We start from the raw sequence: 47,455 nt of genomic DNA, 5'->3' as shown, positions 1-47,455 counted from the left end.
GGTTTCCCGGGGTTATCCCAAAGCCTAGGGCAGGTTGCTCACGTGTTACTCACCCGTTCGCCGCTCGAGTACCCCGAAGGGCCTTTCCGCTCGACTTGCATGTGTTAAGCACGCCGCCAGCGTTCGTCCTGAGCCAGGATCAAACTCTCCAACAAAAACTGTTGAAAACATGTCCTGACAACAAAAGTGTTGCCAAAGGAATCCCAACCAACAACCCTCCCGAAGAAGGATCACCAGTCCGGGGTATAAATCAAATTGGCACTGGCTTATCAAGCACCCTGTTGAGTTCTCAAAGAACAACCACACACCGCCGGAACTCCACATCCGTGGAGCCCCATCCGGGGCAACCCCTCTAACTTACCCGACCCGACTTCCGCTGTCAACCTCGCATCCGAGGTGATCAACTTGGTTCGGTCCGTTCCACGCTGACGCACGCCGTCACCGGCGGTCGTTCCTGTCGTGGGAAGCGACAGACCGGCCGATCGCCGCTTCGCGGCCACCCGCCCGGCTCCCTGCCGGCTTTCGCACTCTACCCGGTCGGTTTCGCGATCGCAACCCCGTCTTCCGGAGTGTCTCGCACCGCCCGATCCTCAGTCTCGCTCGGCGTCTCCGCCACGAGCCTGGTGCCCGCTCTCCGTCGGTTTGTCCGGCCTCCCGCGTGCAGAGAGAAAGTTACGCGGAAGGCCCTCAGAAGGCAAATCAATGATCGTCATTGCGTCCTCGCGGGCTTCGTCCACGCAGACCGCGTGTCCCACCGCGAAGGGCGGGCCGGCGGAGCCGGCGGCGTGCCAGAGTGGCTGCCATGGATGACGTCTCGCGGTCCCCGGTGGTCCCCCTCGCCGAAGAGGCACTGCTCGGACTGCTGCTGCCCTTCTGGCAGCTGGTGATCGGCGCGGTCGTGCTCGTCGTCGTCCTGCTGTCGCTGGCGCGGCTGGCGCGGCGCGGGCGATCGCGGATGGGCACCGCTCTGCTGGTGACCGCCGCCGCGATCGTCGGCCTCACCGTGCTCGGCGTGCTCTTCCAGGATTGACGGCTACAGCCGGCGGTTGGCCAGGCTGGGCAGCTCCGCGCGGATGGTGTGCAGCCGATCGAGGTCGAGGTCGACGACGGTCAGACCGGGGCCGTCCGGCACCTGGCCGAGCACCGTCCCCCAGGGGTCGACCACCATGCTGCGCCCGAAGCACGTCCGGCCCGGATCGTGGTCGCCGGTCTGCCCGGCGGCGGCCACGAAGCACTGATTCTCGATCGCCCGGGCCCGCAGCAGCACCTCCCAGTGGTCCCGGCCGGTGTGCAGCATGAACGCGGCCGGCACGACGAGCAGGTGCGCTCCCCCGTCGGTGGCGAGCCGCCGATAGAGCTCGGGGAAGCGGAGGTCGTAGCAGATCGACAGGCCGACCCGTAGCCCTTCGACCTCGACCACCACCGGCCGGTCGCCCGGTGCGACTGTCGCCGACTCCAGGTAGGACACCCGGCCGGGGATCTCCACGTCGTACAGATGGATCTTGCGGTAGCTGGCGGCGAGAGCGCCGGAGCGGTCGAAGACCAGCGACGTGTTCCAGGTGTGCTCGGGATCCGGGCCGGCCTCGTGGAAGGAGCCGGCGACGACCCAGATGCCGAGCCGAGCCGCGACGCCCCCGAAGAACGTCCCCACCGTGCCGTCCACCGGCTCGGGTGCCGGCATGCCCGCGGCGTGGCCCAGGTAGTCGACGTACTCGGGGAGGACCGCGAGATCGGCACCGGCCGCCGCGGCCCTGACCAGCAGGGCCTCCGCGGCGGCCAGGTTGGCCGCGCGGTCGTCGCGGGCGTTGAGCTGGCAGACGGCGACACGCATGGAGATCAGCGTACGGCCGGAGCCCGGCCGACGACAGCGTCAGATGACGCGAGCACCGGCTGCGCCGCTCCCGCCCACCCGTTCGGGGCCTGCTGTCCTGCCGGCTCGCGGGGACCGCCGCCAGCACGAAGGGCACCACCCGGTCGTACCGAAGGCGGACCGCCGTCGTGTCCGACGGACGGAAGCACGGCCCCACAGGGTGGCCGTGCTCCCGAAGTCAGTGCGTGCGGCGGTGGCCGGTCAGGCCGACTTCTCCTCGCGATCCCGGCGGGCCCGGCGACCGGTGAACTCGCGCGGGACGATCGTCGGGTTGACGTTCTCCAGGACCACCTCGCGGGTGATCAGCACGCGGGCGGCGTCCGGGTTGCTGGGCACCTCGTACATCACGGAGAGGAGGACCTCTTCCATGATGGCGCGCAGGCCACGGGCACCGGTGCCGCGCAGCATCGCCTGGTCGGCGATCGCCTCCAGCGCCGGCTGCTCGAACTCCAACTCCACCCCGTCGAGCTCGAAGAGGCGCTGGTACTGCCGGACCAGCGCGTTGCGGGGCTCGGTGAGGATGCGCACCAGGGCGCTGCGGTCCAGGCTGCGCACGTTGGTGATCACGGGCAGCCGGCCGATGAACTCGGGGATGAGCCCGAACTTGAGCATGTCCTCCGGCATGACCTGGCTGAAGATGTCATCGGTCGACCGCTCGGAGACCGACCGGAGCCGGGCGCCGAAGCCGGTGCCGCCGTGACCGGTGCGGGCTTCGATGATCTGGTCGAGACCGGCGAAGGCGCCACCGCAGATGAACAGCACGTTGGTGGTGTCGATCTGGATGAACTCCTGGTGCGGGTGTTTGCGCCCGCCCTGCGGCGGCACGTTGGCCACCGTGCCCTCGAGCATCTTCAGCAACGCCTGCTGCACACCCTCGCCGGAGACGTCCCGGGTGATCGACGGGTTCTCCGACTTACGGGCGATCTTGTCGACCTCGTCGATGTAGATGATGCCGGTCTCGGCGCGCTTGATGTCGTAGTCCGCGGCCTGGATCAGCTTGAGGAGGATGTTCTCCACGTCCTCGCCGACGTACCCGGCCTCGGTCAGGGCGGTGGCGTCGGCGATCGCGAACGGCACGTTCAGCATCCGGGCCAGGGTCTGCGCCAGGTGGGTCTTACCGCACCCGGTCGGGCCGAGCAGCAGGATGTTGGACTTGGCCAGCTCGACGCCGTCGCTGCCGGGGCCCGGCGCGCCGGCCGCCTCGGCCTGGATCCGCTTGTAGTGGTTGTATACCGCGACGGCGAGCGCCTTCTTGGCCTGCTCCTGCCCGACGACGTAGTTGTCGAGGAACTGGCAGATCTCCATCGGCTTGGGAAGCTCTTCCCACTTCACCTCGCCGGACTCGGCCAACTCCTCTTCGATGATCTCGTTGCAGAGATCGATGCACTCGTCGCAGATGTAGACCCCTGGGCCCGCGATGAGCTTCTTGACCTGCTTCTGGGACTTACCACAGAAGGAGCACTTCAGTAGGTCGCCGCCGTCACCGATCCGTGCCACCTACGTTCTCCCTGCACTCGTCGGCCGGAACCCGGCCCTGACCTGCGGGCGCCGGGCGCCCGTCCGTCTGAAATCCCCGCCGCCGGTCCGACCCGGCACAGCGGTACGGACCCGACGTTACCCGCTGGCGGAGGTTTCTCCGACCCCCAAAACGGGTGTGTCAGAGGTCGGCCGGGAACCACGCGCCGACCGACCTCCGACCCGGCCTGGCTCAGCTCGCGGCGTTGGCCGCCAGCAGTCCCTTCTTGCGGCTGGTCAGGATCGTGTCGACCAGCCCGTACTCCTTGGCCTCCTCGGCCGTCATGATCTTGTCCCGGTCGATGTCCTTGCGGACCTTCTCGATCGGGCGGTTGCAGTGCCGGGAGAGCATGTCCTCCAGCTGGGTCCGCATCCGCAGGATCTCCCGGGCCTGGATCTCGATGTCCGAGCCCTGGCCGTAGCCGCCCTCGGTGGCCGGCTGGTGGATGATGATCCGCGAGTTCGGCAGCGCCATCCGCTTGCCCGGGGTGCCGGCCGCGAGCAGCACGGCCGCCGCACTCGCCGCCTGGCCCAGGCAGACGGTGGAGATGTCCGGCCGGACGTACTGCATGGTGTCGTAGATCGCCGTCATGGCGGTGAACGAGCCACCCGGCGAGTTGATGTACATGATGATGTCGCGGTCCGGGTCGGTGCCCTCGAGCGTCAGCAGCTGCGCCATCACGTCGTTGGCGGACGCGTCGTCCACCTGGACGCCGAGGAAGATGATCCGGTCCTCGAAGAGCTTGTTGTACGGGTTGGACTCCTTGACCCCGTACGACGTGCGCTCCACGAACGACGGGAGGACGTAGCGGTTGTGCACGGCCGCGAACTGGGGCGGCAGGCTCAGGTCGGTCATCGTCAGCTCCTCGGTCAGCTCAGGGTCCCGGCGCCTTCCGGAACCTGTGCGGCTCCGGTGATCACCTTGTCGATGAAGCCGTAGTCCATGGCCTCCTTGGCGGTGAACCAACGGTCGCGGTCCGAGTCCGCCTCGATCTGGGCCTGGGTCTGGCCGGTGTGGAACGCGACCCGCTCCTGGAACATCCGCTTGGTGTAGAGCATCTGCTCGGCCTGGATCGCGATGTCCGAGGCGGTGCCGCCCATGCCGCCGGACGGCTGGTGCATCATGATCCGCGCGTGCGGCAGGGCGTACCGCTTGCCCTTGGTGCCCGCGCAGAGCAGCAACTGGCCCATCGAGGCCGCCATGCCCATCGCCACGGTCGACACGTCGTTGTCGATGTACTGCATGGTGTCGTAGATCGCCATGCCGGAGTAGACCGAACCGCCCGGCGAGTTGATCCAGAGGAAGATGTCCCGGTCCGGGTCCTCCGCCGCGAGCAGCAGCAGCTGCGCGCAGATGCGGTTGGCCACCTGGTCGTTCACCTCGCTGCCCAGGAAGATGATGCGCTCCTTGAGCAACCGGTTGTAGACCGAGTCGTCGAGGTTGCCAATTGAGTCGCCACCGCGGGCGTCGATCGCCCGGAGCGGCTTCGCTGGGATGTGCATGTCGGTCATGGCAGCCCTTCGCTCTCCGTACCGTCGTACCCGACACTAACCGCTCAGCCGGGTGATCGACTCCCGGTCGGGACAGTGTTCGCTATCAGCGCAGCTGTCCCCGGGACGTACCCGGAAAAGGGTTTCGGCCGCCGTCCACCGCAACGGGCGGACGGCGGCCGACCGGGGACGTCAGTGCTCGTGGTCGTGCGCCTGCTCGCTCTCGGCGCGCAGCGCGTCGAGGCTGACCTCGTTGCCGGCGGCGTCCTTGATCTTGATCTTCTCCATCACGGCGGCGAGGGCCTTGCCGCGGCGGACGTCACCGAAGACGGCACCGGCGGCGCCGGAGCGCACCAGCTGGTCGTAGTACTGCTGCGGGGCCATGCCGGCACGCTGCGCCCGGTGGACGATCTCGTGGCCGAACTCGTCGTCGGAGACCTGGACGTCCTCGGCGTCGGCCAGGGTGTCCAGCAGGAGCTGGATCTTGACGCCCTCGGTCGCCGCCTCGTTCAGCTCGGCGTCGATCTGCTCCTCGGTCTTCTCCTCGGCGGCGAGGTACTCCTCCAGGGAGGCGCCGATCCGCTCGAGCTGGTCGATCATGGCGGCCTTGCGGCTCTCGACCTCCTCGCGGACGACACCCTCCGGCGCCGGCACCTCGGCGGCAGCGACCATCTGCTCGAGGGCCTTGTCCCGGGCGGCGTAGATCTGCTCCACCCGCTTGCCCCGGGTGACCCGCTCGCGCACGTCGCCGCGCAACTCCTCGATGGTGTCGAACTCGCTCGCCATCTGGGCGAAGTCGTCGTTCAGCTCCGGCAGCTCCTTCTCCTTGACCGTGCGGACGGTCACCGCCACGTCGGCGTCGCGGCCGGCGAAGTCGCCGCCCACCAACTGGGTGGTGAAGGTGGTGCTGTCCCCGGCGGCGAGACCGACCAGGGCCTCGTCCAGCCCTGGCAGGAGCTGCTTGCTGCCGACCTCGTGCGAGATGTTGCTCGCCTGGCCGCCCGGCACGTCCTCGCCGTCGACGGTGGCGTTCAGGTCGATCTGGACGTAGTCGCCCTCCTGGGCGGCCCGCTCGACGGTCTTGAGCGTGGCGAACCGCTCGCGCAGGCTCTTCACCTGCTCGTCGATCTCGCTGTCGTCGATCTGCAGCTCGTCGACGGTCACCTCGACGGTGGCCGGGTCCGGCAGAGTGATCTCCGGGCGCACGTCGACCTCGGCGGTGAAGTTGAGCGAGTCACCGTCGTTGAACTCGGTGATGTCGACCTCCGGACGACCGAGCGTCTTCAGGTCGTGCTCACGGACCGCAGCGAGGATGTTCTGCGGGATGGCCTCCTGGATCGCCTCGTTGAGGACGGTCCCCCGGCCCACCCGCTGGTCGATCACGGCGGCCGGCACCTTGCCCCGGCGGAAACCGGGAACCTGGACCTGCTGGCCGATCTCCCGGTACGCCTTCTTGAGGCTCGGCTCGAGCTCGACGAACGGCACCTCGATGGCGAGCCGCACGCGCGTCGGGCTCAGAGTCTCGACGGTGCTCTTCACAGGCGTACTCCTTGACGGATCTCAGTTGAGTCTGGGCGTGATTCAGCCCATCGAGTGTAGGCGAGCCAGCCGGACGCTCCGGCAGCGCCCGGGCAACCGCGCAAACAGCGATGCCCCGGCGCCCGGCCGCGGACGACAGTCGGGGTGGCGGGATTTGAACCCACGGCCCCTCGCTCCCAAAGCGAGTGCGCTACCAAGCTGCGCCACACCCCGTGGCGACGAGAAGTGTATGCCTTGCGGACCGGTGCGAGGTGTCGGGGCGGGCCCCAACGCGCCGAACCGGCAGCAACCGGACACGCTCCCGCACCCAGGACCAGCAGAGTCGCGGCGTCCCGCTTCCTGGGCCGACTGCGGTGTGGAGGGCCGTGACCGGCGCGTGGTAGATGCCTTTTGCGCACCGGGTGGGCGGACCGGGTAGGCTGTCGGCGCGTCCTGCGGTGTCGGGGCGTACGCGGGCGTAGCTCAATGGCAGAGCTTCAGTCTTCCAAACTGACGGTGCGGGTTCGATTCCCGTCGCCCGCTCCACGAACTCCGGCCCAGGTCAGCGGCATAGTCGCCGAGCCTGGGCCGTTCTCGTTTCAGCCCTTCTTGATCTTGCGTGCCATTGGCGTGCCAGTAGCGCCACCCGTGCCGTCCGAGGCGGGTTCGCGTGCCGGTCGCTTCGGCTTCGTGCCGTTGGTCGCCTTGCGCGCCGCCGGCTGCTCCTTGGTCGCCTTGCCCTTGGTCTTGCTCGCCTTGGCCGGCGCCGCCGCGCGCTTCGCCTGCTTGACGATCCGGCGGTCCATGGCGTCAGCGATCTCCCGGTCCCGCTCGCTGTTCGCGTGCTGGTAGATCAGGGCCGCCCGCATGCTGGCGTGACCCATCCGGTGCATCAGGTCCCGGGTGCTGGCCCCGGTCGCCGCCGCCAGGTTGTTGCCGGTGTGCCGCAGATCGTGGAAGTGGAACCCCTCCGGCATGCCAGCCGCCCGCAGTGCCGCCGCCCAGCCGACCGCCCGGCGGAAGTTGCCGGAACGCAGCACCGCCCCCTTGTCCCCCGTGAAGACCAGCGCTTCCGGCTCCTCGCCCACGTACTCGGCCAGGTGCTCGGCGAGCGCCGTCCGGGCCGCCGACGGCAGGGTCACGGTGCGATTGCTCGCCACCGACTTGGGCGGGCCGAACTCCATCCGGCTGCGTAGCGCCGCCAGCTTGCGCGGGACGCGGACCGTACCGGCCGTGAGGTCGACATCCGAGCGGCGCAGCGCCGCCAGCTCGCCCCAGCGGAGCCCGGAGAACGCCGCGACGATCACCAGCGCGGAGAACCGGGGCGGCATCCGCTTGGCGAGCGCGAGGACCTGGGCGACGGTCGCCACCGGCCGCTCCGGCGTGTGATAGCGGTCATAGCCGGGGATGCGGCAGGGGTTCTGCCGGATCAGCTCGTCTTCCTTCACGGCGGTGTTCAGGATCGCCCGAAGGAGCAAGGCGCCGCGCAAGCGCGGCGCGTTGGCCGCGCACTGGCCTGCTGGCGGCCTCCGGCCGGCATCGGCCGCGCGCGGCCAACCATGGCTCGTGCTACGCCTGGGGAGCAATGATCGCGGCCTCTATGCGCAGTCCAACGCCGACGAGTACCAGGAGGCCAGCGAGGACGTGAGGTTCCGTCTGCCCTGAGTCGCTCAACGCGGTGAGCGCGGAGATCAGCAAGCCTGCCAGCAATGACGCCGTGCCTACTACTCGTCTGGTGGCGGCTCGCCGGGATCGAAGGTCCACTGCGGGACCGTACCGGAGACCGGACATCGAAACTGTCCGCCTGGCGACTGACCAGCGACTTGCGGTCGTGACGATCGTGGGGTGGTCAACCGCCGTCGTGGTTGGGGCGATCGGCTGCCGCGCCGCTTCGCGGCTTGCCACCAGGTGACGGGGTCCAGGCGCGCGGAAAGCCGGCGACACGGCAAGCCGCCCCCGACCCGAGAGGCCGGGGGCGGTAAGCCGCACGCCGCCGGACAGCCACGCGCCCACCGCGCAGCCGTGCCAGCCACGTGCCAGTAGCCGATGTCCCAGACGGTCCCCAGCGGTCATGATCGGGCACCAGGACCCGGCCACTGACCAGGCGATCCGGGCAGATCATGACAGCCGAGAACGATCTTCCAAACTGACGGTGCGGGTTCGATTCCCGTCGCCCGCTCCACCGCCCTCCGACCCAGGTCAGAGGCGATAGTCCGTACCCGGCTCGACAGGCTGCCCGCAGCCGACCAGCCACCCCTGCCGGCCTTGGGCCAACTCCCGGCTCGGTGAGCCGGTTCATGTCCAGGATCGCCCAGGTGAGGGCGACGCCTGGGAGTAGACCGACCGTCACCAGGGTGCCGACCAGCAGGGGTACGGGTGGACGTCGCCGTGCCACCAGCCGGAACAGCGCCGTGCCGGCGGCGGCGCCGAGAAGGGTGCCCGTGATGGTGGCGGCGAGGAACTTGTCGGGCGCGGCCGGTGCGACGCTCAGCCTCGACCCGCTCGCCGAGTGGGCGAGCGTGACCAGCAGCCCGTCCCGCTCGGCCCGCCAGTCGTCGCAGGGGTAGCTCGGCACGCGGCGCAGGCCCTGCCACCCCTGCGTCGCGGCGTTGCGTCGCAGCTGTTCGGAGAGCGCGCAGTCGGTACGGTCGTTTGGGGTCCTGAACCTGTCGGGTGAGCCGCCCGGGCCGTCGACGGGCAACTCGACCGTGGCGTCCTGGTCCGCGACCGCGCGGAAGCCGTCGTCGCGGATCCGACCCCACCGCCGTCCGTACCGGTGTGGTCACCGTCCGGCGAGGGCGAGCCGGCCGGCCCGGACGGCGGGCGCGGGCTGCGTACGATGCGCTGCGGCATCCCTCGTCGGCGTGGAGGTATCGACCGGTGGCAGGCCAGCAGGACGGGTTCGCCCTCGGCGTCGACCTCGGCACCTCCAACACGGTGGCGGTGCTGCGCTGGCCGGACGGTCGGACCCGGCCGCTGCTGGTGGACGGGCACCCGATCCTCCCCTCCGGGGTGTACGCCGACACCGACGGCCGGCTGCACGTCGGCAGGGACGCGCAGCGGCTGGCACAGGCCGACCCGGCCGGCTACGAGCCGAACCCGAAACGCCGGGTGGACGACGAGACCGTCCTGCTGGGCGGCCGGACGTACCCCCCGGCGGAGCTGCTGGCAGCGACACTGCACGTGGTGGCCGAGTCGGCGGTGGCGGCGACCGGTTTCCTGCCGCCGGCGGTGGTCACCTACCCGGCGGCCTGGACGGCGTCGCGCCGGCAGGTGCTGCACGAGGCGCTGGCGCTGGCCGGCTGGCCCTCGGCGGCCGAGCACACCATGTCCGGGCCGATCGCGCCCGGCACCCGCCTGCTGCGCGAGCCGGTGGCCGCCGCCCGCTACTACACCCAGGTGCTGCGCCGGCCGGTGCCGGTCGGCGGGGCGGTCGCGGTGTTCGACTTCGGCGGCGGGACCCTCGACGTCGCGGTGGTCCGCAACGAGGGCGCCGACCCGTGGGGCGACTCCGGCTTCACCGTCGTCGCCGACGGCGGGGTGCCCGACCTCGGTGGGCTCGACCTCGACGCCGCCCTGGTGCAGCGGCTCGGCGAGCTGGTCGCCCCCGCCCACCCCGAGCGGTGGGCGCGGCTGACCGACCCGGGGACCACCACCGACCGGCGGGACCGGCAGCAGCTCTGGGACAACGTACGCGGCGCGAAGGAAATGCTCTCCCGGGCCGAGGTCGCGCCGGTGGCCGTACCGGGGGTGGAGGCGGCGGTCCGGCTGACCCGGGAGGACCTGGAACGGCTCGCCACTCCCCTGCTGGCCCGGGCGGTCGCCGCGACCCGGGACGTCGTGGCCGCGGCAGGGCTGACCCCCGGGCAGCTCGCCGGGCTCTTCCTGGTCGGTGGATCGTCCCGGGTGCCACTGGTGGCGCGGATGCTGCACGCCGAGCTGGGCGTCGCGCCGACCGTGCTGGAACAGCCCGAACTCCCGGTCGCCGAGGGGGCGCTGACCGACCTGCCGCTGCCCCGGCCGGCCACCCGCCCGGCGGGCGCGATTCCACCGCCGCCCGTGGTGCCGCCGGCCGTCGGCCCGCACGGCACCCGGCCCGAACCCGCCCCCGGCCCACACGGCACCCGACCCGAGGCCGCGCCCGCCGCCGGCCCGCACGGCACCTTGGCTTCCGTGCCCGGCCACACCCTGGCCGCCCCGTCCGCGGGACACACCCCGCCGGGGCCGCCCGCCGGGGCCGCACCGCCCGCCGGGAACGTGCTCGGCGGGCACCCGCCCGCCCCGGCGTCGCCGGCGTCACCCGGGCACCGCGCGCCGGGCGTACCCGGTCAGGGCGGTCCGGGCGTACCCGGATCCGGATCCCCGGTCTCCCTCGTGGCGGGCCCGGCCCGACGTGGCCGGCGGGGTCTGTGGATCGCGGCCGGCGCGGGCCTCGCGCTGGCCGGTGTGGTGGCCGCGACGGTGCTCTGGGTGATCCGGGACCGCTACCCGGCGCTGGAGTTCCGCACCCTGAGCGAGGTGGCCCGGCCGGCGGCGGGGGCGGAGCGGTCGACGGCGATGTTCACCGCGGTGCTCGACGACCGCGCCTACCTGGCCCACCAGCGCGACGACGACCGGCTGGAGGTGGTGTCGGTCGACACCGGCACCGGCCGGGAGCGCTGGCGGGTGTCCACCCGCACCGGTGCGGACCGGTGGGACGGCATCCGGGCCCTGCCGGGTGCGGTCGCGCTGCTCGCCGACGCCGGCGGCGACAGCACCCCGCGCGACCTGGTGGTGCTCGACGCCGGCTCCGGCGAGCAGCGCTGGCGGCACAGCGTCCGGGGCGACGACGAGCTGTTCCTCGGCCGGGACACGGTGGTGTGGCTGGACCGGACCGGTGACCGGCTGGTCGGGCTGCGGCTGAGCGACGGCTCGCAGCGGTGGCACCAGGACAACCCGCGCAACGACTACGGCGCCCGTACCCGCGTCGTGCCGGTCGGCACCGAGGAGGCGCTGGGCGGTTCCGCCGATGTCGACGGCTCGCCCCGGGCGCCCTGGCTCGGTGGCGCCGACCGGCTCGTGCAGGTGGGCACGGACCGCTCGGTCCGGGTGATCGACATGGACAGCGGGAAGGTGCTGCGCCGCCGGCCGAACGTCGCCGACGTCGACGACCCGGTGGCGGCCCGCGACGACCGGCTGTACGTCACCGAGGACGCCCGGCTGCTCTCCTACGACCTCGGCAGCCTCGGCGAGCCGTCGGTGCTCTACACCGCTCCCGACGACCGGCGCCGGGTGAAGGCGCTGGTCGCCTGCGGCGAGCACCGGGCCTGCCTGCTGGAGGAGCAGGCCGGCGAGGCGGAGCGGACCGAGGTGGTGGTGGCCACCGAGGGCGAGGGCATCCGGCGCTGGGCCGCGCCGAAGGCCACCGGGCTCGTCCCGTTCGGCGAGCACCTGCTGGCCGAGCGGACCTACCCGCGCAGCTTCACCCTCTTCGACGCCGACGGCAAGGCGGTGCTGCGTGACCGGGACGGCGTGGCGGGCCGGGTGGACGCCGGGAATCTGCTGGTCTTCGCCGACGCGCCGAGCAGCGTCGAGGACGACCGCAGCGTGGCCGGGGTTTCGGCGGCCGGGGCGCTGACCGAGCTGGGCGAACTGAAGGCCGTCCGCAGCGAGTCCTGCTCGTGGAACGCCGAGGTGATCGCCTGCGGCGCGGAGAAGGACTTCGTGCTGTACCGGTTCGTGGACTGACCCAGGTTGCGCGGGGCGGCCGGCGGCACGTCACCCGGCGTCGCCGAGGTCGCGGAAGACCGCCAGCGTCGAGGCGTCGTCGATGGTGGCCGGCACCGGTTCGTCCCGCCCCTCCACCAGGCCCCGCATGGTCCGGCGGAGAATCTTGCCGGAGCGGGTCTTCGGCAACGCCGGCACCACGGTCACCCGGCGGAACGCGGCCACCGGCCCGATCCGCTGCCGGACCAGCGCCACCAGTTCGGCGGCGAGGGTGTCCGGGTCGACGTCGACGCCCGCCTTGAGCACCACGTACCCGCTGGGCACCTGACCCTTGAGCTGGTCGGCGACGCCGATCACCGCGCACTCGGCCACCGCCGGGTGCCCGGCCAGAACCTCCTCCATCGCCCCGGTGGAGAGCCGGTGCCCGGCCACGTTGATCACGTCGTCGGTGCGGCCCATCACGTACAGGTAGCCGTCGGTGTCGAATCGGCCGCCGTCGCCGGTGAGGTAGCAGCCGGGGAAGGCGTTCAGGTAGGAGCGGACGTACCGGTCGTCGTCGCCCCAGAGAGTGGGCAGGCAGCCCGGGGGCAACGGCAGCCGGATCACGATCGAGCCGTCCGTGCCGGCGGGCACCTGCGCGCCCCGGCCGTCCACCACCCGGACGTCGTACCCGGGCACCGGCACCGAGGGCGAGCCCGGCTTCAGCGGCATCGGCTCCAGCCCGCGCAGGTTCGCCGCGACCGGCCAGCCGGTCTCGGTCTGCCACCAGTTGTCCACCACCGGCACGCCGAGCCGCTGCGACGCCCATTCCCAGGTGTCCGGGTCGAGCCGTTCACCGGCGAGGAAGAGGGTGCGCAGGCTCGACAGGTCGTACCGGCCGATCAGGTCGCCGGCCGGGTCCTGGCGGCGGATCGCCCGGATCGCGGTGGGCGCGGTGAACAGCGCGGCGACCCGGTGCTCGGCCGCCACCCGCCAGAACGCCCCGGCGTCCGGGGTGCCGACCGGCTTGCCCTCGTAGAGCACGGTGGTGGCACCGGTGAGCAGCGGCCCGTAGACGATGTACGAGTGGCCGACCACCCAGCCGACGTCGGAGGCGGCCCAGAACACGTCGCCCGGCCCGATGCCGTACACGTTCTTCATCGACCAGCGCAGCGCCACCGCGTGCCCGCCGTTGTCCCGGACCACGCCCTTCGGCCTGCCCGTGGTGCCGGAGGTGTAGAGGACGTAGAGCGGGTCCGTCGCGGCGACCGGCACGCAGTCGACGGGTTCCGCGCCGTCCAGCGCCTCGTCCCAGGTCAGGTCCCGGCCCGGGGTGAGCGGGGCGGGATGCTGCGGGCGCTGCACGATCACGCAGTGCGCGGGGGCGTGCTCCGCCTCCTGGAGCGCGGCGGCGAGGATCGGGTGGTACGGCACGATCCGGTCCACCTCGATGCCGCAGGAGGTGGCGACGACCACCTTCGGGCGGGCGTCGTCGAGGCGTACCGCCAGTTCGTGGGCGGCGAAGCCGCCGAAGACCACCGAGTGGACCGCGCCGATGCGGGCGCAGGCCAGCATCGCGACCACCGCCTCCGGCACCATCGCCAGGTAGAGCAGGACCCGGTCGCCGCGCTGCACGCCGAGCCGGCGCAGTGCTCCGGCGAACCGGGCCGTGGCGTCGCGCAGTTCGGCGTAGGTGTACGTGGTCACCGTGCCGGTGACCGGGCTGTCGTGGATGAGCGCCGGCTGGTCGCCCCGGCCGGCGGCCACGTGCCGGTCCAACGCGTTGTGGCAGGTGTTCAGCTCCGCGTCGGGGAACCACCGGTACAGCGGCGCCGCGCTGTCGTCGAGGATCCGCTGCGGCGGCCGGTGCCAGTCGATGTCCGCCGCCGCGTCCCGCCAGAAGCCCTCCGGGTCGGCGATGCTCCGCTCGTACGCCTCTCGATACGCGCCCATGGCGACATGCTCGACGCCTCCGGGGACGGGCACGAGGGCCGGTCGGTCCCGCTGCGCCGGAAGGGCCGCTGGCGTCGCCGAGCGGCGGCCGGCGCGTCGTTTCCACCCGCACCCGGGCAGGGACCGGTGCGCCGGCGACGGGAGTGGCCGTCGTGGCGCACCGGTCCGTGCTCCCCCGTGCCCCGGCCGGGCAGGCGGCCCGGCGGGACGGGCTCAACCGGCGGGGGCGGGCGGGCTCAGCCGCCGAGGCTGGCGGCGGCCGAGGCGATCTGCGGGGCGAACGTGCTCACCTGGGTGTAGACGCCCGGGTAGTTGGGACGGGCGCAGCCGTAGCCCCAGCTGACGATGCCGACCTGGATCCACGCGTTGTTGGCGTCCCGGCGGAACATGGGGCCACCGGAGTCACCCTGGCAGGTGTCGGTCCCGCCGCCGGCGTAGCCGGCGCAGATCTCCTCGGCCGGGATGAGGTCGCCGCCGTAGGAGGCCGCGCAGCTCGCGTCGCTGACGAAGGGCACGTTGGCCTTGAGCAGGTACCGCTGCTGCGGGCCGCCCTCGCGGGCCGCACCCCAGCCGGCGACGGTGAAGGTGCCGCTGTCGTACGCGGTGGTGGTGGCGATGCGCAGGGTGGACAGGCTGGTGACCGGAGTGGCGAGCCGGATGAGCGCCCAGTCCTTGCCGCTGCCGTTGTAGCCGGGGGCCCGGTAGACGTAGTTGGACCGGACCTGGATGCGGCTGCTCGACTGGAGGTCGACCACGCCGAGGGTCGCGGTGATGCTGGTGTTCGTCCCGGTACGGCCCACGCAGTGGGCGGCGGTGAGCACCAGGCGGGGGCTGTAGAGGGCCCCGCCGCACCCCATCGAGAGCCGGACCATGAACGGGAACTCGCCCTGCGCGGCCCGGGTGCCACCGACGACGTACGGGGTGACGTCGCTGGTGGGCGCGGCGGTGGCCGGGGCGGCCAGCACCAGGGATCCGGCGGTCACCGCCACCATCGCGGCGGCCATCCGGCCGATGAGTCTGCGCCAACGGTTCACTGGGCCTCCAACCTTCGGCGGCGCACCTCGTGGGAACGCCGGTTCGTTGGCGGGAGCCTAGAACCAGATATCGATGAGCTTCAACATATTGTTGTGATCATACGACTGTCGCCGGGACGGCGGGTCGACCGGCCCGGGCACGGATGAACCTGCTCCGGCGGGGTAAGACAACCGCGGCCCTGGAGGAGAGCGACCGGCGTCGCGGCACCCCGCGACCGGACGCGCGGGCGGGCCGGCACACGCCGACCCGCCCGCCGTACCGCCGCACCGCAGCCGGTCAGCCGCCGGTGAGGAAGTTCCAGACGGAGACGACCCACGCGGTCTGCTGCAGGTAGGCGACCCCGACGCCGACCAGGAAGACTGCCGTCACCAGGTGCGCGCCACGCGCGCTGCGCCGGATCCGCCCGAGCTGCCGCTCCCAGATCACCCGCCCGACCAGCCGGGCGAGGAAGAACAGACCGACCGCGACGAGCAGGCTCAACACGAAGGTCAGCAGCGGCGCGCCCAGGTTGCCCCGGCCGGAGATGGCCCAGATCCCCCAGCAGACGAACGCGAAGAGCGCCCCGGCGAAGCTCCACTCCCGGCCCCGACGCCACTGGGCGACGTACCAGCTCATCGGCCGGCGGGACGTCTCGGACCCGGACCAGGCGTGGTCGTCGTGACCCACCACCGGGAACTGCTCGGTGCGGGGCGTCCGGCGCTGCCCGACCGAGGCGATGCCCCGGCGGAACGCGTCCCGCTGCGGCGGCACCCCCACACCGGGCTGCGGCGGCACCTCGACGGTCCGCTCGGCCCACGGGTGTGTCTGGTCTGCCATCTCGTCGTCCTCCCCCTGACCGGGTACCGGCCTCCGCCTACGAGGGTAGCCAGCCGGCAAAGGGGTCGCCGCCCCGCGCGATGATCGGATAGACAGGTTCGGTGACCGATACCGCACCCACCGTGGTGGTACCCGGGCCCGACGAGTTCGACGACATCGCCCAGCTGATCGCCGACGCCTTCCACCATCCGATCGACCCGGAGACCCACGAGGCCGAACGCGCGATCTTCGAACCCGAACGGGCGCTGCTGGTCCGCGACGGGCCGACCGCCGTGGCGCACGCCGCCGCGTTCACCCGCACGCTCAGCGTGCCGGGGGCGACCGTGCCGGCCGCGCACGTGACGATGGTGGCGGTGGCGACCACGCACCGCCGCCGCGGCCTGCTCCGCACGCTGATGCACCGGCAGCTGCGGGAGATCCACGACGCCGGCCGGGAACCGGTCGCCGTGCTCTGGGCCAGCGAGGGGCGCATCTACCCCCGGTTCGGCTACGGGCTGGCCGCACAGCGCCTCACCCTGGACTGCCCGGCCACCACCGAACTGCGGCTGCCGGAGCCGGCGCCCGCCGCGGGCACGCTCCGCCAGGCCGCGCCGGCCGCGGTGCAGCCCGAACTGGCCCGGCTGTACGACCGGCTGCGCGTCGACCGCCCCGGCTGGTCGGACCGGGACGAGCGCTGGTGGCGGTACGTGCTCAACGACCCGTCCGGTGAGCGGGGCGGCGCGACCGCACGCCGGGCCCTGCTGCACGACGGACCGAACGGGCTGGACGGGTACGCGCTCTGGCGCAGCAGGCCGGAGTGGCAACGCACCGGACCGACCGGGCTGGTCCAGGTCGACGAGGTGGTGGCCGCCGGCCCGGACGCGTACCTGGCGATCTGGCGGACGCTGCTCTCGGTCGACCTGACCCGGCGGCTCACCTACTTCCGCGCCCCCGTGGACGATCCGCTGCTGCGCCTGGTCAACGAGCCACGCCAGCTCGGGCCACAGCTGATGGACGCGCTCTGGGTGCGGGTGGTGGACGTCCCCGCCGCGCTGGCCGCCCGCCGGTACGCCACCGCGGTGGACGTGGTGGTCGAGGTGACCGACCCCCTGCTGCCGGAGAACACCGGCCGGTGGCGGCTCACCGGCGGCCCGCAGGGGGCGACGTGCGCCCGCACGGACGACCCGGCGGAGCTGGCCTGTGACGTGCGCTGCCTCGGCGAGCTCTACCTCGGCGGGGCCGGATTGACCGCGCTGGCCGCCGCGGGCCGGGTGCGGGAGCTGCGTCCCGGCACGCTCGCCGCCACCGGCCCGGCTTTCGGCTGGCATCGTGCCCCGGCGCCGATGGAGATCTTCTGAGCCGCGCCGACCCCGGTGCCCGTGCGCTCCCGGGGCGGTACGGTCGGCAGATGGCGGATGTGGAGCGCCGGCGACGCCGGCTGCGGCACCAGCCCGACGGCGCGACCGGGGAGAGCGACGGCCCGACCGCGGCCACGGCCGAGGTGCACGAACAGACGTCCGCCCCCCGGGCCCGCCGGGGCGGGACGGGTGGCGACGAGGGTGAGCGGGGGCTGCGGGGCCTGGTCGGCTCCGGGTCGTCCCAGGTGGGTGTCCGCGCGGCGATACGGGCCCGGGACGCCGCCCGGCCGAGCGAAGAGGACCTGGCTGACGCCGAGGCCCGACTGGTGATCATCCGGCGGAACTGGGTGCCCCGGGAGGAGCTGCCCCGTTCCGGTCGGTGACCCGACCGGCCCCGGGCGGGACCGGCCGGGTCGGTGGGGTCAGGGCAGTTCGGGAAGCTCGCGGGTGCGCTCGTACGCGGCGACCTGGTCGATCCGGCGGGAGTGCCGCTCGTTGCCGGAGAACGGCGTGGTGAGGAACGCCTCGACGATGGCGGTCGCCTCGTCCAGGGTGTGCTGGCGGGCGCCGACGGCCACCACGTTGGCGTCGTTGTGCTCCCGGCCGAGCTGGGCGGTGTCGATGTTCCAGGCCAGTGCGGCGCGGACGCCGACGACCTTGTTGGCGGCGATCTGCTCGCCGTTGCCGGAGCCGCCGATGACCACCCCGAGGCTGCCCGGGTCGTCGACCACCCGCTGGCCGGTGTGCAGGCAGAAGGCCGGGTAGTCGTCGTCCGGGTCGAAGGCGTGCGGGCCGACGTCGACCACCTCGTACCCCTGCTTGGCCAGATGGTTGGCCAGGTGCACCTTCAACTCGAAACCGGCGTGGTCGGATCCCAGGTAGACGCGCATACCGCGCAGTCTGTCAGGCCGCCTCCCGGCACGCCGAGCGGGCGGCGTGCCGGGGCGGATTCGTCACACGGCGGCGCGGGACAGCTCGGCGACGACCAGGCCGCCGCGCGCCTTCGGGGTGAACCAGGTGCTCTTGCGCGGCATCTTCTCGCGGGCCAGGTTCACCGCGACGAAGTCGTCCACCGTCACCGGGGCGACGAGGATCGCCAGCTCGGCCCGGCCGGCGTCGACCTCACCGGTGAGCCAGCTCGCCGGGTAGTCGCCGCCGACGTAGGTGATCCGCTTGTCGCCGGGGTCGAGGCCGAGCGCCTCGCGCAGCAGCAGCCGCTCGACCAGGGCGTGGTCGAGGTTCTCCAGCCGGCCGGCGGTGCCGTCGTGCGGCAGCCGGACCGCGTACCCCTGGCCGGCGAGGCGGAGGTGGACGGTGCCACCGGCCGCCGGAACCTCGACCGGATCGACGATCTCGGTGATCTCCGCGCCCGCGGCGCGGAGCCGGTCGAGCAGTTCGCCCGGCGTGGTGGTCAGCTCGCTGACCAGCCGGTTGTAGGGCTGGATGGCGACCGACGCCGGGGTGGTGACCACGGCGAGGAAGCGCGGCAGGCCACCGGTCTGCGCGGCCAGGCTGCGGTGGTTGCCGTCGGCGACCACCAGCTCGCCGCCGCCGGCCAGGGCGGCCAGCGCGTCCTGCTCCGGGCCGGGGCCGAGCAGCCAGATGGCGTGCGTCCGCCCGGCCTGGTCGGTGTCGGTCGCGGCCGGCACGCCGGCCGACTCGGTCGCCGCCGCGAGGGCGGCGTGCAGTTCGTCGCCCCGCCCGGTCTGGAGCAGGAGCACGGGCGAGAGCAGGTGCCCGAGCGTCTCGGCGAGCGCCACCCGCTCCCGGACCTTGGCGATGAAGACGTCCTCGTTGCGGATGACCAGTCCGGGCTCGTCGGCGCTGGTGGAGATCTGGTCGGTGTCGACCATGGCGAAGAGGCCGTACGCCGGCTCCTCCCCCGGCGCACTGATCCGGTAGAGGACCACGGCCTGCTCGGCCGGCGTGTAGCTGCCGTCGGCCTTCGCCTCGGCGAGCCGGGCCACCGCGTCCGGAAGCGCGTCGAGGAAGGACTTCCCGAGGCTCTCCGGCGCCCGGTGGGGCATCTCGATGCCGAGGGCACTGTGCGGGTTCGCCTCGATGATCGCGGTGATCTCCGCGTCGTCGGCGAACTCGTCGTAGTTCTGCGCGCCGGTGCCGCCAGTGGTGATCCAGGCCCGGGCGATCGGATGCACGACCGTCATGGGAGATGACGCTACCGGCGTCGGCCGCTGGTACGACGCGGACCCCGCGCCGGGTCCACCAGATGAACCGGTCACCCCTGCTCGGCCTGGCCCTTGGCCCGCCGGTGCCGGCCGGAGAGGTCGGACGCGGGCCGGCGGGCCGGGCCGACGGGGCGCGGCAGCCGGGCCGGGCCGGTGCCGGGCGGGGTGGCCCGGGAGGTGATCGGCACACGGGCGACGCCGACCACGATCGGTGGGGCGAGCAGGTCGACCATGTCGTCGGGCAGGTGCGGCCGGACCACGGGCCAGCGGCAGTCGTCGACCGACCAGTACGCGGCGTCACCGACCACCTCCTCACCGGTCGGCGGGTCGTCGGCGGGCGGACGGCGATGCTTGGCCATCGGGTGTGAGCCTCCGGGTCGGCCGGGTGCGGCCGCGGCGGGCCGCTGCGGGGACACCGGGTGAAACGACCCCGCAGCGGCCGGGTGACGCTCGGTCAGTCGAAGAGCGGGCCCAGCTCGCGGGAGCGCTTCAGCTCGTAGAAGCCGGGGGTGCCGGCGACCAGCAGCACACCGTCGAAGAGCCGGCCGGCGGCCTCGCCCTTCGGGGCCGGGGTGACCACCGGGCCGAAGAAGGCCACCGTGCCGCCGTCCGGGCCCGGGGCGTGCACGACCGGGGTGCCGACGTCGGTGCCGACCGGCCGCATGCCCGCCTCGTGGCTGGCCCGCAGCGCCTCGTCGTACTCGCCCGAGTCGGCGGCGTCGGCGAACGAGGCGTCCAGCCCGACGTCGGTGAGCGCCCCGACGACCATCTCCCGGCCGAGGGGCTCCTTGCCCAGGTGGATCCGGGTGCCCATGGCGGTGTAGAGCTTCGCCAGCGTCGCGCCGCCGTGCGCCTGCTCCACCGCGATGCAGACCCGCACCGGCCCCCAGCCCTGACGCATCAGGTCCACGTACTCCTCGGGCAGGTCCCGGCCCTCGTTGAGCACCGACAGGCTCATCACGTGGAAGCGGATCTCCACGTCCCGGACCTTCTCCACCTCCAGCAGCCAACGGGAGGTGATCCACGCCCACGGGCACAGCGGGTCGAACCACATGTCGACAGTGGCACGCTCGGTCACGGTGAGGTCCCTTCACGACGAGAGCGCCGACGGCACCGGCGCCCGTAGTTCCGATCCTCACCCCGACAGGCATCGACCGTTCAACGAATGAGAGCGTGACCTCGACCACCGAGGGGCGTCGGTGCATGGAAGACTCGGCTCGGGCCGGCCACCACGAGCGGCCGGCGGGCTGGCGCGGCCGTGAGGCGGCGAGAGTGGGATGGAGACGAACAGTGCCGGGAGTGCGCAACCTGACCCAGGTCGAGGCCACCGAGCGGGCCCGCCTGCTCGACGTGACCGGGTACGACATCAGCCTGGACCTGTCGACCGCGGTGCAGGCCGAGGGCCACACCTTCCGGTCGGTGACCGAGATCCGGTTCCGCTGCACCGAGCCGGGCGCCAGCACCTTCATCGAGGCCGCCGCCGAGTCGGTACGGTCGGCGACGTTGAACGGCACGCCCGTCGACCTGTCCGGCTGGTCGGCCGAGAAGGGGCTGACCCTCACCGGGCTGTCCGCCGAGAACACCCTCGTCGTGGACGCGGACTTCGCGTACTCCAACAGCGGGCAGGGCCTGCACCGCACGGTGGACCCGGTCGACGGGGAGACGTACCTCTACAGCCAGTTCGAGACGGCCGACGCGCAGAAGGTCTTCGCCTGCTTCGACCAGCCCGACCTGAAGAGCGTCTACACCTGGCACGCCACCGTCCCGGAGCACTGGCGGGTGGTGTCCAACATGCCTGTGGAGCGCGAAGAGCCGGCCGGTGAGGCGCTCAAGACCGTGCACTTCGTGGAGTCGGCGCGGATGAGCACCTACATCACCGCGCTCTGCGCCGGGCCGTACCACGAGGTGCGCGACAGCCACGACGGCATCGACCTGGGCGTCTTCTGCCGGGCCTCGATGGCGCCGCACCTGGACTCCGACGACCTGTTCCTGATCACCAAGCAGGGCTTCGACTTCTTCCACGAGCAGTTCGGGGTGCGCTACCCGCTGCCCAAGTACGACCAGCTCTGGGTACCGGACTTCAACGCCGGCGCGATGGAGAACTTCGGCTGCGTCACCCACGCCGAGTCGCACTACCTGTTCCGCTCCCAGGTCACCGACTTCGAGTACGAGCAGCGGGCCAACACGATCCTGCACGAGCTGGCGCACATGTGGTTCGGTGACCTGGTCACCATGCGCTGGTGGAACGACCTGTGGCTCAACGAGTCGTTCGCCGAGTGGGCCAGCCACTGGTGCAACACCCACGCCACCCGGTTCTCCGAGGCGTGGACGACGTTCCTGTCGATCCGCAAGAACTGGGGCTACCGGCAGGACCAGCTCTCCTCCACCCACCCGGTCTACTGCGAGATGCCGGACCTGGAGGCGGTCGAGGTCAACTTCGACGGCATCACGTACGCCAAGGGCGCCAGCGTGCTCAAACAGCTCGTGGCGTACGTCGGCGAGGAGCCGTTCCTGGCCGGCCTGCGCGCGTACTTCGGCAAGCACGCCTGGGGCAACGCCACCTTCGACGACCTGCTCTCCGAACTGGAGACCGCCTCCGGCCGCGAGCTGCGCAAGTTCGCCGCGCAGTGGCTGGAGACCGCGCAGGTCAACACGCTGCGCCCCGAGGTGACCGTCGGCGCGGACGGCACGTACGAGCGGGTGCTGGTCCGCCAGGAGGCGCCGGCCGGACACCCGACGCTGCGTACCCACCGGATCGGCGTGGGCCTCTACGACCTGACCGACGGGCGGCTGGTCCGCCGGGAGCGGGTCGAGGTGGACGTCACCGGCGACCGGACCGAACTCTCCGTCCTGCACGGCCGGCCCGCCGCCGACGTGCTGCTGCTCAACGACGACGACCTGACGTACACGAAGCTGCGGCTCGACGAGCGGTCGATGTCGACGGTGGTGCAGCACATCGGCGGCTTCGAGTCGTCGCTGGCCCGGGCACTGTGCTGGACGGCCGCCTGGGACATGGTCCGGGACGCGGAACTCTCCGCCCGTGACTACGTCGCGCTGGTGCTGGCCGGTCTGCCCGCGGAGACCGACATCAACCTGGTCACCGCCACCCTGCGGCAGGCGCGCACCACCCTCACCTACTACGCCGACCCGGCGTGGGCACCGACCGGCTGGGCGGAGCTGGCCCGCACCGCGCGGGCGACGCTGGCGGCCGCCGAGCCGGGCAGCGGCTTCCAGCTCGCCTGGGCACGCGCGTACGCGTCGGCGGCCCGGTCGGCGGAGGACCTGGCGACGCTGCGTGGCTGGCTGAACGGCAGCGACGTGCCGGCCGGGCTGACCATCGACACCGAACTGCGCTGGACGCTCCTCGAGGCGCTGGTGGCCAACGGGGCGGCCGGCGCGGGCGAGGTCGAGGCCGAGCTGGCCGGCGACCGGACGGCCAGCGGCGAGCGGGAGGCCGCGTACACGCACGCGCTGGTGCCGACCCCGGAGAACAAGGCGGCGGTGTGGGCGCAGCTGACCGGGCCGGAAGCGCTGCCGAACTGGCGTAACCGGGCGCTGCTGCAGGGCTTCACCCACGCGGCGCAGGTGGAGCTCACCGCACCGTACCGGGAGCGGTACTTCGCCACGGTGGCGCAGGTCTGGGCGCAGCGCGACAGCGAGCCGGCGCAGGAGTTCGTGCAGCTCGCCTACCCCGCCCACCTGGTCGAGGAGGAGACGGTGGCGGCCACCGACGCGTGGCTCGCGCAGGAGGGGCACCCGGCGTCGCTGCGCCGGCTGGTCGCCGAGGGCCGCGACGGCGTGGTCCGCGCGCTCAGGGCCCGTGCGCGGGACGCCCGCAGCGCCTGATCGGAAGCACGCGGCCGGGGCCGGTGTGGGCGCAGGTCCACGCCGGCCCCGGCCGTTGACGTGGCTGAGGAGGTGGACGTGATGGCACGACCGACCTACGAGTGGCGCCCACCCGAGCGACCGTGGGAGGAACAGGACCTGTCCGGTCTTCCGGAGGACGGTAACCGCTACGAGATCATCGACGGGAGCCTGCACGTGACCCCACCCGCCGGGCCGGAACACCACGAAATCGGCGTCCGGGTGGTCCACTACCACCTCGTCGGCGCGATCGGGCCGGACTATCCGGTACAGATCGACGAGCCGTGGTCGATGCGGCTCGACCCGAGCGTCCGGCCCCGCTGACCGGGACACGGAAAAGCCCGGCCCGCGCATGGCGCGCGGACCGGGCTTCGTCGTATATGACCGGCTCAGCCCCTGCCGGCGTGGCTGGCGAGCTGGTCGAGGCCCTGGATGATGCCGCCGGCCAGGTCGCCGCCGCCGAACGCCGCCACCATGGACAGCGCGGCGAGCTTGGCGTACGTGTCGGGGATGCGCTTGCGGGCGTGCCGGCCGGTGACGATCTCCAGCTGGCGCTGGTTGGGTGACACGGCGACCAGCACGGACTTGTCCGGCTCGGCGAGCTGGCGGTGCAGCCGCTCGGCGTGCTCCCGGATCGGCTCGTCGAGGCCACCCACGTACACCGAGAAGACCAGGCCGGTGCCCTGGTCGGCCAGGCGCAGCGCCTCGTCGATGCGGAGCAGCTGACGGGTCGAGAACGGCCCGTCCAGCACCTCGGGCGGGGTCCCCGTCCCGGCCTCGGCCCGCTTCTCACCAACGGTCACTTGCGCCTCCGGTTCCACCGGCCGGCGCCTCGACGCCGGCCTTCTCAAGCTTGTGGCTGGTCAGCGCCGGCGCCTGCGCGCCTGCGGCCAGAGCGGTGCCGGCCGAGTCGGCCAGCTGCTCCGGACGGCCGAGGAACCAGACCGGCGTGAAGTCGAAGCGGCGGCCCGGCCGGTAGCGCTTGGCGCCACCGCCGCCGCTGCGGTTGCCGGCGAAGACCAGCCCGGCGATCACCAGCACCACCGCCGCGGGGATGCCGGCGAAGATCAGCGCAGTCTCAGTGACAGACAATCCCAACGCCCCCAGGCGGAAAGAGAGACCAGAGCATCCGGTTCGGAAGGACGATCATGGCGTCGACCCCCCGACTCCGCTGCCATTCACGTTAGCGGAGTCGACGCCCCGCCAGATTGCGGGGTGCCGATCCCATCCGTCACTGCAGTGTTCCAGTTGCGCGGCAGTGGCGATCAACCGGGCGTCGTCGCCGTAGCGACCGGTCAACAGCACCCCGACGGGCAGGTCCGTCGCGGTCCGCCCGATCGGCAGCGAAACGGACGGCTGGCCCGTGACGTTGAAGACGGCGCAGAACGGCGAGAACCGTCGTTGCCGGTCGAAATCGGCGGCCGGGTCGCCGTCGGCGGTGAACCAGCCGACCGGGGCCTGCGGCGCGGCCAGGGTGGGGCACAGCAGCAGGTCGCAGCCGGCGGAACGGCGGGCGCCGAGGCGTACCTGGGCCTGGACCTCACCGAGGGTGGCCATCAGCGCGCCGGCGCCGACCTCCGCGCCCCGGGCACGCAGGTGACGGGTCAACGGCAGCAGCCGGGCCTCCCGCTCGGGCGGCACCGGGGCGAGCGCCAGCACGTACCAGAGGGTCTCGAAGAGCGGCCAGACCGCGGGGCCGAGCGGCGGGGCCACCTCGACCACCTCGTGGCCGGCGGCGGTGAGCAGGTCGGCGGCCCGGTCGACGGCGGCCAGGCAGTCGGGGTGGACCGGCTCGTCGGCGAGGATCGGCGCGGTGAACCGCCCGACCCGCAGTCGCCCGGGCGTGGCCCGGCGGGCGGCGGCCAGGTAGCCGCCGTCCGGCCGGGGTGGCGGCAGGTACGGCTCGCCGGGCACCGGCTCCGCCATGACGTCCAGCAGCGCCGCGACGTCGGCGACCGTACGCCCGATCGGGCCGTTGGTGGGCAGGCCGAACGCGCCGAAGCCGACCGGCCCGCCGGAGACCAGGCCGCGGCTGGGCTTGTAGCCGACCAGACCGCAGAGGGAGGCGGGGATGCGCAGCGACCCGCCACCGTCCGAGCCCTGGGCGACCGGGACCAGCCCGGTGGCCACCGCGGCCGCCGCGCCGCCGCTGGATCCGCCGGCGGTGCAGGCCAGGTCCCACGGGTTGCGGGCGGGCGGCGCGACCAGCCCTTCGGAGTAGAGCGAGCAGCCCAGCTCGGAGGTGGTGGTCTTGCCGAGGCTGACCAGCCCGGCGGTGGCCATCAGCCGGACCACGTCGGCGTCCAGCGGCGGGACGAAGTCGGTGAAGGCGGCCGAGCCGAAGGTGGTGCGCACCCCGGCGGTGAGGGTCAGGTCCTTGACCCCGGTCGGTACGCCGTGCAGTGGCCCGCGCCGCGCGGGCGGCACCGCGTCGGCGGCGCGGGCTGCGGCGAGCGCCCGCTCGGGCGTGACCGTGACGAACGCGCCGACGGTGTCCCCGAGGGCGGCCACCCGGGCCAGGTGGTGCGTGACCAGTTCCACGCTGGAGAGCTCGCCCCGCGCGACGGCGGCGGCCTGCTCCAGCGCGGTGAGGTCGTGCGGCTCGGCCATCCCGTCATCCTGCCGTCTCGACGCCCGGTTGGCCGTACGACACGACCGGCGGTGGCACGTCGCGCCGGTGGCACGCCTCATACCTCCCTGACATGACCCGGCCGGGATTGTCGGTCGCCGGGCGCGGGCGCGGACGATGACCCTACCGATCAGCGCCGATCGATATCGATCCGGTGGTCCCGACGACGGACCACCCGCCGCTCAACCCCGCAGGGAGCAGACAACGTGCAACCCGTCCCCGCCTTCGACGCTTCCGAGGTCCGGTCCCGGCCGGACCGCCGACGGATCCGCCACGCCCTCCGGCCGCTGCTGGCCCTCGCCCTGGTCGGCGCCGGGCTCACCGCCGCACCGGCCGCCGGCACCGCCGCACCCGACGTCGGCCCGGCCACGGTCAACCCGTACCAGCGCGGCCCCAACCCCACCGTGGCCAGCATCGAGGCGACCCGGGGCCCGTTCGCCACCGCCCAGACGACGATCGCCGCCTCCAGCGTCAGCGGCTTCCGCGGCGGCACCGTCTACTACCCCACCAGCACCGCCGAGGGGACCTTCGGCGCGGTGGCGATCTCACCCGGCTTCACCGCGACGCAGTCGAGCGTCGCGTGGCTCGGCCCCCGGCTGGCCTCGCAGGGCTCGTCATCACCATCGACACGCTGTCCCGCTACGACCAGCCGGCCAGCCGGGGCGCCCAACTGCTGGCCGCCCTGGACCACCTGACCACCGCCAGCTCCGTCCGCACCCGCATCGACCGGAACCGGCTCGCCGTGATGGGGCACTCCATGGGCGGCGGGGGCAGCCTGTCCGCGGCGAACACCCGGCCGACCCTGCAGGCGGCGATCCCACTGACCGGCTGGCACACCGTGAAGAACTGGTCGTCGGTACGGGTCCCGACGCTGGTCGTCGGGGCCGAGAACGACTCGGTCGCCCCGGTCTCCTCGCACTCGGAGCCCTTCTACACCAGCCTGCCCGCCACGCTCGACAAGGCGTACCTGGAACTGAACGCGGCCAGCCACTCGGCGCCCACGTCGGCGAACGTGACGGTGGCGAAGTACAGCATCTCCTGGCTCAAGCGGTTCGTCGACGACGACACCCGCTACGAACAGTTCCTCTGCCCCGCGCCCAGGGGCACGGCGATCCAGGAGCACCGGGACACCTGCCCGCACTCCTGACCCGAACCCGCCCCCGCCCGTGCGCGGGCTGCCGCCGACCGCGAACGGTCAGGACGACCGGGTCTCGGTGGCGAGCAGCCCGCGGACGGCGGACGGCCGGTCTGTGCCGAGGAAGCGCAGGGCGTTGCCGCCGAGCAGTTTGTCGCGCTCGGCGTCGGTGAGGAAGTCCGCCCGGTGCACCACCCGGCCCACCGGCCGCTCCCCCAGCGGATACGGATAGTCGCTGCCGAGCAGCACCCGGTCGACGCCCATCGTGTCGACCAGCAGCCGCAACGCGGCCGGCTCGAAGACCACCGAGTCCACGCAGAACCGGTCCAGATAGGAGCTGGGCGGCGCGGCGGAGACACCGCGTACCAGGTCACCGCGGCGGTGCCAGGCGTTGTCCGCCCGCCCCACCCAGAACGGGAAGCTGCCGCCGCCGTGCGCGAAGCAGATCCGCAGCGTGTCCGGCACCCGGTCGAAGACGCCGCCGAGGATCATCGCCAGCACCGACAGGTGGGTCTCGGCGGGCATGCCGGTGAGCCAACGGGCCATCCACCGGTCCAGCCGTGGCCCACCGGGCATGTCCCACGGGTGCACGAAGACCGGCGCGCCCACCTCGGCGCAGTGGGTCAGGAACTGCACGATCCCGGCGTCGTCCAGGTCGCGGTCGCCGACGTGGTTGCCGATCTCCACGCCCGCGTGGCCCGCCGCCAGGCAGCGGTCCAGCTCGGCGCAGGCCGCGTCCGGGTCCTGCAACGGCACCTGGCAGAACGGCACCAGCCGCCCGCCGCCCGCCCCGGTGACCTCCAGGGTGAGGTCGTTGAAGATCCGGGCCACCTTGACCGCCTGGTCGGCGGGGCGGTCGTAGCCGAAGAAGACCGGGGTGGGCGAGACCACCTGCACGTCGACGCCGTCGGCGGCCATGTCGGCCAGCCGGGTGTCGGCGTCCCAGCACTGCGCGCCGACCGGCCGGAACTCCGACTCCCCCACCATGATCATGGCGGCGCGCTCCGAGTCGACCCGCAACCAGGGCCAGCCGGCCCCACCGCACGCCGCGGTGAGGTCCGGCCACCCCTTCGGTACGACGTGCGTGTGCACGTCCACCACCGGTCCGCTCATCAGCCCTTCCCCGGGTGCAACGCGCCGCAGTTGTCGCAGGTGCGGGCCTGCTCGTCGGCGTAGAACGCCTGGAACACCGGAGGTAGGTCGGCAGCGATGTCGCGGACCTGGAGTTCCACCTCGTGCACCTGGTGCCCGCACTCCGGGCAGTACCACTGGAACTTCTCCAGCGTGCCCTCCTCGCGGACCCGCTCGACCACCACGCCGATCGAGCCAGCCTCCGGCCGCTGCGGCGAGTGCGGCGTGTTGCGCGGCAGCATCCACATCTGCCCCTCGCGCACATGCACCGTACGCGGCCCCTCCGGCGTCATCAGGTTGATGTGCATGTTGCCCTTGACCTGGTAGAAGAACTCCTCGTACGGGTCGACGTGGAAGTCGGTGCGCTGGTTCGGCCCGCCGACCACCATCACGATGAAGTCGTCCGAGCCCGGGAACATCTCCCGGTTGCCCACCGGCGGCTTGAGCAGGTGCTGGTTCTCCGCGATCCACCCGGGAAAGCTGAACGGCTCCGCGATCTCACTCACGACTGACCTCCTGACGGAAGAAGGGCCACGGCCTGGATCTCGATCAGCAGGTGCGGGTGCGGAAGCTGGTGCACCGCCACGGTCGTCCGGGTCGGCCCGGTGGCGTCGAAGAACTCCGCCCACACCTCGTTGTACCCACCGAAGTCGTTCATGTTGACCAGGTAGGAGGTCACCTGGACGAGGTCGGCGAGGTCCGCGCCCACCGACCGGAGCAGGTCCCGCACGTTGCCGATGACGGCCCGGGTCTGCTCGCGGATGTCGAGGTCCGTGGTCCCGAACTCGTCCACCCGTACCCCGGCGAAGGTGTTGTCCGGCCGGCGGGACGACGTACCCGAGACGAAGACGAACCCGCCCGCGACCTTGACGTGCGGGAACGACCCGCGCGGCACAGCCTTGCCGGCGACGACGCGGGCGCCGTCAACCACGGCGGCCACCGGCCGTGGACGCCACGACGGCGCTCACGACGACGCCCGCAGTGACGCGGTGCCGAGCTTCTCGACCACGGCACGGACGTGTGCGCCCGGACGCAGCGGCACGGCGGCGGTGGCGGCGCCGGCCAGGAAGACCCAGCCCTGCCGCAGCCGCACCCCGTGCCGCCCGGCGAGCCGGATGCCCTCGTCGAGGGCCCGGCGGGGGTCGCCGAGGATCGCCGCGGTGGACCCGGTCTGCGCGATCCGCCCGTCGACCTCCAGCAGCACCCCGAGGTTGTCCAGCCCGTCCGGCACCGGCGACCACGGCCCCACCACGAAGGCGGCGGCCGAGGTGTTGTCGGCCACGACGTCCGGCAGCGAGAAGGTGAAGCCGGCGAACCGGGAGTCGATCAGCTCGATCGCCGGGGCGACCGCGCGGACCGCGTCGGTGAACGCGCCGACCGGCTCACCCGGGTCGGGGAGGCGGTCCAGCAGGAACGCCACCTCCGGCTCGACCCGGGGGTGGATGAAGCCGGCAACGTCGACCGAGCCGCCGTCGGGCACCCGCATCACGTCGGTGAGCCGACCCCAGATCACCTCGTCCACGCCGACCTGCGCCATCTTCGCCCGGCTGGTCAACCCCATCTTGAGCCCGACCACCCGTTCGCCCCGGTCGACGCGGCGCTGGATCAGCGCCGTCTGCACCGCGTACGCGGCGTCGACGTCGAGGCCCGTCTCGGCGGCGAGCTGCGGCACCGCGGTGGCGGTGTCGGCCGCCGCGCCCAGCTTCTCGGCGATGCCCGCGATGTCCGGCCCGATCACCGGGCCGCCTCCGCCCGTGAGACTCCACCCGGCTCGGTCTTCCCGCTCACGCCAGCCTCCTCCTCGCGCCGACCGGCGAGGTCGAGCGCCACGTCCACGATCATGTCCTCCTGGCCGCCGACCATCCGACGGCGGCCCAGCTCGACCAGGATCGAGCGGACGTCCACCCCGTACTTCGCCGACGCCCGCTCGGCGTGCCGCAGGAAGCTGGAGTAGACGCCGGCGTACCCGAGGGAGAGGGTCTCCCGGTCCACCTGGACCGGCCGGTCCTGCAACGGGCGGACCACGTCGTCGGCGGCGTCCATCAGCGCGAAGACGTCGCAGCCGTGCTTCCAGCCGTGCAGCTCGGCGACCGCGACGAAGACCTCCAGCGGCGCGTTGCCGGCCCCGGCGCCCTGCCCGGCCAGCGACGCGTCCACCCGGACGGTACGGCCGTGCGGCGCGTCCGGACCGGGCGGCCCGTCACCGGCGATCCGGCCGTGCTCGACGGCGACGACACTGTTGGCCACCCCGAGCGACAGGTTGTGGTGGGCGTGGATGCCGATCTGCGTCCCCGGCTGGAGCACCTGCCGGTACGCGTCCACCCGCTGCGCCACGTCCGACATCAGCAGCCGCCCCCCGGAGTCGGTGACGTAGACGCAGTGCGCGCCGTACGACTCCATCAGCTTGGCCTGCGCGGCCAGTCCCGCCGCGTCGTTCATGTGCGACATCATCAGGAACCCGGAGACGTCCATGCCGTTCTCCCGGGCCCACGAGATGTGCTGCGCGGAGATGTCGGCCTCGGTGCAGTGGGTGGCGATCCGGACGCTGGTCACCCCGAGCGCCTTCGCCGCCTTCAGGTCGGCGATGGTGCCGATGCCGGGCAGCAGCAGGGTGGTCAGCTTCGCGTTCGTCATCACCTCGGCGGCGGCGGCGATCCAGTCCGCGTCGCTCGCCGCGCCGTGGCCGTAGTTGACGCTGGAGCCGGCGAGACCGTCGCCGTGCGCCACCTCGATCGCCGCCACCCCGGCCGCGTCCAGCGCGGCGGCGATGGTCCGGACCTGGTCGACGGTGTACCGGTGGGCGATGGCGTGCATGCCGTCGCGCAGCGTCACGTCCTGGATGTAGAGGTCGGTCATCGGGTCGTCACCTCGGCGCGCAGGGCCACCAGCCGCTGCGCGGTACGCAGCGCGGCGGAGGTCATGATGTCCAGGTTCCCGGCGTACGGGGGCAGGTAGTGCCCGGCCCCGGAGACCTCCAGGAACACCGAGACCTGGAGCCCGGTGAGGTGGCGCCCCAGCGACGGCACGTACGTGTCGACCCGGTCGAACTGCACGTCCTGCTTGAGCCGGTAGCCGGGCACGTACTCCTGCACGGTCGCCACCATGTCCGCCACCGAGGCGGCGACGGCGGCCCGGTCGGCGTCGGCGTCCGGGCAGAGGCAGTAGACGGTGTCGCGCATCAGCAGCGGCGGGTCGGCCGGGTTGAGCACGATGATCGCCTTGCCGCGCTCCGCGCCGCCGACCACCTCGATCGCCCGGGCGGTGGTCTCGGTGAACTCGTCGATGTTGGCCCGGGTGCCCGGCCCCGCCGACTTCGAGGCGATCGAGGCGACGATCTCGCCGTACGCCACCGGGGTGACCCGGCCAACGGCGGCGACGATCGGCACGGTCGCCTGCCCACCGCAGGTCACCATGTTGACGTTGCGCTCGTGCAGGTGCTCGTCCAGGTTGACCGGGGGCACCACGTACGGGCCGATGGCGGCCGGGGTCAGGTCGACCACGGTACGGCCGTGCGCGCGCAGCACCGCGTCGTTGTGCCGGTGCGCCCCGGCCGAGGTGGCGTCGAAGACCAGCTCCACCTCGGCGAACTCGGGCAGCGCGACCAGACCGTCCACCCCCTCGGCGGTGGTGGCGACACCCAGCCGGCGGGCCCGTGCCAGGCCGTCCGAGTCCGGGTCGATGCCGGCCATGGCGACCATCCGCAGGCTGCCCCGGGACTGCGGCGCCCCCTCGACACCGCCGCCCAGCCGGAGCACCTTGATCATCAGATCGGTGCCGATGTTGCCCGACCCGATCACCGCCACCCCGACACTCATGCCGCACCGTCCTCGTACGCGACTGCGGGGCCCGCGTTCACGACAACCCCTTGGAGAAACAGGTCCGCACCGAGCCGAGCCCGGAGATCCGCGCCTCGTACGCCCCGCCGGGGACCACCGGCACCACCGGGCCCAGCGACCCGGAGAGGACCACGTCCCCGGCGCGCAGCGGGTCCCCGGCGCGGGCGAGCGTCCCGGCGAGCCACTGCAGGGCGTTGAGCGGGCTGCCCATGCAGGCCGCCCCGGCACCGACCGAGACCGGCTCCCCGGCGTGTTCCAGGACCATGCCGGCCAGCCGCAGATCGACGTCGGCCAGCCGGCGGGGCCTGGTGCCGAGCACGTACATGCCGCTGGAGGCGTTGTCGGCGACGGTGTCCACGATGGAGATGTCCCAGCCGGCGATCCGCGAGTCGACGATCTCGATCGCCGGCAGCACGTGGTCGACCGCGCCGATCAGGTCGACGGTGGTGACCCGCTCCTCGGTCAGGTCCCGACCGAGCACGAAAGCGACCTCGGCCTCCACCCTGGGCTGGATCAGCCGGTCGATCGCCACCTCGACGCCATCCCCGACCGCCATCACATGGGTCAGCAACCCGAAGTCCGGTTGGTGGACGCCGAAGCTGTCCTGCGCCGCCCGCGAGGTCAGCCCGATCTTCGCGCCCACCCGGCGCTCACCCCGGCCCTGCCAGGCCCGCGCCTGGAGCTGCTGCACCCGGTACGCCGACTCGACGTCCCCCTCCGGCAGCAGCCGCCCCCGCAGCGGCGCACAGGGCTTGCCGCTGGTCCGGGCCTCGGCCAGCTCCCGGTTGGCCGCTTCGATGTCGACAGTCATCCCCGCTCCTCGCTGCGCTCGCTCACGATGCCTCCAGGTTCGCGACTGCGGGGCTCGCAAGACCGGCTCACTCCTCGCGCTCACGATGCCTCCAGGTTCGCGACTGCGGGGCTCGCAAGACCGGCTCACTCCTCGCGCTCACGATGCCGTGCATTCTGCCCGCTGCGCGCGGTCACGACAGGTCCACGCAGACGTTGGTGAGTTCGGAGTAGAAGTCGAGGGAGTGCACGCCGCCCTCCCGGCCGATGCCGGAGGCCTTCACCCCGCCGAACGGGGTACGCAGGTCACGCAGGAACCAGGTGTTCACCCAGACGATCCCGGCGTCCAGCCGCGCCCCGGCCCGGTGCGCCCGACCGACGTCGCGGGTCCAGACCGTCGCCGCCAGGCCGTACTCGGTGCCGTTGGCCAGCGCGTACGCCTCGTCCTCGTCGTCGAAGGGCGCCACGTGCACCACCGGGCCGAAGATCTCCTCGGTGTTGGTCCGGGCGTGCGGCCCGAGCCCGGTCAGCACGGTCGGCTGCACGTACGCGCCGCCGTCGCGGGCGTCGCCGAAGCGCGGCACCCCACCCCCGGTGCGCACCTCGGCGCCCTCGGCGCGGGCCAGACCGTAGTGGCCGAGCACCTTGTCCCGGTGCCCGTGCGAGATCAGCGGCATGTTCACCGTGGCCTCGTCGGCCGGCCAGCCGTACGCCAGCTCGCCGGCCCGCTTCGCCAGCCGGGCGGTGAACTCCTCGAAGACCGGGCGCTGCACGTAGATCCGCTCGGTGCAGAGGCAGACCTGACCGCCGTTGGTGAAGCTGGACCGCACCGAGCCGGCGACCGCCGCGTCCAGGTCGGCGTCGGCGAAGACCAGCCCGGCGTTCTTGCCGCCCAACTCGAAGCTGACCGCCTTCACCCCGTCCGCGGCGGCCCGCATGATCGCGCCGCCGGTGGCCGACTCGCCGGTGAAGGTGATCGCGTCGACGCCGGGGTGCCGGGTGAGGAACTCCCCCGCCGAGCCGGGGCCGAAGCCGTGCACCAGGTTGAACACCCCGTCGGGCACGCCGGCGGCGGCCATCACCTCGGCGAGCAGGGTCGCCGAGGCGGGGGTCTCCTCGCTGGGCTTGACCACCACCGCGTTGCCGCAGGCCAGCGCCGGGGCCACCTTCCAGGTGAGCAGCAGCAGCGGCAGGTTCCACGGCACCACCACCGCGACCACGCCGACCGGCTTGCGGACGGCGTAGTTGAGCGCCCGGCCGCCGGTCGGGGTGACCGTGGTGAACGACTCGGTCGGCGCGGTCGCCACGATCTCGGCGAAGGCCCGGAAGTTGGCCGCGCCGCGCGGGACGTCCAGGGTGCGGGCCTGGGAGATGGCCTTGCCGGTGTCGGCGACCTCGGCGGCGACCAGGTCGTCGAAGCGGCGCTCCAGTTCGTCGGCGATGCGGCGCAGCACCTCGGCGCGCTCCCGCTCCCCCGTCCGGCCCCACGGCCCGCGCAGCGCCGCCCTGGCGGCGGCCACCGCGTCGTCCACCGTGGCCGACGACGCCTCGGCCACCTCGAAGACCGGCTCACCGGTGACCGGGCTGCGCTTGGTGAACCGCGCCCCGGCGTCGACGAACTCGCCGCCGACGAAGTGGCGCAGCAGACCCGGCCCGTCCGGCGCGTGCCCGGCCATCAGCCGGGGATCCCAGAGGCTCATCCGCGCCTGCCCCGACCGGTCGCCGCGCCGACCGCGCCGGCCAGCACCGCCGCCGTCCCGGCGGCCACCGCCGCCAGCACCCGGTACTGCCGCCGCACCCGCCGCCGCACCTCGGCGTACGGGGTGGTGGAGAAGGAGACCAGCTCGTACTGGGAGACGTACCGGCCGGGCAGGGCCCGTTCCAGGGCGTGCTCGATCCGCTTGCGGGCCTGGAAGACCGGGGAGGCGACCCGGTCACGCATCTCCACGAAGTTGGCCAGCGCCATCCGGGCGATCGCCTCGGCGTTCTCCTGCCGCCGCCGCTGGTACAGCGGGAGCGCGGCGGACCAGTCGTCGCCGGTGTCGTCCAGGCAGCGGTCCAGTTCCACCACGTCCTCGAAGGCGCAGTTCGCGCCCTGGCCGTAGAAGGGGACGATGGCGTGCGCCGCATCGCCGATCAGGCCCACCCGACCGTCGACCTGCCAGGGCGCGCACCGGACCGTCCCGAGCACCCCGATCGGGTTGTGCCGGTAGTCGTCGACCAGGTTGGGCGCGAGCGGGAGCAGGTCCGGGTAGTGGGTGGCGAAGTGCCGTTCGATCGCGGCCGGGCTGCCCAGCGAGGCGAAACTCGCGGTGCCGTGGGTGGGCCAGAAGAGCGTGCAGGTGAAGGAGCGGTCCGGGTTCGGCAACGCGATCATCATCGAGGTGCCGCGCGGCCAGATGTGCAGCGCAGCCGGGTCGAGGGCGAACTCGCCGCCGACCGGCGGGATGGTCAGCTCCTTGTAGCCGTAGTCGAGGAAGTCCAGGCTCTCGTCGAGCACGCCGTACCCGAGGAGTTGCCCACGCACCGCGGAGCCGGCGCCGTCTGCGCCGAGGACGACCGAGGCGGTGGCCGTGACCTTTCCCTGCGGGGTCTTGAAGGTCATTTCACCACCGGCCGGGTCGAGACCGACCAGCCGGTGGTCGAAGGCGATCCGCACCCCCGGCAGCGCTTCGGCGGCGGTGAGCAGAGCGTTGTTCAGCGCGCCCCGGCTGATCGAGTTGATCGCCCGGTCCCCGGCGACGCTGTACGGCTGGAACTGCGGCTCCCCGGCGACCGGGTGGATCATCCGGCCCCGCATCGGCAACGCGTCCGCCATCACCTGATCGGCCAGACCGATGCGGCGCAGCGCGTCGAGACCCCGCTCGGAGAGCGCCAGGTTGATCGAGCGACCCCGCTCGACCTGCCCGGTGCGCGGGTCCGGCCGCCGCTCGTAGAGCGCGACCGGGTAGCCACGCCGGGCCAGGAAGCAGGCCAGCAGGCAGCCGGCCAGCCCGGCCCCGACCACCGCGATCTCGTCCCGTTCGCTCATCGGCTCTGCTCCACCGTCGCGGCCAGCGCGTCGGCGACCCGCCAGCAGTCGTGGTACGTCGAGTACAGCGGCACCGGGGCGAACCGGACGATGTCCGGCTCCCGGGCGTCGGCGACCACCCCGTGCTCGTGGCGCAGCCGCTTGGTCAGCTCGGCGGCGCTGCCCGCGCCGATCCGCACCGAGAGCTGGCAGCCGCGCCGGGCCGGGTCGCGCGGGGTGACCACGGTCAGCGGCCGATCGGCGGTGACCTCGTCGAGCAGCCGCTCCAGGAAGCCGGTGAGCCGGACGCTGCGCTCCCGCAGCGCCGGCATGCCGACGGAGTCGAAGAGCTCCAGCGAGGTACGCACCGGCCCCATCGCGAAGATCGGCGGGTTGGAGACCTGCCACGCCTCCACCGTCGCCGGTGGCCGGGAGACCGGGGTCATCTCGAAGCGGGTGGCCGCCTCGGTGCTCCACCAGCCCTCGAAGCGGGGCAGGTCCGGGTCGCCGAGGTGCCGCTGGTGGACGAAGACGCCGGCCAGCGCGCCCGGCCCCGAGTTGAGGTACTTGTACGAGCACCAGGCGGCGAAGTCGACGTCCCAGTCGTGCAGCGCCAGCGGGACGTTGCCGACGGCGTGCGCCAGGTCCCAGCCGACGACCGCGCCGGCCGCCCGGCCGGCGGCGGTGATCGCCGCGATGTCCATCAGCTCGCCGGTGAGGTAGTTGACCCCGCCGAGCAGCACCAGCGCGACCGTGTCGCCCTCGGCGGCGAGGAAGCCGGTGACGTCCTCGGTCCGCAGGGTCTCCTCGCCGGGGCGGGGCTTCAGGCGCACCACCGTGGTGTCCGGGTCCAGGCCGTGGAAGCGGGCCTGGCTGCGCACGGCGTATGAGTCCGAGGGGAAGGCGGCGTCCTCGACGACGATCCTGCTCCGCCGTCCCGCCGGCCGGTAGAAGCTCACCATCAGCAGGTGCAGGTTGACCGTGAGGGAGTTCATCACCACGGTCTCCACCGGCAACGCGCCGACCAGTCGCGCGGCGGGGGCGGTCAACAGCTCGTGGTACGGCAGCCACGGCCGCTCGGCCTCCAGGTGCCCCTCGACGCCGAGCCGGCTCCACGCGTCCAGGTCGGCGAGGAGTTCCGCGCGGGTGGCCCGGGGCTGAAGGCCGAGCGAGTTGCCGGCCAGGTAGGCGGCCTCCGGGTAGCGGCCACCGTCGGCGGGCGGCACGCGGAAGAGGTGGCGGTGGCCGGGGTCGGCCTGGTCGAGGCGGTGGGCCTCCTGCTCCGGGATGCGCACGTCCGTCCTCCGGGTCACATCGCGGTCCGGGCCGACCACAGCTCCGGGAAGACCACCCGGGCCATGCTCCGTTGCAGCCAGGCCAGGCCGGCGGAGCCACCGCTGCCGACCTTGGCGCCCATCGTGCGCTGGACGGCCTTGACGTGGTTCCACCGCCAGTCGCCGAACTGCTCGGCCACCTCGGTGAGGGCCTCGCCGAGCAGGCGGAGCTGGTTCTCCGGGCCGCCGTCGTCGTAGACCGTCACCCAGGCCGCCTCGACCGCCGGGTGCGGCTGGTGCTCGACGGCGACGTCCCGGTCGAGCAGGTCGGCGGGGAGGTCGTGACCGTGCCGGGCGAGCAGGGCGAGCACCTCGTCCCAGAGGCTCGGCGCGGCGAGGGTGGCGCGCAGCTCGTCGTACACCTGCGGCTGCCGGCGAAACGGGCGGATCAGGGCCGGGTCACGCAGGCCGAGCAGGAACTCCAGGTGCCGGTACATCGCGGACTGGAAACCGGAGCCCTCACCGAGCAGGTTGCGGAACCGGTTGAAGTCGGCCGGGGTCATCCAGCGCAGCCCGCGCCAGGCGGCGTTGAGCCCTTCGAGGTGCAGCGCGGCCCGGCGCAGCGGGGCCAGGGCGTCCCAGATCCGGTCGGCGCGCAGGTCCTGCTGGGCCTGCCGCAGCTCGTGGCAGGTCAGTCCGAAGTAGAGCTCCATGATCTGGCTGACCATGAGGAACGACATCTCGCCCGGGTCGTCGCTGAGCGGCTGCTGCAACCGGTGCAGGGTGCTGGCGTGCACGTAAGCGTCGTACGGCACCCGGTCGGCGAACTCGAGCGTGGGCTCGCCGCCGTTGCGGGCGGCCCGAGCAGCCCGCTGCTGGGGGGTGGCCGGGCGCACCGCCGCGGTCAGGGTGGGCGCCCGCAGGTCCGTCTGCTCCACCTTCTCGTCTCCTCCCTGAGCCGGATACGACATGATCCCCCGGCCGGATCGGCGGACGGAATGCCGATTCGACGGTCATCAGGGGGGATCACCTTCGGCCTGCAAGGCGCTGGGCCGGTTGAGCTTACGGAAGGTAAAGTTCAGGCGTGGACGACATGGACTGGGCGCTGCTGCGGGAACTGCAGGCCGACGCCCGCCTGTCGTACAGCGAGCTGTCCCGACGGGTGCACCTGTCCCCGCCGGCGGTGGCCGAGCGGGTCCGCCGGCTGGAGGAGGCCGGGGTGATCACCGGTTACCACGCCCACGTCGACCTGACCCGGGCCGGCCGTAGCGTGCTCGCACTGATCCGGATGTCCTGTTACGGGCCACGCTGCATCCTGCACGACCCGGCGGTGGCCGGCTGGCCGGAGATCCGGGAGATCCACCGGATCACCGGCGACGCGTGCAGCATGCTCAAGGTGGCCGCCAGGTCGATGGAGGGGTTCGAGGCGGTCATCGACCGACTCGCCCCGTACGGCCAGCCGTCCAGCACCATGGTGCTCTCCACCCCGCTGGGCTGGCACCCGGTCGGCCCACTGCCGCCACGCACCGACCCGCCGCCCCCGCCCGCCCGACGGCGCTGAGCCCGGCACCCGGCTCGACCGACGGCCGACGGCCGGCTCGGGCGACGGCCGGCTCGGGCGACGGCCGGCTCGGGCGACGGAGGCCGATCGTGACGTGATGTCACTCCTGCTCCGGGGACGGCAGCAGCACGTCGGACGCTTTGCTCTGCACCCACAAACGCGCCAGCTACGTGGCGTGATAGGCAGCGGACCCACCATCCGCTGACCTCTTCACCGAAACTGCTGCTCACGGCCTTGGCGCGTGGGCGGGTGCAGAGCAAAGCGTCCGCACGGCAAGCGCGGGGGCCGATGCCGCGATCACGCAGAGCGACACCACCCCCGGCCACTGTCAGTAACACCATCCCTGGTTTGGCACCGGGCCAGCGGGAATGCAGGCCCGAACACCCGTCGCAGGATTCCGGCGATCGTGCCGGGAGGGGAGAATCATGCGGGGGCTCATCGGGCACCGTCGTGCCTTTTCCGCCGTACTGGCGATGTTCACACTGGTCGCGGCCTTCGTGCTGGGGACGGCCACACCGGCCTGGGCTGGGGAGAACACCTTCGTCGAGGTCACCCCGAACACCGCACAGGCCGGGACCCGGGTGAACATCCGGGCCAGTTGCGACACCGCCAACAACCAGCAGGCCAGCGTGCAGTCCGACGCCTTCGGGCGGGTCGTCGTCCGACCGGACAACGGCTTCCTGACCGGGGCGGTCACCATCCCGAGCGGTAAGGAACCGGGCGACTACCCGGTGAACCTGCGCTGTCCCGACGGCAACACCGCCCAGACCACGCTGACCGTGCTGAACATGGCTCAGCCGAGCAAGGGCCCGGCGACCGGTGGCGGCGGCACCGTCGGGGACCGGGGAGTCGGCTCGCTGCTGCTCGTCGGCGGCCTGGCCGTGGTCGCCGTGGTGGCCGGGCTCGGCGTGTTCGGCGGGAGCCGTCGTCGGGCCGGGACCGGATCCTGACCCGAGGCCACCATGGCCCGCGCACGTTCGCGTACGCCACGGTCGGGTCGGGTCCGGGCCGCCGCCCGGCTCGCGGCCCGCGCGGCCGGCCGCTTCCGCCGGGTGGCCGGCCAGGCCGTCTCCGCCAGCGTGACCACCGCCGACCCGGTCGCCCACGCCGCTGCGGTACGACCCGCGTCCCGGCGCCCGGCCCGGCCGGGCCGCTACCGGAGCCGCAGTCCGGGCCTGCCGGTCATGGTGGTCGCCGGCCTGATGGCGCTGATCGTCGCCATGCTCGGCGTGGAACAGGTGACCGGCCTCAGCGTGCTGCCGGACCGGTTCATCGCCGGCCTGCGCCCGCCGCCGAAGAAGTTCCCGGTGCTGCCGGGCAGCCCGCCGACCGGAATCGCGATCGACCGGATCGACCTGCGGGCGCCGGTGCACCACGTCGGCATCGCCCCGGACGGCAGCATCGGGGTGCCGGACGCCGCCCGCGCCCAGGAGGCGGCCTGGTACGACCAGAGCCCGACCCCCGGTCAGTACGGCCCGGCGGTGATCGTCGGGCACGTCGACACCAGCACCGGCCCGGCCGTCTTCCACGGCCTCACGCGGCTGCGCGACGGCGACGAGGTGGAGGTGACCCGGCGGGACGGGAAGGTGGCCGTCTTCGAGGTCGACCAGGTGCAGCGGCACGGCAAGGAGAAGCTGCCGGTGGACGAGATATACGGCGACTTCAGTCGCCCCAACCTGCGCCTGATCACCTGCGGTGGCCGCTGGGTCGGCGGCGACACCGGCTACGCCGACAACGTGGTGGTGTACGCCTCACTGGTCCGGGCGCACGAGGGATGAGCGCGCCGGCCCGCCCACCGGCCGCGCGGAGCGGCTCAGGCGGCCTCGGCCTCCCGCAGCGGCTCGCGCAGGTCGAGCCAGTCGGCCCAGCGCGGGTCGGGGGCCCGGTGCCCGAGCACCCGCCAGGCCGTCCCCTTCGGGGCGGCCGGGTGGTGGTGCAGCCGCCAGCCCAGCTCGGCCGGGGTCTTGTCGCCCTTGGTGTGGTTGCACCGGGCGCAGGCGGCGACCACGTTCTCCCAGGCGTGCCGGCCGCCCCGACTACGCGGGAAGACGTGGTCGATGGTCTCCGCCGGCCCCCGGCAGTAGACACACCGCCAGCCGTCACGGGCGAAGATGGCCCGCCGGGAGAGCCCGACGTGGGTCCGGTACGGCACCCGGACAAAACGGGTCAGCCGGACCACGGAGGGGACGGGGAGCGCGTTGCGGGCGCTGTGCAGCACCCCGTCGCCGTCGGCGACACAGACCGCCTTGGCGGAGAGCACGAGAATGGCGGCGCGACGCACCGACACGACACACAGCGGCTCGTAGGTGGCGTTGAGAACCAGCGCGCCGGAGCCCACCGTGGGTCGTATGTCAGGCATCGTGCTCACCCTCCCGGTCCAGCCGCTCCCACCGCTGGCCACGCCGGCCGTGCCCCGGGCAAGGGGGTGACCACGACCGACGCCGGCGGGATCACCGACGTCCGTGCGCCAATCGTCCCTGATAAGGCCCCGGATTGCACGTACTAATCCGGGGTCCCCCGTGAAGCTTCTTCCCCTCGTGTGAAGATGACCGGTTCGGCCCCGGATGATCACGGCGGTCGTCGAGGCCGGGCCGCCGGTGGGTCGGCGGCCGATCGCCGCGACCGTTGCGGTACGAAAGCAGGGTGAGCCCCACCGATCTGACGATCCTCGCCGAGCCGATCATCGACCCGTCGCCGTCGCGGGAGTGCCTGGACGACCCCCTGTGCCAGGGCGTGCTGGAGGTGACCGGCTCCACCTGGTTCGCCGAGGGCAGCTACTGGATCCTGCTCAAGCCGCTGCGGGTGGTCCTGATCCTGCTGCTGGCCCTGGTGGCCCGCTGGGCGCTGCACCGGACGATCAACCGGCTGGTCCGCACCACCAGCGAGGGCGCGGTGCCGACGATGCTCCGGCCGCTGCGCGAGCGGATCCCGTCCGCGTCGGGCAATCCGGAGGAGTTCGTCCCGGAGCGCCGCCGGCAGCGGGCCGAGGCGATCGGCTCGGTGCTGCGCAGCATGGTCACCGCGTTCGTCTTCGGCATCGCGCTGCTGATGGTCCTCAAGGAGTTCAGCTTCGACCTGGCTCCACTGCTGGCCAGCGCCGGCATCGCCGGCGTCGCCCTCGGCTTCGGCGCGCAGAGTCTGGTGAAGGACCTGATCGCCGGCCTGTTCATGCTCATCGAGGACCAGTACGGCGTGGGCGACACGGTGGACCTGGGCGAGGCGACCGGCGTGGTCGAGTCGGTGGGGCTGCGGGTCACCACGGTCCGGGACGGACGCGGGGTGCTCTGGTACATCCGCAACGGGGAGATCGTCCGGGTCGGCAACAAGAGCCAGGGCTGGGCCCTGGTGGTGGTGGACCTGCCGATCGGATTCGCCAGCACCGAGGAAGCCACCGCAGTGCTGCGTACCGCCGCGGCCTCGCTGGCGATGGACCCGGAACTGGCCTCGGAGATCGTCGAGGAGCCGGAGGTGCTGGGCGTCGAGCAGATGACGGTGGACGGGGCGGTGATCCGGACGGTGGTCAAGACGACGGCGGACGGCCAGTTCGCGGTCGGCCGGGAGCTGCGCCGCCGGCTGGCCGAGGCGCTGGAGAACTCGGGCATCACCGCGAAGATCGCCGCCGCCCGGCTCTACCCGGGCCTGCCGCAGGTGCCCACGACGACCGCCGCCCCGGGCGGCGCCAACGGCGCCCAGGGCGCCAGCGGCCCTCCACCCACGGGCCAGGGCGGGGCGACCTGACCTCGGGATGAGCCGTCCGACCGCGGTGATCCGAAATCCGGGGCTTCCCGACCGCGTGACCCCTCGGGTATCGTCCGTTCGTTCAGTCGGAGATGCGACGATCCGTCCGTTCACCCTAGCCAGTTCTCAGACGATCGGGCAGAATCCGGTGCACACGCTCCCCGGAGCGTGATCATGTCCTCGCTGATCCGTAGATCTGACGACAGGGCCCCGTCAAGGCCGTCACGAGTGGCCGTCGGCGGGCTCGATGGAGGCGACGGTGTCCGACGAGCGACCCTCTCCGGACGGGCCGGCAACCTTCCGTGAGGTGTTCGGCCAGTCCGAGTACCGGGCGGTCCTCACCGCGAGCCTCCTCTCCTGGATCGGCGACTACGTGGCGAAGGCCGCGGTCACCGTCCTCGTCTACCGGGAGAGCGAGTCGATCGCGCTCTCCGCCGCCGCGTTCGCGGTCAGCTACCTCCCCTGGCTGGTCGGCGGGCCACTGCTCGCCGCACTCGCGGAGCGCTACCCGTACCGGCGCGTGATGGTGGTCTGCGACCTGGTCCGGATGGCGCTGATGACGCTGATCGCCATCCCGGGCACGCCGGTCTGGGCGATCCTCGCCCTGCTCTTCGCCACCACGCTCGCCAATCCGCCGAGCCAGGCCGCCCGGTCGGCGCTCATGCCGGCCATCCTCAGCGGCGACCGGCTGGTCGTCGGGCTGTCGCTGAACGCCAGCTTCGGCCAGGCCGCCCAGGTGGTCGGCTACCTGCTCGGAGCGGCCGTGGCCACCTGGAACACCACCGCCGCGCTGCTGATCAACGCGATGACGTTCGCCGTGTCTGCCGCGCTGGTGCGCTGGGGCGTCCGCGAGCGGGCGTCCGCGATGACGGCCGCGCACCGCACCCACCTCCTCCGAGAGACCGGCGAGGGGTTCCGGATCGTGTTCGGCAACCCCGTCCTGCGGGCGATCGCCCTGCTGGTCTTCAGCGCCATGCTCTTCTCCATCGTCCCCGAGGGACTCGCCGCGGCCTGGGCCGGCGAGCGCACCGACCCCGGAATGGACACCGGCCTGGCCCAGGCCGTGATCATGGCGGCCAACCCGGCCGGCTTCATCCTCGGTGGACTGCTGGTCGGGCGGGCGGTCGCGCCGGCCCGCCGGCTCACCCTGATGCGCCCGCTGGCGGTGGCCGCGCCGCTGGCGCTGGTGCCGGCGCTGTTCGACCCGCCGCCGCTGGTGGTGGCCCTACTCGCGGCGACCTGCGGCTTCGCCGTCGCCGGCCTGCTGCCGACCGCCAACGGCCTCTTCGTCCGCGCCCTGCCGAACGGCTTCCGGGCCCGAGCCTTCGGCGTGATGGCCACCGGCATGCAGGTCATCCAGGGCGGCGCGGTGCTGATCACCGGGCTCTTCGCCGACCACTTCCCCATCCCGACGGTGGTCGGCCTGTGGAGCGCCGGCGGCGTCCTGCTGATGCTCTTCACCGCGTTGCGCTGGCCGGACCGACGGACCGTCGAAGCGGCCGTCGAGGCGGCCGACCGGGCCAACTCCGAGGACCCGGTGACCGGTGACCGGTCCCGCTCCCCCGCCGACCCGCGGCGCCACGACGGGCAGCCGGCCGCGGAGGGCCGCACCGGCGAGCGGGGGCGGCGCAGCCACGCTGTGACGTGATCGGCAGCCGCCCGACCGGTACGCGGCGACCGGCGGCCCGGCGCACCTGGCAGGATGGAGCGGTGAACCCCGCAGGTGAATCCGACCGTACCGAGCCGTCGATGACCCTCTTCGAAGCGGTCGGCGGCGAGCCCACCTTCCGCAAGCTGGTCGACGAGTTCTACGCCGGCGTCGCCACCGACCCGCTGCTGCGGCCGATGTACCCGGAGGAGGACCTCGGGCCGGCCGCCGACCGCCTGACGCTCTTCCTGATGCAGTACTGGGGCGGCCCGCACACCTACTCGGCCCAGCGCGGGCACCCGCGGCTGCGGATGCGGCACGCGTCGTTCCGGATCGGCGCCGCGGAGCGGGACGCCTGGCTGCACCACATGCGGCGGGCCGTCCACCGGCTGGACCTGCCACCGGAGATCGCCGGGGCGCTCTGGGACTACCTGGAGCGCGCGGCCTACTTCCTGGTGAACGTCATGGAGGACCCGGCCGGGTAGGCGTCACCCTGGCGGCTCGGCGGGCAGCCCGTTGCGGCCCCCGTGGCCGGCTCAGAGCAGCGCGCCCTCGTCGTGCAGCCAGTCGACGAAGGTGGTCGCCACGGCCGCGCCGCAGTCGAGCATCTCGACCAGGAGCGCGTCGTGGGTGCCGGCGCCGAGCGGCACCTGAAGCTCGGCGTAGATGGGCAGTTGACCACGCTCGGTCGGGTCGCCGATGTAGGCCTTGCAGAACCGGCGGGTGTGGTTCCACTCGTTGACCACCCGGTAGGCCCGGTCCGCCCAGTCCGGCGGCACCGTCGCGTGTGGACGGGCCCGCATCACCAGGATCTCGTCCTCCGGACCCTCAAGAGTGACCAGCACCGCGTGCCGCTCCCACATGGCCAGCAGGTTCCCGTCACCGTCGGCCAGGTAGCGCACATCGAGCAGGTCGAGGGCGTCGCAGACCCGGCGCAGGGTGACCGGGGCCACGGTGACCGGCATGTCGGCGATCACCGACCGGTCGGCGGCCTTGCAGTCGTCCCCCGGCTGCCGGGGGGACGGTGGTCCGACCCGGACGGTGCTGTCCACTGTGGTCCCGCTTCGAGTTTCCGGGTCGCCGCCACTGGCGGGACCAGGGCGCCATGACCACCACGGCATCGCTCGCGCACCTCACTCCCCAGCGGATCCGGACGCCTACGGTGCGTTGGATCCGAGGATGGACGGTACCCGGACAGCCGGGCGGAAGCACCCCCCCAACGCCAGCCCCAGCCCGGAAGAATGAGTGCGGCTCATCCTTTCGGATGATTTCCGAGGGGTCGGACGGCAAGATCGGAAACCTTCCGCGACCATGCCGCTCCGTACGGTCCGACCAGTCCGACCCATCGGCCGACCACCCGGACCTGCACCTCGCCGGGAGAGTCCACCGGCCCGAGGAATCCCATCCGGACCAGACCCTGGACCAGACGCTGGCTCACCTCGACCGGCTCCCCCGGCGCGTCGTCCGGAGTCACCACCACCGCGACGTGGTCGAGCAGCGCGTCGCGCAGCATCCGCTGCCCCACCGCACGCCCGCCGACACCGTGCGTGGCCGCGCTGCGCAGGGTGCCCGCCGCCGCCTCGGCGATCCGGCGCAGTTCACCGGCGGGCAACGCCTCCACCCCGCGACCGGCCGTCGGCGGCAGCGGCCAGCGCCACCGGTCGTCCCGGCGGGTCGGCAGCGCGCCGTCGGCGGACTCCAGCCGGGCCAGCAGGTCCGCGGCGGCGACCGTGACGTCGTACGGCGCCCGGCCGGCCACCGTACGGGCCACCAGCACGTCCCATGGCAGCCGGGCCCAGAGGGTGGTCCGCCCGGCCCCGTCGACCGGCCGCAGCCGGACCACGGTGGCCGGGTCGAAGCGGACCAGCCGGGACAGGAAGGCGCCCGCGTCGGCGACGCCGTCCAGCCCGTGCCCCGGCGTCACGGCCGGCGCCCCGCTCACGCCGCACCGCTGGACAGGGCGTACGACAGCAGGAAGGTCCGCTCGTCGTCGGTGATCCGCCGGGGCCGCTTGGCGGTCAGGTCGAACGGCACCAGCACCGACCGGGCGGTGCTGGCCAGCACGTCGCCGTCGTACAACTCGTAGGCCACGGTGAACCGGGAGGCCCGGATCTCCTCCACCCACAGTTCGATGCGGACGCTCGGGGCCGCCTCCGCGGTGGCCCGGCCCAGCGCGTAGTCCACCGGGCGCAGGTAGTCGACCTCGTGCCGGCGGATGACCACTCCGTCGGAGAACGAGTCGACGCCCCACGCCCGGCCGCCGGCGAACATCATCGCGACCCGGGCCTCCTCGTACAGGGTGAGGAAGCGGGCGTTGTTGACGTGGCCGTACGCGTCCAGGTCGGACCACCGCAGCGTGCAGTGGTAGACAAACCGGTCGGCCACGTCAGTCGCGGGTCAGCTTGCGGTAGGTCACCCGGTGCGGCCGGGCGGCCTCGGCGCCGAGCCGGTCGATCTTGTTCTTCTCGTACGCCTCGAAGTTGCCCTCGAACCAGAACCACCTGGAGGGGTTCTCGTCGTCGCCCTCCCAGGCCAGGATGTGCGTGGCGACCCGGTCCAGGAACATCCGGTCGTGGGAGATGACCACGGCGCAGCCGGGGAACTCCAGCAGCGCGTTCTCCAGGCTGGAGAGGGTCTCCACGTCCAGGTCGTTGGTCGGCTCGTCGAGCAGGATCACGTTGCCGCCGATCTTCAGGGTCAGCGCCAGGTTGAGCCGGTTGCGCTCGCCGCCGGAGAGCACCTTGGTCGGCTTCTGCTGGTCCGGCCCCTTGAAGCCGAAGGCGGCGATGTACGCCCGGGACGGCATCTCGACCTTGCCGACCATGAGGTGGTCCAGCCCGTCGGAGACGACCTCCCAGACGGTCTTGTCACCGTCGAGGCCCTGCCGGTTCTGGTCGACGTACGACAGCGAGACGGTGGGACCGACCTTGACCTCGCCGCCGGTCGGCTGTTCCAACCCGACGATGGTCTTGAACAGGGTGGTCTTGCCGACGCCGTTCGGGCCGATGATGCCGACGATGCCGTTGCGCGGCAGCGAGAAGGACAGGTCGTCGATCAGCAGGCGGTCGCCGAAGCCCTTGCTGAGGTTGTGCGCCTCGATGACCGTGCTGCCCAGGCGCGGGCCCGGCGGGATCTGGATCTCCTCGAAGTCCAGCTTGCGGGTCTTCTCCGCCTCGGCGGCCATCTCGTCGTACCGGTCGAGGCGGGCCTTGGACTTGGTCTGCCTCGCCTTGGCGTTGGAGCGGACCCACTCCAACTCCTCGGAGAGGCGCTTCTTCATCTTGGCGTCGCGGCGGCCCTCGACGGCCAGCCGGGCGGCCTTCTTCTCCAGGTAGGTGGAGTAGTTGCCCTCGTACGGGTAGGCGCGGCCGCGGTCCAGCTCGAGGATCCAGTTGGCCACGTTGTCGAGGAAGTACCGGTCGTGGGTGATGGCG

General features: G+C 72.8%; 46 protein-coding genes, 2 tRNA genes, 1 rRNA gene and 1 pseudogene (1 of these 50 running past the window's edge). 16 read left to right on the top strand and 34 right to left on the bottom strand.

Annotated features, from left to right (window positions below; translation table 11 throughout):
• Positions 1-155, bottom strand: a 16S ribosomal RNA gene (locus tag GA0070560_RS22950); the annotation flags it as partial.
• Between the two features lie 647 nt (positions 156-802).
• Between GA0070560_RS22950 and GA0070560_RS22945 the strand changes: the two genes are divergently transcribed.
• Positions 803-1,030 carry a hypothetical protein gene (locus tag GA0070560_RS22945; protein ID WP_091301305.1) on the top strand — a complete coding sequence of 76 codons (228 nt, stop codon included), beginning with the start codon at positions 803-805 and terminating at the stop codon, positions 1,028-1,030.
• Between the two features lie 3 nt (positions 1,031-1,033).
• Here GA0070560_RS22945 and GA0070560_RS22940 read toward each other — a convergent pair whose 3' ends face one another.
• From GA0070560_RS22940 to GA0070560_RS22915, 6 genes are all read right to left on the bottom strand, one after another.
• On the bottom strand, positions 1,034-1,831 hold the full coding sequence (locus GA0070560_RS22940; protein ID WP_091301303.1) for a carbon-nitrogen hydrolase family protein: 798 nt from the start codon (positions 1,829-1,831) through the stop codon (positions 1,034-1,036).
• Positions 1,832-2,071: 240 nt separating this feature from the next.
• Positions 2,072-3,367 carry an ATP-dependent Clp protease ATP-binding subunit ClpX gene (gene clpX / locus GA0070560_RS22935; RefSeq protein ID WP_091301301.1) on the bottom strand — a complete coding sequence of 432 codons (1,296 nt, stop codon included), beginning with the start codon at positions 3,365-3,367 and terminating at the stop codon, positions 2,072-2,074.
• A gap of 211 nt (positions 3,368-3,578) precedes the next feature.
• On the bottom strand, positions 3,579-4,241 hold the full coding sequence (locus GA0070560_RS22930; protein ID WP_091301299.1) for an ATP-dependent Clp protease proteolytic subunit: 663 nt from the start codon (positions 4,239-4,241) through the stop codon (positions 3,579-3,581).
• Between the two features lie 14 nt (positions 4,242-4,255).
• Positions 4,256-4,897 carry an ATP-dependent Clp protease proteolytic subunit gene (locus GA0070560_RS22925; RefSeq protein WP_091301297.1) on the bottom strand — a complete coding sequence of 214 codons (642 nt, stop codon included), beginning with the start codon at positions 4,895-4,897 and terminating at the stop codon, positions 4,256-4,258.
• Between the two features lie 171 nt (positions 4,898-5,068).
• The gene (tig, locus tag GA0070560_RS22920; RefSeq protein WP_091301295.1) at positions 5,069-6,415 is read right to left on the bottom strand and encodes a trigger factor; all 1,347 of its coding nucleotides are present in this window, start codon (positions 6,413-6,415) and stop codon (positions 5,069-5,071) included.
• A gap of 139 nt (positions 6,416-6,554) precedes the next feature.
• Positions 6,555-6,628: transfer RNA gene (locus tag GA0070560_RS22915), tRNA-Pro, on the bottom strand.
• A 238-nt stretch (positions 6,629-6,866) separates the two neighbouring features.
• Here GA0070560_RS22915 and GA0070560_RS22910 point away from each other — a divergent pair.
• Positions 6,867-6,940, top strand: a tRNA-Gly gene (locus GA0070560_RS22910).
• Between the two features lie 53 nt (positions 6,941-6,993).
• On the opposite strand, the gene GA0070560_RS29605 is transcribed toward GA0070560_RS22910, so the two are convergent.
• Positions 6,994-7,842: a tyrosine-type recombinase/integrase gene (locus GA0070560_RS29605; protein ID WP_245675663.1), complete on the bottom strand. Its 849-nt coding sequence runs from the start codon at positions 7,840-7,842 to the stop codon at positions 6,994-6,996.
• Positions 7,843-7,846: 4 nt separating this feature from the next.
• On the opposite strand from GA0070560_RS29605, the gene GA0070560_RS29165 reads away from it, so the two are divergent.
• The 3 genes from GA0070560_RS29165 (at position 7,847) to GA0070560_RS22895 (ending at position 12,121) form a co-directional block, all read left to right on the top strand.
• Entirely contained in the window at positions 7,847-8,059 is a 213-nt protein-coding gene (locus tag GA0070560_RS29165) for a hypothetical protein (RefSeq protein WP_211565957.1), read from the top strand.
• 779 nt (positions 8,060-8,838) lie between these two features.
• Positions 8,839-8,961, top strand: coding sequence for a hypothetical protein (locus GA0070560_RS29835; protein WP_281184975.1), 123 nt, complete (start codon positions 8,839-8,841; stop codon positions 8,959-8,961).
• 313 nt (positions 8,962-9,274) lie between these two features.
• Positions 9,275-12,121 carry an Hsp70 family protein gene (locus tag GA0070560_RS22895; RefSeq protein WP_091301290.1) on the top strand — a complete coding sequence of 949 codons (2,847 nt, stop codon included), beginning with the start codon at positions 9,275-9,277 and terminating at the stop codon, positions 12,119-12,121.
• Between the two features lie 30 nt (positions 12,122-12,151).
• Here the strand turns inward: GA0070560_RS22895 and GA0070560_RS22890 are convergent, their stop codons facing one another.
• The 3 genes from GA0070560_RS22890 to GA0070560_RS22880 all read right to left on the bottom strand — a co-directional run bounded on the left by GA0070560_RS22890 (position 12,152) and on the right by GA0070560_RS22880 (position 15,883).
• A complete protein-coding gene (locus GA0070560_RS22890; RefSeq protein ID WP_091301287.1) occupies positions 12,152-14,032 on the bottom strand; it encodes a propionyl-CoA synthetase in 1,881 nt (626 codons plus the stop codon).
• A gap of 236 nt (positions 14,033-14,268) precedes the next feature.
• Entirely contained in the window at positions 14,269-15,066 is a 798-nt protein-coding gene (locus GA0070560_RS22885; protein WP_091301286.1) for a S1 family peptidase, read from the bottom strand.
• A gap of 277 nt (positions 15,067-15,343) precedes the next feature.
• Entirely contained in the window at positions 15,344-15,883 is a 540-nt protein-coding gene (locus tag GA0070560_RS22880) for a hypothetical protein (RefSeq protein WP_091301283.1), read from the bottom strand.
• Between the two features lie 101 nt (positions 15,884-15,984).
• On the opposite strand from GA0070560_RS22880, the gene GA0070560_RS22875 reads away from it, so the two are divergent.
• On the top strand, positions 15,985-17,220 hold the full coding sequence (locus GA0070560_RS22875; RefSeq protein ID WP_245675662.1) for a GNAT family N-acetyltransferase: 1,236 nt from the start codon (positions 15,985-15,987) through the stop codon (positions 17,218-17,220).
• 50 nt (positions 17,221-17,270) lie between these two features.
• A complete protein-coding gene (locus GA0070560_RS22870; protein WP_091301282.1) occupies positions 17,271-17,603 on the top strand; it encodes a hypothetical protein in 333 nt (110 codons plus the stop codon).
• A 39-nt stretch (positions 17,604-17,642) separates the two neighbouring features.
• On the opposite strand, the gene GA0070560_RS22865 is transcribed toward GA0070560_RS22870, so the two are convergent.
• The 4 genes from GA0070560_RS22865 to GA0070560_RS22850 form a co-directional block, all read right to left on the bottom strand.
• Positions 17,643-18,110: a ribose-5-phosphate isomerase gene (locus GA0070560_RS22865; protein WP_091301280.1), complete on the bottom strand. Its 468-nt coding sequence runs from the start codon at positions 18,108-18,110 to the stop codon at positions 17,643-17,645.
• 63 nt (positions 18,111-18,173) lie between these two features.
• Positions 18,174-19,385: a DUF1015 family protein gene (locus tag GA0070560_RS22860; protein WP_091301278.1), complete on the bottom strand. Its 1,212-nt coding sequence runs from the start codon at positions 19,383-19,385 to the stop codon at positions 18,174-18,176.
• A 71-nt stretch (positions 19,386-19,456) separates the two neighbouring features.
• Positions 19,457-19,765, bottom strand: coding sequence for a hypothetical protein (locus tag GA0070560_RS22855; protein ID WP_091301276.1), 309 nt, complete (start codon positions 19,763-19,765; stop codon positions 19,457-19,459).
• Between the two features lie 95 nt (positions 19,766-19,860).
• Positions 19,861-20,460: a mycothiol-dependent nitroreductase Rv2466c family protein gene (locus GA0070560_RS22850; RefSeq protein WP_425412698.1), complete on the bottom strand. Its 600-nt coding sequence runs from the start codon at positions 20,458-20,460 to the stop codon at positions 19,861-19,863.
• 245 nt (positions 20,461-20,705) lie between these two features.
• On the opposite strand from GA0070560_RS22850, the gene pepN reads away from it, so the two are divergent.
• Together pepN and GA0070560_RS22840 are read left to right on the top strand one after the other, a co-directional pair.
• Positions 20,706-23,252 carry an aminopeptidase N gene (gene pepN, locus GA0070560_RS22845; protein WP_091301273.1) on the top strand — a complete coding sequence of 849 codons (2,547 nt, stop codon included), beginning with the start codon at positions 20,706-20,708 and terminating at the stop codon, positions 23,250-23,252.
• Between the two features lie 81 nt (positions 23,253-23,333).
• On the top strand, positions 23,334-23,594 hold the full coding sequence (locus GA0070560_RS22840; protein WP_091301334.1) for a hypothetical protein: 261 nt from the start codon (positions 23,334-23,336) through the stop codon (positions 23,592-23,594).
• Between the two features lie 65 nt (positions 23,595-23,659).
• Here GA0070560_RS22840 and GA0070560_RS22835 read toward each other — a convergent pair whose 3' ends face one another.
• The 3 genes from GA0070560_RS22835 to GA0070560_RS22825 are packed head-to-tail and all read right to left on the bottom strand — an operon-like array spanning position 23,660 to position 25,880.
• Positions 23,660-24,073: a DUF5130 family protein gene (locus GA0070560_RS22835; RefSeq protein WP_091301271.1), complete on the bottom strand. Its 414-nt coding sequence runs from the start codon at positions 24,071-24,073 to the stop codon at positions 23,660-23,662.
• A complete protein-coding gene (gene ctaJ, locus GA0070560_RS22830) occupies positions 24,060-24,362 on the bottom strand; it encodes an aa3-type cytochrome oxidase subunit CtaJ (protein ID WP_091301269.1) in 303 nt (100 codons plus the stop codon). The genes GA0070560_RS22835 and ctaJ overlap by 14 nt, the downstream gene beginning before the upstream one ends.
• A gap of 54 nt (positions 24,363-24,416) precedes the next feature.
• The gene (locus tag GA0070560_RS22825; RefSeq protein WP_091301267.1) at positions 24,417-25,880 is read right to left on the bottom strand and encodes an amidase; all 1,464 of its coding nucleotides are present in this window, start codon (positions 25,878-25,880) and stop codon (positions 24,417-24,419) included.
• A gap of 285 nt (positions 25,881-26,165) precedes the next feature.
• Between GA0070560_RS22825 and GA0070560_RS22820 the strand changes: the two are divergent.
• Positions 26,166-27,046, top strand: a pseudogene (locus GA0070560_RS22820) (poly(ethylene terephthalate) hydrolase family protein).
• A 48-nt stretch (positions 27,047-27,094) separates the two neighbouring features.
• On the opposite strand, the gene GA0070560_RS22815 reads toward GA0070560_RS22820, so the two are convergent.
• The 11 genes from GA0070560_RS22815 to GA0070560_RS22765 all read right to left on the bottom strand — a co-directional run bounded on the left by GA0070560_RS22815 (position 27,095) and on the right by GA0070560_RS22765 (position 38,012).
• A complete protein-coding gene (locus GA0070560_RS22815; RefSeq protein ID WP_091301265.1) occupies positions 27,095-28,147 on the bottom strand; it encodes an amidohydrolase family protein in 1,053 nt (350 codons plus the stop codon).
• On the bottom strand, positions 28,147-28,671 hold the full coding sequence (locus GA0070560_RS22810) for a 3-hydroxyanthranilate 3,4-dioxygenase (RefSeq protein WP_091301264.1): 525 nt from the start codon (positions 28,669-28,671) through the stop codon (positions 28,147-28,149). The genes GA0070560_RS22815 and GA0070560_RS22810 overlap by 1 nt, the downstream gene beginning before the upstream one ends.
• Complete coding sequence (locus GA0070560_RS22805; protein ID WP_091301332.1) at positions 28,668-29,096, bottom strand: RidA family protein; 429 nt, start codon at positions 29,094-29,096, stop codon at positions 28,668-28,670. Before GA0070560_RS22805 ends, GA0070560_RS22810 begins: the two co-directional genes overlap by 4 nt.
• A gap of 33 nt (positions 29,097-29,129) precedes the next feature.
• Entirely contained in the window at positions 29,130-29,903 is a 774-nt protein-coding gene (locus tag GA0070560_RS22800; RefSeq protein WP_091301262.1) for a 2-keto-4-pentenoate hydratase, read from the bottom strand.
• Positions 29,900-31,021: a 4-hydroxy-2-oxovalerate aldolase gene (gene dmpG, locus GA0070560_RS22795; protein WP_245675661.1), complete on the bottom strand. Its 1,122-nt coding sequence runs from the start codon at positions 31,019-31,021 to the stop codon at positions 29,900-29,902. The genes GA0070560_RS22800 and dmpG overlap by 4 nt, the downstream gene beginning before the upstream one ends.
• The gene (locus GA0070560_RS22790) at positions 31,018-31,980 is read right to left on the bottom strand and encodes an acetaldehyde dehydrogenase (acetylating) (protein WP_091301260.1); all 963 of its coding nucleotides are present in this window, start codon (positions 31,978-31,980) and stop codon (positions 31,018-31,020) included. Before GA0070560_RS22790 ends, dmpG begins: the two co-directional genes overlap by 4 nt.
• 37 nt (positions 31,981-32,017) lie before the next feature.
• On the bottom strand, positions 32,018-32,812 hold the full coding sequence (locus tag GA0070560_RS22785; RefSeq protein WP_091301258.1) for a 2-keto-4-pentenoate hydratase: 795 nt from the start codon (positions 32,810-32,812) through the stop codon (positions 32,018-32,020).
• 172 nt (positions 32,813-32,984) lie between these two features.
• Complete coding sequence (locus tag GA0070560_RS22780) at positions 32,985-34,466, bottom strand: 2-hydroxymuconic semialdehyde dehydrogenase (protein ID WP_091301330.1); 1,482 nt, start codon at positions 34,464-34,466, stop codon at positions 32,985-32,987.
• Positions 34,467-34,486: 20 nt separating this feature from the next.
• Positions 34,487-35,821 carry an FAD-dependent oxidoreductase gene (locus tag GA0070560_RS22775; RefSeq protein WP_091301256.1) on the bottom strand — a complete coding sequence of 445 codons (1,335 nt, stop codon included), beginning with the start codon at positions 35,819-35,821 and terminating at the stop codon, positions 34,487-34,489.
• Positions 35,818-37,134 (bottom strand): kynureninase, encoded by a 1,317-nt coding sequence (kynU, locus tag GA0070560_RS22770; protein ID WP_170839535.1) that lies wholly within the window; start codon positions 37,132-37,134, stop codon positions 35,818-35,820. Before kynU ends, GA0070560_RS22775 begins: the two co-directional genes overlap by 4 nt.
• On the bottom strand, positions 37,110-38,012 hold the full coding sequence (locus GA0070560_RS22765; protein ID WP_091301254.1) for a tryptophan 2,3-dioxygenase: 903 nt from the start codon (positions 38,010-38,012) through the stop codon (positions 37,110-37,112). The genes kynU and GA0070560_RS22765 overlap by 25 nt, the downstream gene beginning before the upstream one ends.
• A 146-nt stretch (positions 38,013-38,158) precedes the next feature.
• Between GA0070560_RS22765 and GA0070560_RS22760 the strand changes: the two genes are divergently transcribed.
• The 3 genes from GA0070560_RS22760 to GA0070560_RS22750 all read left to right on the top strand — a co-directional run bounded on the left by GA0070560_RS22760 (position 38,159) and on the right by GA0070560_RS22750 (position 40,413).
• On the top strand, positions 38,159-38,635 hold the full coding sequence (locus GA0070560_RS22760) for an Lrp/AsnC family transcriptional regulator (RefSeq protein ID WP_091301252.1): 477 nt from the start codon (positions 38,159-38,161) through the stop codon (positions 38,633-38,635).
• A 425-nt stretch (positions 38,636-39,060) separates the two neighbouring features.
• On the top strand, positions 39,061-39,585 hold the full coding sequence (locus GA0070560_RS22755; RefSeq protein WP_245675660.1) for a hypothetical protein: 525 nt from the start codon (positions 39,061-39,063) through the stop codon (positions 39,583-39,585).
• A gap of 12 nt (positions 39,586-39,597) precedes the next feature.
• Positions 39,598-40,413 (top strand): class F sortase, encoded by an 816-nt coding sequence (locus tag GA0070560_RS22750; protein WP_091301250.1) that lies wholly within the window; start codon positions 39,598-39,600, stop codon positions 40,411-40,413.
• A 35-nt stretch (positions 40,414-40,448) separates the two neighbouring features.
• On the opposite strand, the gene GA0070560_RS22745 is transcribed toward GA0070560_RS22750, so the two are convergent.
• A complete protein-coding gene (locus GA0070560_RS22745; protein ID WP_091301324.1) occupies positions 40,449-40,994 on the bottom strand; it encodes an HNH endonuclease in 546 nt (181 codons plus the stop codon).
• 284 nt (positions 40,995-41,278) lie between these two features.
• Between GA0070560_RS22745 and GA0070560_RS22740 the strand changes: the two genes are divergently transcribed.
• The 3 genes from GA0070560_RS22740 to GA0070560_RS22730 all read left to right on the top strand — a co-directional run bounded on the left by GA0070560_RS22740 (position 41,279) and on the right by GA0070560_RS22730 (position 44,506).
• The gene (locus GA0070560_RS22740; protein ID WP_425412697.1) at positions 41,279-42,373 is read left to right on the top strand and encodes a mechanosensitive ion channel family protein; all 1,095 of its coding nucleotides are present in this window, start codon (positions 41,279-41,281) and stop codon (positions 42,371-42,373) included.
• A gap of 247 nt (positions 42,374-42,620) precedes the next feature.
• Positions 42,621-44,021: an MFS transporter gene (locus GA0070560_RS22735; RefSeq protein ID WP_091301249.1), complete on the top strand. Its 1,401-nt coding sequence runs from the start codon at positions 42,621-42,623 to the stop codon at positions 44,019-44,021.
• 62 nt (positions 44,022-44,083) lie between these two features.
• Positions 44,084-44,506, top strand: coding sequence for a globin (locus GA0070560_RS22730; RefSeq protein WP_091301247.1), 423 nt, complete (start codon positions 44,084-44,086; stop codon positions 44,504-44,506).
• A 51-nt stretch (positions 44,507-44,557) separates the two neighbouring features.
• On the opposite strand, the gene GA0070560_RS22725 is transcribed toward GA0070560_RS22730, so the two are convergent.
• The 4 genes from GA0070560_RS22725 to ettA form a co-directional block, all read right to left on the bottom strand.
• Positions 44,558-45,142 (bottom strand): type III secretion system chaperone family protein, encoded by a 585-nt coding sequence (locus GA0070560_RS22725; protein WP_091301245.1) that lies wholly within the window; start codon positions 45,140-45,142, stop codon positions 44,558-44,560.
• A gap of 131 nt (positions 45,143-45,273) precedes the next feature.
• Complete coding sequence (locus GA0070560_RS22720) at positions 45,274-45,963, bottom strand: DUF8185 domain-containing protein (protein ID WP_170839534.1); 690 nt, start codon at positions 45,961-45,963, stop codon at positions 45,274-45,276.
• Complete coding sequence (locus tag GA0070560_RS22715; protein ID WP_091301243.1) at positions 45,960-46,406, bottom strand: acyl-CoA thioesterase; 447 nt, start codon at positions 46,404-46,406, stop codon at positions 45,960-45,962. Before GA0070560_RS22715 ends, GA0070560_RS22720 begins: the two co-directional genes overlap by 4 nt.
• A 1-nt stretch (position 46,407) precedes the next feature.
• On the bottom strand, positions 46,408-47,455 hold the 3' portion of the coding sequence (gene ettA, locus GA0070560_RS22710) for an energy-dependent translational throttle protein EttA (protein WP_091301241.1). The gene runs 629 nt beyond the window's last position; only the last 1,048 of its 1,677 coding nucleotides appear in the window; the start codon falls outside the window, past its right edge — the gene reads right to left on this strand; the stop codon is at positions 46,408-46,410.

The organism is Micromonospora halophytica (assembly GCF_900090245.1).
In the GTDB taxonomy this organism is placed as follows: domain Bacteria; phylum Actinomycetota; class Actinomycetes; order Mycobacteriales; family Micromonosporaceae; genus Micromonospora; species Micromonospora halophytica.
Note: the sequence above shows the minus strand (reverse complement) of the source record. Positions and strands in the feature narration are given on the sequence as shown.

Excerpts from the sequence above, each read along its gene's own strand:
- GA0070560_RS22945 (WP_091301305.1), top strand. The coding sequence starts at position 803 with ATGGATGACGTCTCGCGGTCCCCGGTGGTCCCCCTCGCCGAAGAGGCA.
- GA0070560_RS22940 (WP_091301303.1), bottom strand. The coding sequence starts at position 1,831 with ATGCGTGTCGCCGTCTGCCAGCTCAACGCCCGCGACGACCGCGCGGCC.
- GA0070560_RS22930 (WP_091301299.1), bottom strand. The coding sequence starts at position 4,241 with ATGACCGACCTGAGCCTGCCGCCCCAGTTCGCGGCCGTGCACAACCGC.
- GA0070560_RS22925 (WP_091301297.1), bottom strand. The coding sequence starts at position 4,897 with ATGACCGACATGCACATCCCAGCGAAGCCGCTCCGGGCGATCGACGCC.
- GA0070560_RS29835 (WP_281184975.1), top strand. The coding sequence starts at position 8,839 with ATGGTGGCGGCGAGGAACTTGTCGGGCGCGGCCGGTGCGACGCTCAGC.
- GA0070560_RS22890 (WP_091301287.1), bottom strand. The coding sequence starts at position 14,032 with ATGGGCGCGTATCGAGAGGCGTACGAGCGGAGCATCGCCGACCCGGAG.
- GA0070560_RS22880 (WP_091301283.1), bottom strand. The coding sequence starts at position 15,883 with ATGGCAGACCAGACACACCCGTGGGCCGAGCGGACCGTCGAGGTGCCG.
- GA0070560_RS22870 (WP_091301282.1), top strand. The coding sequence starts at position 17,271 with ATGGCGGATGTGGAGCGCCGGCGACGCCGGCTGCGGCACCAGCCCGAC.
- GA0070560_RS22865 (WP_091301280.1), bottom strand. The coding sequence starts at position 18,110 with ATGCGCGTCTACCTGGGATCCGACCACGCCGGTTTCGAGTTGAAGGTG.
- GA0070560_RS22860 (WP_091301278.1), bottom strand. The coding sequence starts at position 19,385 with ATGACGGTCGTGCATCCGATCGCCCGGGCCTGGATCACCACTGGCGGC.
- GA0070560_RS22855 (WP_091301276.1), bottom strand. The coding sequence starts at position 19,765 with ATGGCCAAGCATCGCCGTCCGCCCGCCGACGACCCGCCGACCGGTGAG.
- GA0070560_RS22850 (WP_425412698.1), bottom strand. The coding sequence starts at position 20,460 with ATGTGGTTCGACCCGCTGTGCCCGTGGGCGTGGATCACCTCCCGTTGG.
- GA0070560_RS22840 (WP_091301334.1), top strand. The coding sequence starts at position 23,334 with ATGGCACGACCGACCTACGAGTGGCGCCCACCCGAGCGACCGTGGGAG.
- GA0070560_RS22825 (WP_091301267.1), bottom strand. The coding sequence starts at position 25,880 with ATGGCCGAGCCGCACGACCTCACCGCGCTGGAGCAGGCCGCCGCCGTC.
- GA0070560_RS22815 (WP_091301265.1), bottom strand. The coding sequence starts at position 28,147 with ATGAGCGGACCGGTGGTGGACGTGCACACGCACGTCGTACCGAAGGGG.
- dmpG (WP_245675661.1), bottom strand. The coding sequence starts at position 31,021 with ATGACCGACCTCTACATCCAGGACGTGACGCTGCGCGACGGCATGCAC.
- GA0070560_RS22790 (WP_091301260.1), bottom strand. The coding sequence starts at position 31,980 with ATGAGTGTCGGGGTGGCGGTGATCGGGTCGGGCAACATCGGCACCGAT.
- GA0070560_RS22785 (WP_091301258.1), bottom strand. The coding sequence starts at position 32,812 with ATGACTGTCGACATCGAAGCGGCCAACCGGGAGCTGGCCGAGGCCCGG.
- GA0070560_RS22780 (WP_091301330.1), bottom strand. The coding sequence starts at position 34,466 with ATGGCCGGGCACGCGCCGGACGGGCCGGGTCTGCTGCGCCACTTCGTC.
- GA0070560_RS22775 (WP_091301256.1), bottom strand. The coding sequence starts at position 35,821 with ATGAGCGAACGGGACGAGATCGCGGTGGTCGGGGCCGGGCTGGCCGGC.
- GA0070560_RS22755 (WP_245675660.1), top strand. The coding sequence starts at position 39,061 with ATGCGGGGGCTCATCGGGCACCGTCGTGCCTTTTCCGCCGTACTGGCG.
- GA0070560_RS22750 (WP_091301250.1), top strand. The coding sequence starts at position 39,598 with ATGGCCCGCGCACGTTCGCGTACGCCACGGTCGGGTCGGGTCCGGGCC.
- GA0070560_RS22745 (WP_091301324.1), bottom strand. The coding sequence starts at position 40,994 with ATGCCTGACATACGACCCACGGTGGGCTCCGGCGCGCTGGTTCTCAAC.
- GA0070560_RS22735 (WP_091301249.1), top strand. The coding sequence starts at position 42,621 with ATGGAGGCGACGGTGTCCGACGAGCGACCCTCTCCGGACGGGCCGGCA.
- GA0070560_RS22725 (WP_091301245.1), bottom strand. The coding sequence starts at position 45,142 with ATGCCGTGGTGGTCATGGCGCCCTGGTCCCGCCAGTGGCGGCGACCCG.